General features: G+C 69.1%; 48 protein-coding genes and 2 pseudogenes. 36 read left to right on the top strand and 14 right to left on the bottom strand.

Translation table 11 applies throughout. From position 1 onward, the window contains the following. Nucleotides 1–202: 202 nt before the first annotated feature. On the top strand, nt 203–958 hold the full coding sequence (locus ACFXK0_RS27250; RefSeq protein ID WP_379413827.1) for a transposase family protein: 756 nt from the start codon (nt 203–205) through the stop codon (nt 956–958). Here ACFXK0_RS27250 and ACFXK0_RS27245 read toward each other — a convergent pair. After that, nucleotides 900–1,619, bottom strand: a complete 720-nt coding sequence (locus tag ACFXK0_RS27245; protein WP_379413825.1) for a transposase family protein — start codon at nt 1,617–1,619, stop codon at nt 900–902. The two genes, ACFXK0_RS27250 and ACFXK0_RS27245, sit on opposite strands and share 59 nt — an antisense overlap. Nucleotides 1,620–1,943: 324 nt before the next feature. On the opposite strand from ACFXK0_RS27245, the gene ACFXK0_RS27240 reads away from it, so the two are divergent. Next, nucleotides 1,944–3,500, top strand: coding sequence for an ISKra4 family transposase (locus ACFXK0_RS27240; RefSeq protein ID WP_379413824.1), 1,557 nt, complete (start codon nt 1,944–1,946; stop codon nt 3,498–3,500). Between the two features lie 53 nt (nt 3,501–3,553). On the opposite strand, the gene ACFXK0_RS27235 is transcribed toward ACFXK0_RS27240, so the two are convergent. Continuing rightward, entirely contained in the window at nt 3,554–3,880 is a 327-nt protein-coding gene (locus tag ACFXK0_RS27235; protein WP_379413822.1) for a hypothetical protein, read from the bottom strand. Between the two features lie 101 nt (nt 3,881–3,981). Between ACFXK0_RS27235 and ACFXK0_RS27230 the strand changes: the two are divergent. Next, a pseudogene (locus ACFXK0_RS27230) lies at nt 3,982–4,549 on the top strand (radical SAM protein); the annotation flags it as partial. A gap of 848 nt (nt 4,550–5,397) precedes the next feature. Here the strand turns inward: ACFXK0_RS27230 and ACFXK0_RS27225 are convergent. After that, on the bottom strand, nt 5,398–5,853 hold the full coding sequence (locus tag ACFXK0_RS27225; protein ID WP_379413821.1) for a VOC family protein: 456 nt from the start codon (nt 5,851–5,853) through the stop codon (nt 5,398–5,400). Between the two features lie 119 nt (nt 5,854–5,972). On the opposite strand from ACFXK0_RS27225, the pseudogene ACFXK0_RS27220 reads away from it, so the two are divergent. Continuing rightward, a pseudogene (locus ACFXK0_RS27220) lies at nt 5,973–6,203 on the top strand (23S rRNA (adenine(2503)-C(2))-methyltransferase RlmN); the annotation flags it as partial. Between the two features lie 18 nt (nt 6,204–6,221). Here the strand turns inward: ACFXK0_RS27220 and ACFXK0_RS27215 are convergent. Beyond that, the gene (locus ACFXK0_RS27215) at nt 6,222–6,650 is read right to left on the bottom strand and encodes a type II toxin-antitoxin system VapC family toxin (protein ID WP_379413820.1); all 429 of its coding nucleotides are present in this window, start codon (nt 6,648–6,650) and stop codon (nt 6,222–6,224) included. Then, complete coding sequence (locus tag ACFXK0_RS27210; RefSeq protein ID WP_379413818.1) at nt 6,647–6,940, bottom strand: prevent-host-death protein; 294 nt, start codon at nt 6,938–6,940, stop codon at nt 6,647–6,649. Before ACFXK0_RS27210 ends, ACFXK0_RS27215 begins: the two co-directional genes overlap by 4 nt. A gap of 434 nt (nt 6,941–7,374) precedes the next feature. Between ACFXK0_RS27210 and ACFXK0_RS27205 the strand changes: the two genes are divergently transcribed. The 4 genes from ACFXK0_RS27205 to ACFXK0_RS27190 all read left to right on the top strand — a co-directional run bounded on the left by ACFXK0_RS27205 (nt 7,375) and on the right by ACFXK0_RS27190 (nt 10,518). Continuing rightward, nucleotides 7,375–7,773 carry a hypothetical protein gene (locus ACFXK0_RS27205; RefSeq protein ID WP_379413816.1) on the top strand — a complete coding sequence of 133 codons (399 nt, stop codon included), beginning with the start codon at nt 7,375–7,377 and terminating at the stop codon, nt 7,771–7,773. Between the two features lie 101 nt (nt 7,774–7,874). After that, nucleotides 7,875–8,297, top strand: coding sequence for an uL11 family ribosomal protein (locus ACFXK0_RS27200; RefSeq protein ID WP_379413815.1), 423 nt, complete (start codon nt 7,875–7,877; stop codon nt 8,295–8,297). A 90-nt stretch (nt 8,298–8,387) separates the two neighbouring features. Continuing rightward, nucleotides 8,388–9,521 (top strand): serine/threonine-protein kinase, encoded by a 1,134-nt coding sequence (locus ACFXK0_RS27195; protein ID WP_379413813.1) that lies wholly within the window; start codon nt 8,388–8,390, stop codon nt 9,519–9,521. A 43-nt stretch (nt 9,522–9,564) separates the two neighbouring features. Continuing rightward, a complete protein-coding gene (locus ACFXK0_RS27190) occupies nt 9,565–10,518 on the top strand; it encodes a LysR family transcriptional regulator (RefSeq protein ID WP_379413811.1) in 954 nt (317 codons plus the stop codon). Between the two features lie 67 nt (nt 10,519–10,585). Here ACFXK0_RS27190 and ACFXK0_RS27185 read toward each other — a convergent pair whose 3' ends face one another. Next, on the bottom strand, nt 10,586–10,855 hold the full coding sequence (locus tag ACFXK0_RS27185; RefSeq protein WP_379413810.1) for a DUF2631 domain-containing protein: 270 nt from the start codon (nt 10,853–10,855) through the stop codon (nt 10,586–10,588). Between the two features lie 95 nt (nt 10,856–10,950). Between ACFXK0_RS27185 and dxr the strand changes: the two genes are divergently transcribed. The 5 genes from dxr to ACFXK0_RS27160 all read left to right on the top strand — a co-directional run bounded on the left by dxr (nt 10,951) and on the right by ACFXK0_RS27160 (nt 17,449). Further along, entirely contained in the window at nt 10,951–12,135 is a 1,185-nt protein-coding gene (gene dxr / locus ACFXK0_RS27180; RefSeq protein WP_379413808.1) for a 1-deoxy-D-xylulose-5-phosphate reductoisomerase, read from the top strand. A 46-nt stretch (nt 12,136–12,181) separates the two neighbouring features. After that, a complete protein-coding gene (locus tag ACFXK0_RS27175) occupies nt 12,182–13,381 on the top strand; it encodes a M50 family metallopeptidase (RefSeq protein WP_379413806.1) in 1,200 nt (399 codons plus the stop codon). A 121-nt stretch (nt 13,382–13,502) separates the two neighbouring features. Beyond that, the gene (ispG, locus tag ACFXK0_RS27170) at nt 13,503–14,657 is read left to right on the top strand and encodes a flavodoxin-dependent (E)-4-hydroxy-3-methylbut-2-enyl-diphosphate synthase (protein WP_379413805.1); all 1,155 of its coding nucleotides are present in this window, start codon (nt 13,503–13,505) and stop codon (nt 14,655–14,657) included. A 75-nt stretch (nt 14,658–14,732) separates the two neighbouring features. Then, nucleotides 14,733–15,596, top strand: a complete 864-nt coding sequence (locus tag ACFXK0_RS27165) for a GNAT family N-acetyltransferase (RefSeq protein WP_379413804.1) — start codon at nt 14,733–14,735, stop codon at nt 15,594–15,596. Between the two features lie 62 nt (nt 15,597–15,658). Beyond that, nucleotides 15,659–17,449, top strand: a complete 1,791-nt coding sequence (locus tag ACFXK0_RS27160) for a penicillin-binding transpeptidase domain-containing protein (RefSeq protein WP_379413802.1) — start codon at nt 15,659–15,661, stop codon at nt 17,447–17,449. Here the strand turns inward: ACFXK0_RS27160 and ACFXK0_RS27155 are convergent. Then, nucleotides 17,443–17,670: a hypothetical protein gene (locus ACFXK0_RS27155; protein WP_379413800.1), complete on the bottom strand. Its 228-nt coding sequence runs from the start codon at nt 17,668–17,670 to the stop codon at nt 17,443–17,445. The genes ACFXK0_RS27160 and ACFXK0_RS27155 overlap by 7 nt on opposite strands. 269 nt (nt 17,671–17,939) lie before the next feature. Then, nucleotides 17,940–18,437: a peroxynitrite isomerase gene (locus ACFXK0_RS27150; RefSeq protein ID WP_379413799.1), complete on the bottom strand. Its 498-nt coding sequence runs from the start codon at nt 18,435–18,437 to the stop codon at nt 17,940–17,942. 114 nt (nt 18,438–18,551) lie between these two features. On the opposite strand from ACFXK0_RS27150, the gene ACFXK0_RS27145 reads away from it, so the two are divergent. The 3 genes from ACFXK0_RS27145 (at nt 18,552) to ACFXK0_RS27135 (ending at nt 21,538) form a co-directional block, all read left to right on the top strand. Beyond that, nucleotides 18,552–19,898 carry a TIGR03118 family protein gene (locus ACFXK0_RS27145; RefSeq protein ID WP_379413797.1) on the top strand — a complete coding sequence of 449 codons (1,347 nt, stop codon included), beginning with the start codon at nt 18,552–18,554 and terminating at the stop codon, nt 19,896–19,898. A gap of 198 nt (nt 19,899–20,096) precedes the next feature. Then, entirely contained in the window at nt 20,097–20,558 is a 462-nt protein-coding gene (locus ACFXK0_RS27140) for a DUF4254 domain-containing protein (RefSeq protein ID WP_379413796.1), read from the top strand. A gap of 56 nt (nt 20,559–20,614) precedes the next feature. Beyond that, nucleotides 20,615–21,538, top strand: coding sequence for a thioesterase domain-containing protein (locus ACFXK0_RS27135; RefSeq protein WP_379413794.1), 924 nt, complete (start codon nt 20,615–20,617; stop codon nt 21,536–21,538). Here the strand turns inward: ACFXK0_RS27135 and ACFXK0_RS27130 are convergent, their stop codons facing one another. After that, on the bottom strand, nt 21,539–22,543 hold the full coding sequence (locus ACFXK0_RS27130; protein WP_379413792.1) for a helix-turn-helix transcriptional regulator: 1,005 nt from the start codon (nt 22,541–22,543) through the stop codon (nt 21,539–21,541). 302 nt (nt 22,544–22,845) lie between these two features. Between ACFXK0_RS27130 and ACFXK0_RS27125 the strand changes: the two genes are divergently transcribed. After that, nucleotides 22,846–23,205: a DUF4254 domain-containing protein gene (locus tag ACFXK0_RS27125; RefSeq protein ID WP_379413791.1), complete on the top strand. Its 360-nt coding sequence runs from the start codon at nt 22,846–22,848 to the stop codon at nt 23,203–23,205. Nucleotides 23,206–23,210: 5 nt separating this feature from the next. Here the strand turns inward: ACFXK0_RS27125 and ACFXK0_RS27120 are convergent, their stop codons facing one another. Then, nucleotides 23,211–23,933: a GntR family transcriptional regulator gene (locus ACFXK0_RS27120; RefSeq protein ID WP_379413789.1), complete on the bottom strand. Its 723-nt coding sequence runs from the start codon at nt 23,931–23,933 to the stop codon at nt 23,211–23,213. A 96-nt stretch (nt 23,934–24,029) separates the two neighbouring features. Here ACFXK0_RS27120 and ACFXK0_RS27115 point away from each other — a divergent pair, with 96 nt between their 5' ends. From ACFXK0_RS27115 to ACFXK0_RS27090, 6 genes are all read left to right on the top strand, one after another. Next, the gene (locus ACFXK0_RS27115) at nt 24,030–25,157 is read left to right on the top strand and encodes a TIGR03364 family FAD-dependent oxidoreductase (RefSeq protein ID WP_379413787.1); all 1,128 of its coding nucleotides are present in this window, start codon (nt 24,030–24,032) and stop codon (nt 25,155–25,157) included. An 8-nt stretch (nt 25,158–25,165) separates the two neighbouring features. After that, nucleotides 25,166–25,849 carry a phosphonatase-like hydrolase gene (locus ACFXK0_RS27110; RefSeq protein ID WP_379413786.1) on the top strand — a complete coding sequence of 228 codons (684 nt, stop codon included), beginning with the start codon at nt 25,166–25,168 and terminating at the stop codon, nt 25,847–25,849. Between the two features lie 50 nt (nt 25,850–25,899). Next, entirely contained in the window at nt 25,900–26,949 is a 1,050-nt protein-coding gene (locus ACFXK0_RS27105; protein ID WP_379413784.1) for a 2-aminoethylphosphonate ABC transporter substrate-binding protein, read from the top strand. A 2-nt stretch (nt 26,950–26,951) separates the two neighbouring features. Next, nucleotides 26,952–28,136 (top strand): ABC transporter ATP-binding protein, encoded by a 1,185-nt coding sequence (locus tag ACFXK0_RS27100; RefSeq protein WP_379413783.1) that lies wholly within the window; start codon nt 26,952–26,954, stop codon nt 28,134–28,136. Nucleotides 28,137–28,314: 178 nt separating this feature from the next. After that, entirely contained in the window at nt 28,315–29,208 is an 894-nt protein-coding gene (locus ACFXK0_RS27095) for a 2-aminoethylphosphonate ABC transporter permease subunit (protein ID WP_379413781.1), read from the top strand. A 2-nt stretch (nt 29,209–29,210) separates the two neighbouring features. Continuing rightward, a complete protein-coding gene (locus tag ACFXK0_RS27090; RefSeq protein WP_379413779.1) occupies nt 29,211–30,008 on the top strand; it encodes an ABC transporter permease in 798 nt (265 codons plus the stop codon). An 82-nt stretch (nt 30,009–30,090) separates the two neighbouring features. Here ACFXK0_RS27090 and ACFXK0_RS27085 read toward each other — a convergent pair whose 3' ends face one another. Continuing rightward, nucleotides 30,091–30,855 carry an SDR family NAD(P)-dependent oxidoreductase gene (locus ACFXK0_RS27085; RefSeq protein WP_379413777.1) on the bottom strand — a complete coding sequence of 255 codons (765 nt, stop codon included), beginning with the start codon at nt 30,853–30,855 and terminating at the stop codon, nt 30,091–30,093. A 167-nt stretch (nt 30,856–31,022) separates the two neighbouring features. After that, on the bottom strand, nt 31,023–31,871 hold the full coding sequence (locus ACFXK0_RS27080; protein ID WP_379413775.1) for a helix-turn-helix transcriptional regulator: 849 nt from the start codon (nt 31,869–31,871) through the stop codon (nt 31,023–31,025). A gap of 73 nt (nt 31,872–31,944) precedes the next feature. Between ACFXK0_RS27080 and ACFXK0_RS27075 the strand changes: the two genes are divergently transcribed. Together ACFXK0_RS27075 and ACFXK0_RS27070 are read left to right on the top strand one after the other, a co-directional pair. Continuing rightward, the gene (locus tag ACFXK0_RS27075; protein ID WP_379413773.1) at nt 31,945–33,261 is read left to right on the top strand and encodes a hypothetical protein; all 1,317 of its coding nucleotides are present in this window, start codon (nt 31,945–31,947) and stop codon (nt 33,259–33,261) included. Nucleotides 33,262–33,359: 98 nt separating this feature from the next. Continuing rightward, complete coding sequence (locus ACFXK0_RS27070) at nt 33,360–33,965, top strand: DUF4126 domain-containing protein (protein ID WP_379413772.1); 606 nt, start codon at nt 33,360–33,362, stop codon at nt 33,963–33,965. A gap of 3 nt (nt 33,966–33,968) precedes the next feature. Here ACFXK0_RS27070 and ACFXK0_RS27065 read toward each other — a convergent pair whose 3' ends face one another. Then, nucleotides 33,969–34,979, bottom strand: coding sequence for an LLM class flavin-dependent oxidoreductase (locus ACFXK0_RS27065; protein ID WP_379413770.1), 1,011 nt, complete (start codon nt 34,977–34,979; stop codon nt 33,969–33,971). A gap of 140 nt (nt 34,980–35,119) precedes the next feature. On the opposite strand from ACFXK0_RS27065, the gene ACFXK0_RS27060 reads away from it, so the two are divergent. The 4 genes from ACFXK0_RS27060 (at nt 35,120) to ACFXK0_RS27045 (ending at nt 40,847) form a co-directional block, all read left to right on the top strand. Continuing rightward, complete coding sequence (locus tag ACFXK0_RS27060) at nt 35,120–37,393, top strand: FdhF/YdeP family oxidoreductase (RefSeq protein WP_379413769.1); 2,274 nt, start codon at nt 35,120–35,122, stop codon at nt 37,391–37,393. A 13-nt stretch (nt 37,394–37,406) separates the two neighbouring features. After that, on the top strand, nt 37,407–38,270 hold the full coding sequence (gene map / locus ACFXK0_RS27055) for a type I methionyl aminopeptidase (protein WP_379413767.1): 864 nt from the start codon (nt 37,407–37,409) through the stop codon (nt 38,268–38,270). 115 nt (nt 38,271–38,385) lie between these two features. Further along, nucleotides 38,386–40,014, top strand: a complete 1,629-nt coding sequence (locus ACFXK0_RS27050; RefSeq protein ID WP_379413766.1) for a cobyric acid synthase — start codon at nt 38,386–38,388, stop codon at nt 40,012–40,014. Between the two features lie 269 nt (nt 40,015–40,283). After that, complete coding sequence (locus ACFXK0_RS27045) at nt 40,284–40,847, top strand: alpha/beta hydrolase (RefSeq protein WP_379413764.1); 564 nt, start codon at nt 40,284–40,286, stop codon at nt 40,845–40,847. A 52-nt stretch (nt 40,848–40,899) separates the two neighbouring features. Here ACFXK0_RS27045 and ACFXK0_RS27040 read toward each other — a convergent pair whose 3' ends face one another. After that, nucleotides 40,900–41,931, bottom strand: a complete 1,032-nt coding sequence (locus tag ACFXK0_RS27040; protein WP_379413762.1) for an alpha/beta hydrolase — start codon at nt 41,929–41,931, stop codon at nt 40,900–40,902. Nucleotides 41,932–42,164: 233 nt separating this feature from the next. On the opposite strand from ACFXK0_RS27040, the gene mqo reads away from it, so the two are divergent. The 7 genes from mqo to ACFXK0_RS27005 all read left to right on the top strand — a co-directional run. Continuing rightward, nucleotides 42,165–43,694, top strand: coding sequence for a malate dehydrogenase (quinone) (gene mqo / locus ACFXK0_RS27035; protein WP_379413761.1), 1,530 nt, complete (start codon nt 42,165–42,167; stop codon nt 43,692–43,694). Between the two features lie 3 nt (nt 43,695–43,697). Beyond that, entirely contained in the window at nt 43,698–44,147 is a 450-nt protein-coding gene (locus tag ACFXK0_RS27030; RefSeq protein WP_379413760.1) for a GNAT family N-acetyltransferase, read from the top strand. Between the two features lie 186 nt (nt 44,148–44,333). Further along, nucleotides 44,334–46,520, top strand: a complete 2,187-nt coding sequence (locus ACFXK0_RS27025; RefSeq protein WP_379413758.1) for a magnesium chelatase subunit D family protein — start codon at nt 44,334–44,336, stop codon at nt 46,518–46,520. Between the two features lie 601 nt (nt 46,521–47,121). Beyond that, nucleotides 47,122–47,736, top strand: a complete 615-nt coding sequence (gene cobO / locus ACFXK0_RS27020; RefSeq protein ID WP_379413757.1) for a cob(I)yrinic acid a,c-diamide adenosyltransferase — start codon at nt 47,122–47,124, stop codon at nt 47,734–47,736. Next, nucleotides 47,730–49,367, top strand: coding sequence for a cobyrinate a,c-diamide synthase (locus tag ACFXK0_RS27015; RefSeq protein WP_379413756.1), 1,638 nt, complete (start codon nt 47,730–47,732; stop codon nt 49,365–49,367). The genes cobO and ACFXK0_RS27015 overlap by 7 nt, the downstream gene beginning before the upstream one ends. A 5-nt stretch (nt 49,368–49,372) precedes the next feature. Beyond that, nucleotides 49,373–49,765: a cobalamin biosynthesis protein gene (locus tag ACFXK0_RS27010; RefSeq protein ID WP_379413754.1), complete on the top strand. Its 393-nt coding sequence runs from the start codon at nt 49,373–49,375 to the stop codon at nt 49,763–49,765. Nucleotides 49,766–50,220: 455 nt separating this feature from the next. After that, nucleotides 50,221–50,808 (top strand): TROVE domain-containing protein (locus ACFXK0_RS27005; protein WP_379413753.1); only part of this gene is annotated, 588 nt, incomplete at its 3' end.

Below are 50,808 nucleotides of genomic sequence, written 5' to 3'. Positions count from 1 at the left end.
CCGACCGCGGCATCGATCAACCCGCCTATCGAGGAGGACCGAGCTCAGACCGCCGCATAACTCCCGCTGGACTCATTCACCTTGACAAACTCCGGGAGACCCGCTGATTGGGTGCTGGACATGGACGTGGAGTCCCGGTAGAGCGGTACTCACCACAAGCCCGGCTCCACCATGAGGACTCCACGTGATCGCTTATCCTGCCATGCTCGACGTCCCCCGGGAACTGGTGGACTACGTGTCCCGGCTGCTGGCCGTCGAACGACGGGCCCGCCGCACGCGCCGCGGCAGCCGAGCGCTGACCTGCTGGAAACAGGCATTGTTCCTGGTGGCGTGGTTCCGCAAACACGACGACATCGCCGTGCTCGGGGCCGGCTTCGGCATCAGCCGCGCCACCTCCTACCGGTATCACGAAGAAGGCGTCGCCGTGCTCGGCGACCAAGCCCCCGACCTGCACGAAGTGCTGCTCCGCGCCCACACCGAAGGGCTCACCCACCTGGTCCTGGACGGGAAGGTGTTCGACGCGGACCGCATCAGCGAGAAGACCACCAGCGTGAAAGGCGAACAGATCGACCTCTGGTACTCCGGCAAAGCCCACACACAGGGCGGCAACATCCAAGCCCTGTCCGCACCATCGGGATTGCCGTTGTGGGTCTCCGACGTCGAACCCGGCTCGGTGCACGACCTCGTCGCCGCCCGAGAACACGTCCTCGGCCAATTGTATTGGGCGGCCTCACAACTGGACCTTCCGACCTTGGCCGACGGCGGTTACGACGGCGCCGGTATCGGCGTGCACACTCCCATCAAGCAACCTGCCGACGGCCGGGCCTTGGACGCGGACAACCGCACCTACAACGCGCTGCTACGCGCTCGCGGTCTTGGAGAACGGCGATCGCCTTGGCCTATCGGGTGGTCTTGTCCGGGCAGCAACGCAGCTTCCGCAGGATCTTCCATACCTTGAGCTGGGCGAACGCTCGTTCTCCGCGGCCGCGCAGCCGCGCGTGGGCGCGGTTGGCCTGCTTCTGGGAAGCGGGCTTGTTGCGGCCCTTGTACGGGGTGAGGACTCCGGCGATGCCTTGGTAACCCTTGTCCGCCAGCGTGATCCAGCCGCCCATGACCAACTCGGTCACGATCTGCCAGATCCAGGCGGCTTTGCTGTCGTGAACGCTGCCGGGTAAAGCTGGTGAGAGCCACACGATCTCGCCCTCGGGCGAGGCCAGGACCTGCACGTTCATCCCGTGGAGACGATGTTTGCCGGAGTAGAACGGTCGACCCGCGGCGACTCGGTCGATCGCGATCACGGTGCCATCGAGGATCAGATAGCTGTGACCAGCAGCTTTGGCCCTGCGCAACGCCGACCTCAACCCCGGCGCCTGAGCGGCCAACAACGTGGTCGTTTCCTCGACGTAGCGCCAGGCGGTGCTCGTGGAAACCTCGAACCCGGCCGCGAGATCAGTGAATGGTTCACCTTTGCGCAGGTAAACCAGCACAAGCATCGCTTGTTGGCCCGGATCGAGTGCCCGCCAACGTGACCCGATCTCGCGTCGGTGGCGGCGGATCACCGCGGCGACGAAGTGCAGGGTCGAAGATGACAACGGCAGTGCGGCACGGTAGAACAACAAGGGAAGCCTCTGGTAGACGAGCGGACGTGGTAATCAGCTCTCTTACCAGGGGCTTCGCCAGTCCGCACGCTGGGGCGGCGTCAATCACGCTGCGGGGCAACACCGTTCAGCGGCAGGATGAAAAGGGCTCAATGTAATCGCTTCTACTCGAACGGGATATCAGTCGGGTGTGGCTCCGCTGGAGTGACTTGCAGCAACCGATCAGCGATCGGTTGCTGACATGGAGTGCACTGAATCTCACTGCGCTCGCACAGATTTGAAGTAGAAGGGCTCTCCCTCGTAGGTTGCTGGTTGTTGACACCACAGCCACAAGAAAGAGCCCGGATGCCAGGATACCCAGACGCGGCCACTTCCGGCACGTTCGGTAGGTCGCGCCAGTTGTTCGCCGACCTCGAAGCCGAGTTGACCGCGCCCGCCACCGACGGTCTGACCCACGACGAGCTCGAAGACCTCCTCAGCGAACGAGGACGCACGCTGATGCGGCAACTGTTCCAAGACCGCGCCGACCTGCGCGCCTGCCGTGAACAACGCCGCAGCGCGGTCACCGACACGACCGGCGTCACCCACAACCGTGTCGAGCCCGGCCACGCCACCACGCTGACAACGGTTTTCGGTCCGGTCACCGCCACCAGAATCGCCTACCGGGCACCAGGAGCCTCGAACTTGCATCCCGCCGACGCGCACTGGAACACCCCGACCGGTACTCATTCCCACGGGCTGCGTCGACTGATCGCGACCGAAACACCGCGCGGCTCGTTCGAATCGGCTCAGGCCGGGGTGAAACGAGCGACCGGGGTCCGGGTCGGGAAACGCCAGATCGCCGACATCACCGTCGCCGCCGCCATCGACATCCCCGCCTTCTACACCGGCCGCCACCACGACCCGACCAGCGACCCGGACAAGCTACTGATCCTGACCAGCGACGGAAAGGGCGTGGTCATGCGGCCCGAAGCGCTACGCCCAGCCACCGCGAAAGCCGCCGCAGCGAGTGGTCCGCGCCTGTCGAAACGCACCTCTCCCGGGGAGAAGACCGGCCGTAAACGCATGGCCGAACTCGCCTGCGTCTACGACCTGGAACCCCGGCCACGTACTCCCGCTGACATCAGCACCAGCACCAGCACCAGCACCAGCACCAGCAGCAGCAGCAGAGGTGAGGTGCGGGCCACCGATGGCGAGTCGAAACATCCACGCGCCGCACATAAATGGATGACCGCCTCGATCACCGCCAACATCCCCGCCGTGATCGCGACCATGTTCGATGAAGCCGAACGCCGCGACCCGACCCACCAGCGGAGCTGGGTCGCGCTCGTCGACGGCAACAACACCCAGATCGAGGCGATCACCACCGAAGCGCAGCGTCGCGGCATCGACGTCGGAATCGTCATCGACTTCGTCCACGTCACCGAATACATCTGGAAAGCGGCGTGGACGTTCTTCACCCCCGCCGATCCCGATGCCCAGGACTGGGTCAGCGACAAACTATCGAAAGTCTTGGCGGGACAAGCCCGTTCGGTCGCCGCCGGTATCCGCCGCCGCGCGTCGCGGTACTACGCCGACCATGAACGCAAAGGCGCTGACCAGGCCGCTACCTATCTCACCAACAAGGCCGGCTACCTGCGCTACGACGAAGCATTGGCCGCGGGCTGGCCGATCGCGACCGGTGTCATCGAAGGCGCCTGCCGCTACATCGTGAAAGACCGACTCGACATCACCGGAGCCCGCTGGGGCCTGGCCGGCGCTGAAGCGGTCTTGCGGTTACGTGCCCTGCACAGCAACGGTGACTTCGACGAATACTGGCGGTTTCACCTGCGGCAGGAACACCGACGCAACCACCTCGACCGCTACCAGCAATCACGCAGCGACTACGAACTGGCCAGTTGAACCGGTCACTCCAGGCGAGCTGCACCCGTCGACGATGGCGCGGTTCCACGCGTCTACGCCGACGCCAGGCGGCTGAGTTCAGCAAGTTCAGGGAAGTTGACTTCCCATACGCGCCGGGTTGCCGCGGGAAGCCAGATGTATGACCAAAGTTGTTTGAGCACCGCTTGATTGAGAAAGGTGTGAAGATCGCTGGGACTCATGGCCTCGTTGATGACCGCGCGGTAGAGATCAACGATTCGACCTGGCCGGTCCAGGTCGTAGTCGGCATTACCCGACCAATCGAGATGACTGGGAAGGTGCACGATCCCGCTGGTAGGGCCCTCGAGAAGCCGCAGATTCTCCGGGACCACGACAGGCTTGCTGTACTTCCTGTCTGGCATTGCCTGCTCCTCGTCTTGTCAGTCGGCCGTTCGCATAAGCCTACCGTGCGCGAAGGCTGTTGAGCAGGGATGCGGCTGGTCAGAGCGCTTGTAAAACGGGAGGCATGGGTGAGCCGCTTGCCAACTACAAGCGGGTGGTCAACGCGGTCCGCCGGATCACCGCGCCCGCCCCCGACGGGCTCGGGATCTCGCAACGTTCGGTGACCGTGTCGACCGTCGGTCTGGCACCGGCGATCCGCAAGCTGGCTGACGAGGACATGTCGGTGCGGCTGGCGGTGTCGCTGCACACCCCCGACGACGAACTGCGCGAACCTTGGTACCGATGAACAACCGTTGGTCGGTGGCCGAAGTCCTGGACGCGGCACGGTATTACGCGGATAAGTCAGGTCGTCGGGTGTCGATCGAGTACGCGTTGATCCGTGATGTCAACGACCAGGGTTGGCGGGCGGACATGCTCGGTAAGAAGCTGCGTAAGGCGTTGGGGCCGTTGGTGCAGGTGAATTTGATTCCGTTGAATCCGACTCCGGGTAGTGAGTGGGATGCGAGCCCGAAGCCTGTGCAGGACGAGTTCGTGCGTCGTGTTCGGGCGCAGGCGTGACGTGTACGGTCCGCGACACGCGTGGACAGGAGATCGCGGCGGCGTGTGGGCAGCTCGCAGCAGAGGGCTGATATCGGCAGCAGCCTGGGCCGCTGACCGCTCATCTCTCGGTAGATCTGGATAGATTCTTCGATGGCGGGGAGTGTGTTTCGTGTCGGTCGGGTTCCGCCAACTGTATCGCGAGGTTGTGGGGCTGCTGGCGAGGCCTAGGAGGTAGGTGGCGGGTCGCGGCTGGCCAAGTCGTCGAACTCGACGGCCACCCGCCGGCCACCAGCAGTTCATCGCGGGTGTAACCGCCCGAGTCCGACGCCGTTGGCTCCCCGCCGACACGCATGGGAAACGAACCGCGCCGAGCTCCGCTCGGACCGCTGGAGGCCGGTTGTTAGCGGATCCTCGTCGTCTCATCGGACTATTTGGTCGAGACGACACGGAACCAGGAGGTGCCCGCGTGTCCTTGGCGGCCCAGCCGAACGCAAGCAGCGGTGCCCCCGAACTCATCGACCTTCTTGTCCCGGTCGTGTCCGGCTCCCCAGCCCCGGCACTCCCCGGATCGCCAGTGCCTCCGGCCCACCGCATCTACTTCTATTCGCCCGATGAATGGGAAGTCTTCATCACCGACTGGGCAACCGGAGTCGCCACCTCGTATCGACAAATCAAGCAGCTCGGAGGCTCCGGAGACCGGGGAGTTGACGTCGCCGCGTTCAAACCGACCGCGGCCTTGAAGACGCATGGGACTGCTTCCAAGCCAAGCACTACGACGGATCACTCACCTTGTCGGACGCATTCCCCGAAATGCTGAAGATCTTCCACGGCGTCGTGGATGCCTTTTATCGTCTGCCGGAGGGATATGTGTTCGTCGCACCGCGGGGGTGCGGTCCGGCCCCCAATCGTCTCCTGAACAAGCTCCTGGGCGGACATCTCAGAGACCGGTGGGAGGTGGGGCGGTCGGGCTGGACACGTCGATGAGCGCACCGTTGGGATCGGTAACCAGCATGCGCCGCTGGCCGTAGAACAGATCCCGGGGCTCTTCGACGATGGGGACGCCGAGACTCTTGGCTCGGGCGAAGACCGGTTCCACGTCGTCGACGACGATGGTGATGTAGGAGCCGGTGGCTTGCCCTCTGAACGGTTCGGGTACCAGCTCGTGATCGCGGGCCATGATACCGATGGTTGCTTCGGAGCCCTTGTCAGTGAGCTGGACGAACCAATCGCTGTCGTAGTCGACCTGGAAGCCGAATAGGTCTACATAGAAGTCGCGCGTTGTCGGGAGTTGGTCACTGCAGATGTTCACAAAGCTCCGCGAGATCGCCATGTCGGCCAGGCTAGCAAGCTGATCAGTAATTCCAGCGGCCTCGGCGGATTCCCGGTCAGTCATCAGCTGGTCCCGTTGGCCGGAGCATGCGGACGTTCGACGAGCATCGGTCCGAGCACCAACGCGTCCATCTCGGCGCAGTGCTGGAATGTCGAGACAGCATCGGCCGCGCTGCACACGATTGGTTCGCCAGCGAGATGGGCAAGAAGCTGCACAAGGCGCTTGGGCCGTTGGTGCATGTGAACCTGATCCCCGTCAATCCCACCCCTGGTAGCGAATGGGATGCGAGTCCGAAACCGGTTGAGCGGGAGTTTGTTCGGCGGGTGGTCGCGCAGGGTGTGTCGTGCACTGTGCGGGATACGCGGGGCCAGGAGATCGCCGCGGCGTGTGGTCAGCTGGCAGCCGAAGGTTGAGTTCAATCGTGGAAACGGTCAGCCGGTAGCTCCCTCTGGACGGGTGACCGGGATGATCGTGACGTGGGACTCGATGCCATCGAAATCTTTGGGATTGGTGGTGTACAGCGGAAGTCCGTTTCGCGCTGCGGTCGCGGCGATCATGAGGTCGGCCGTCCGTCGACGCGGTTGTCGGCCTATCGCGTAGACCGAGGCGCAGATCAACCCGAACAGTCGTGCGGCTTCGCTGTCGTAGGGGAGCGCGTCGCCGAAGGTGGCTTCGGCGTGTTGTAGTACGGCGATCCGGCGGGCGCGCCTGCCTGGATCGTCGGTGGCGTATGGCCCACGTGAGAGCTCGCCCAAGGTGACCGCGGTGATGGCGGACTCGACGGGAAGCTCGGCCGGGTCGAACAGCGAGAAGGCCGCGACGATACCGGTGTCGAGAACGCCCCTGGCTTGACGAGTCACAGCTCAGTTCCTTCGAGTGGGTCGCCGGAGAGTTCGTCGTCTATGGCCGTGTCCAGGTCTGCTCGCAGCGCGTCATAGTCGAGTGCGGGCGCAGCGGCGAACATCGCTTGGGCCTGACCGGTCGGTACGAAGCGCCGCCGTCTGATGGGCCTTACTTCGGCCAGCGGCTCGCCATTGATGGTGAGGACATATTGCCTACCTTCCCGCAGGCCCCGGGTAACGGCACCGGAGTCGTTGACGAACTGACGCACGCTGACCTCGGTCGGCTGCGGCACCTGAGAGCCTGACATACCCACACCGTACCACACTGTGGCACGCTACCGCTCGGGTTACGCGTTCGAACCCGAGCTGCGCGCGCTCGACTATCAGATATCGACGTTTGGCCAACCGATGCAGCCAAGGCTCGAAGAATGCTTCCATGTGCATATGTGCTGGTCAGTGCCTGTGCTGAGTTCACCGCCGTTGTCGGGGATGACGGCGCATGCGAGGCAGGGGCTTTCGGGGCATCGGGCATCGATGGGACGGCTCGTTCGATCGGTGGGCCTCGGATATGTAGATCTGTTATAAGTGAACTGTATGACTCGGGCTCGGGTGGCGTGAGGTTCCCCGGCGTAGTCATCCGACGCCGGGCACTGTGCCTGGCAGGGGGTACACAGCTGGTCGGAGACGTTGGCGGCCGCCGTCTGCCGACATGATGTCGATCGAACAATCGAAGGGTAGCGCTATGGTTGCCGAAGCTCCTATCGTCCTGCGCGATCGAGTCGTCCGCCTGCGGGAGTTGCTGAGAACAGCAAAGGATTTCGTTGTTCCGTGGGGCTACTTCCACGACGAGTTGGCGATGAAACCGGATTTCCTGAACGCCGGAGGGCCCGCCGAGAGTCCACTGATCGATGCGGCGATCGAGCGCATCGCGGACAGTCGCAAGTGGAGTCGCCCACGGGGACCGCAGCCGACTGTGCATCTTCCGGAGCTCCAGTTCTGGCACGGAATTCGGGTTTTCGGGGGGAGCACCGGCATCTTCTTCTACGACGAGCACACCTGCCAGGGACTGCTGGGGGTGATGACCGGGCCGAGCGGGTCGGTCGACCTGTTTCGTTTCACCACGGTCGCCCTGCCCGGCTGAGACCGGCACGCGCTGCTGCCGTTCGGGCTCGCCGATCATGTTGCGGCCCAGGCGTTATCGTCGCGGGACCGGATCGAGGCGTGGGTCCGAGATCGTTGACTATGGCGCGCGGAACAGCCTCTGTCACAGTCACTCTCGAACTCGAGGCGGGTAACGCCTCCCTGATGATCCTCGGCAAGATGCTCGGTCCCACCGGCATCCCACCGTTCGAGGTCAAACGCCGCTACGACGCGGCGACGGCGGATCGGCGCGGGGAGATCATCCCCGCCGTCATCACCATCGATGCCCGCAAACGCTGGACCATGCGGCTCAAGACACCGCCCACGGCGTCACTGATCCGGGCCGCGCTCGGCACACCCGGCTCATCGCAACCCGGGCACGCGCCGGTCGGTGCGCTCACCCGCGAGCAGTTGCGTCGCATCGCGCTACGCAAGCTGCCGGATCTCAACACCACCGATGTGGAGGCCGCGATGCGGATCGTGGCGGGGACGGCGCGGTCGATGGGGGTGCGGGTGGCGGAGTGATCGCTGGAATCCGACGCGGCCCCGACCGGCTGGACACTGTGTTTGGTAGGGTCCAGCGCGTCGGACGACGAGCCAGATTCGGGGGTCAGAGTGGTTTCTGACGGGACGGTATTCGCCGGATACACCATCGACCGGCAGCTCGGGCGCGGCGGGATGGGGTCGGTGTATCTGGCCAGGCATCCACGCCTGCCCCGGTGGACGGCGCTGAAATTGCTGAATCAGGAGCTGTTCTCCGACAAGGAGATCAGGGCCAGGTTCGAGCGGGAAGCCGACCTGGTCGCCCAGCTCGATCACCCCAACATCGTGACCGTCTTCGATCGCGGCGTCGAGGACAACCAGCTGTGGATCAGCATGCAGTACATCGACGGGGTCGACGCGTCCACGCTCAACCCCGCCACCCTGCCGCCGGACCGGGCACTGCAGATCATCGGCGAGACCGCCGCCGCCCTGGACTACGCGCACCGCGCCGGGGTGCTGCACCGCGATGTGAAACCGGCCAATATCCTGCTGGCGCGGTCCAACAGCCAGGAGCGGGTGTATCTCACCGACTTCGGCATCGCCCGCCTGCGTGACGACTCCGGCCACCTCACCGAGACCGGCTCGTTCACCGCCACCCTCGCCTACGCGGCCCCCGAGCAGCTCACCGGCGTCCCGCTCGACCACCGGGCCGATCAGTACTCGCTGGCCTGCACGCTCTACACGCTGCTGACCGGCTCGGCGCCCTACGAGTCGACCAGCCCGGCCGCGGTGATCACCGGCCACCTCCAGTCGCCACCGCCGCCGGTCAGCCCGCGCCGCGCCGGTCTGCCGCCGGTGCTGGACGCGGTGATGGCCCGCGCGCTCGCCAAACGACCGGCGGAGCGCTTCGGCTCCTGTGAGGAATTCGTCGACGCCGCCCAGCGCGCCCTGCGGACCCCGACCACCGGCGCCCGGCCGATCGCGGGACAGCACTCGGGTGCGCACGCGCAGCCGTTCGTCGGCATGCAGCCGATGCGTCCGGTGAGCGGCACCCCGGCCGCGCCGTTCCCGGTCGCGGCGCCGCCGATGGCGCGACCGCCGCAACAACCGCCGGGTCCGGCGATGATGCCGCCGGCCTGGGGGCCACAGGCGCCCGTGCGGCAGGTGCCACCGGCGCGCAGCAACTGGGGCTCGACGCTCGGGGTGTATCTGCTCGTGGTCGTGGTGTTCGGTGCGCTCATCGCCATGGTCGCGCTGGTGTTCTGAGCGCCTCGCGGGCCGGCTCGCCCGGTGCCATAGTCTGGTCAGAATGAGCGACTTCGACGTCACCGCCGCCGACTCCATCGACCTCGCCCGGCTGCGTCGCTTCGTCGCCGTCGCCGAGGAACTGCATTTCGCGCGGGCCGCCAAGGCTCTGCGGATCTCCCGGCAGGCACTGAGTGCCACCGTCATCGAGCTGGAGCGCGAACTCGGCACCCGGGTCTTCGAACCGGGCGTCTCGCCGACCACCCTGTCCGCGGACGGCGCCGCGCTGCTCGCCCACGCCAGGGAGCTGATCCGTGCGCGGGAACAGGCCGAACGGGAACAGAAGCCGGCGGCGCCCGCGAGTCTGCGGGTCGGTTTCGTGCCGGGGGTGACCGTGTCGAAGTGGGCGCGGATCTGGAGTGACCGGCTGCCGGAACACCCACTCGAAGTCGTCGGCGTCGCCCAGCGTGCGCAGGAGACGGCGCTGCGGGAGGGGCGCGTCGATCTGTGCTTCGTCCGGCTGCCGATCGAGCGCACCGCGCTGCACGCCATTCCGCTGTGGCAGGAGACTCCGGTCGCGGTGGTCCAGAAGGACGACGCACTCTCGCTGCTGGACACGATCAGCCCGGCCGACCTGGCCGCGGAAACCATCCAGGACGGCGCCGACCTCGATCAGGCCGCCGACACCCTCGCCCTGGTCGCCGCGGTCGGCGGCGCCACGGTCGTGCCGCAGTCCATCGCCCGGCTGCACCACCGCCGCGACCTGGTGTACCGGCCGATCAGCGACACCGCGTTCACCGAGATCGCGCTGGCCTGGCCCGCGGGCACCGACAGCGACCTGCTCGAGGAATTCGTCGGCATCGTGCGCGGGCGTTCGGCGAACAGTTCGCGTGGCGCGGCCGAACCGCAGCGGCGCGCGCAGGCACCGGCGCGCAAATCCACCCCGAAGAAGCAGGCCGCCAAGCAGCAGCCGCGGCAGGGCAGTGGCCGCAAGCCGGGCGCGCGACGCGGCCGCTGACACACGAAAACGCCCGCGGCGCACAAGGAGGTGCGGCCGCGGGCGCGATGTTCTCGGTGCCGGGGAGTTACCTCGGCAGGCGGCGGGTCAGCGAGTCGACGACCAGGATGGCCGCCATCAGACCGGCCAGGCCGATGAGGAAGATGTCCTCGACGTGACCCTGGTGGTTGCCGATCGTCATGCCGAGCAGGGCGACGATGACGACCCAGGCCGCGATGCGGAAGGTCTTGCGCGACTCACCGCTCCAGCCCCACGCGGCCGAGGGCACCTCGGCGGGGTCGACGCTGGTGGCGGCGGGGCGCTCGGTGCTGGCTGATTCGAGGTCCGTGGCTGCCACGATCGCTCCTTAGGGCTCGAGTTCTGGTTGGGCGAGTAGGCATATCGTGGCATACGACCGTCCGTCGTAGCCAGCAGCCCTGCCACAATGGGCCCGTGTCCCACCCAGCAACGCGTGCCGCGCGCGAGAACTCCACGTCCACCGATCCGGTGAAGGTGCTGCTCCTGGGCAGTACCGGCTCGATCGGCACCCAGGCGCTCGAGGTGATCGCCGCCAACCCCGACCGCTTCGAGGTGGTCGGTCTGGCCGCGCGCGGCGGCAACACCGCCCTGCTCGCCGCGCAGATGGCCGCCACCGGCACCCGCAATGTCGCCGTCGCCGATCCGGCCGCCGCCCAGGCGCTCGACCTCGACCTCGGTGGCCCGGATGCGGTCACCGAACTGGTCCGCCGCACCGAGGCCGACGTCGTTCTCAACGCCCTCGTCGGCTCGCTCGGGCTGGAACCCACCCTGGCGACTCTGGAAGCAGGCACCCGGCTCGCGCTGGCCAACAAGGAATCCCTGGTGGCCGGCGGTTCGCTGGTGACGCGGGCGGCCGCACCCGGCCAGATCGTGCCGGTGGACTCCGAGCACTCCGCGCTGGCGCAGTGCCTGCGCGGCGGCCGGGCCGCGGAGGTGGACCGGCTGGTGCTCACCGCCTCGGGCGGCCCGTTCCGCGGCTGGACCACCGAGATGCTCGAATCGGTGAACCCGGCCGAGGCCAAGAACCACCCGACCTGGTCGATGGGCCCGATGAACACGCTCAACTCGGCCTCGCTGGTGAACAAGGGCCTGGAACTGATCGAGACACATCTGCTCTTCGGCATTCCCTACGACCGCATCGACGTCACCGTGCACCCGCAGTCGATCGTGCACTCGATGGTCACCTTCGTCGACGGCTCCACCCTGGCCCAGGCCAGCCCGCCGGACATGCGACTGCCGATCGCGCTGGCGCTGGGCTGGCCCGACCGGGTGCCCGGCGCGGCCCCCGCCTGCGATTTCGGCACCGCGTCCACCTGGACCTTCGAGCCCGTCGACGACGCGGTGTTCCCCGCGGTGCGGCTGGCCAGGCAGGCCGGGGAGGCGGGCGGCAGCGTCACCGCGGTCTACAACGCGGCCAACGAGGTCGCGGTGCAGGCCTTCCTCGACGGCGCGATCACCTTCCCCGCGATCGTCGGCACCGTCACACGCGCGGTGGAGGCCGCCGACCGATGGCACGCCGAACCCGATACCCTGGACGACGTCCTCGCGGCCGACCGCTGGGCACGGGAGTACGCCGCGAACGTCATCGCGTCCGGATAGCGACGCCGACGACGGCGGCACCAGCCACCGATGAAACAGGAGCCAGATGGTATTCGCGCTGGGGTTCGCACTGTTCGCCCTCGGTATCACGATCTCGATCGCGCTGCACGAGTGCGGGCACATGTGGGCCGCGCAGGCCACCGGTATGAAGGTGCGCCGATACTTCATCGGATTCGGGCCGAAGATCTTCTCCTTCCGGCGCGGTGAGACCGAATACGGGCTCAAGGCACTGCCGCTGGGCGGGTTCTGCGATATCGCGGGCATGACCGCGCTCGACGAGCTCGAGCCCGAAGAGGTCGACCGGGCGATGTATCGCCAGTCGACCTGGAAGCGCCTGGTGGTGATGTTCGGCGGCATCGCGATGAACTTCCTGCTCGGGTTCCTGCTGCTGGTGGTGCTGGCGGTCGGCTGGGGCCTGCCGCAGCTCGAGCAGCCACCGGCCACCGCGCTGGGCACGATGAGCTGTGTCGCCGACGAGACTCCCGAGAACACTCTGGCGCCGTGCACCGGCGACGGCCCGGCCCAGCGAGCCGGCCTGCAGCGTGGTGACGTGGTCAAGGCCGTCAACGACGTCGAGGTGAGCACCTGGGCGCAGTTCCAGGCCGAGACCCAGAAGCAGAACGGTCCCTTCACCTACACGATCGAGCGCGACGGGCAGACCCTGATCGTCCCGGTCACCCCGGAGCGGGTGCTGCGCTCGCCCAAGGAGGGCCCGGCCCGTGAGGTCGGCGCGGTCGGTGTCGGCCCCGACTTCGCCGAGCCGCAGCAATACGGTGTGCTCGCGGCGATCCCGGCGACCGTTTCGTTCACCGGCGACTTCTTCCTCGAGACGGTGAAATCGCTGGCCAAGATGCCGCAGAAGGTGTCGGCGCTGTGGGAGGCGGTCACCGGTGGCGAACGCGACCCGGAGACCCCGGTCAGCGTCTACGGCGCCAGCCGCATCGGTGGCGAGACCGCCGAGCGTGGCCTGTGGGGCATGTTCATCCTGGTGCTGGCCAGCCTGAACTTCTTCCTCGGCGCGTTCAACCTGCTGCCGCTGCTGCCGCTGGACGGCGGGCACATCGCGGTGGTGATCTACGAGAAGATCCGCGACACCCTGCGCGGCCTGCGCGGCAAGGCCCCTGCCGGTCCGGTCGACTATCTGAAGCTGCTCCCGGTGACCTATGTGGTGGTGGTGATCGGCGGTGCGTTCATGGTGCTGACCTTGGCCGCCGACATCGTCAACCCGATCACCCTCGGTCCGTGACGGTACTGCGCGGGCGGGTGCTGTCGCGCCCCTCACAGGGCGCCGGGTCACCCTGCGCGACTAAACTCGGCCGCAAGAGACCCGGTCCATCCGAGAAACGTACGAAAGAAGGCAGCCGACCGTGACCAGCACCATCGGATTGGGGATGCCCGCCGCTCCCGCTGCTGTTCTCGCACCCCGGCGCAAGACCCGTCAGCTGCGGGTGGGCTCGGTCGGCGTGGGCAGTGACTCACCGATCTCGGTGCAGTCGATGACCACCACCAAGACCCACGACATCAACGCGACCCTGCAGCAGATCGCCGCGCTCACCGCGTCGGGCTGCGACATCGTCCGGGTGGCGTGTCCGCGCCAGGAGGACGCCGACGCCCTGGCCACCATCGCCAGGAAGTCGCAGATCCCGGTGATCGCCGACATACACTTCCAGCCCCGCTACATCTTCGCCGCGATCGACGCGGGCTGCGCCGCGGTCCGGGTGAACCCGGGCAACATCAAGGAGTTCGACGGCCGCGTCGGCGAGGTGGCCAAGGCCGCGGGCGCCGCGGGGATCCCGATCCGGATCGGTGTCAACGCCGGGTCGCTGGACAAGCGGATGCTGGAGAAGTACGGCAAGGCCACCCCGGAGGCGCTCGTCGAGTCGGCGCTGTGGGAAGCCAGCCTGTTCGAGGATCACGGGTTCGGCGACATCAAGATCTCGGTCAAGCACAACGACCCGGTGATCATGGTCGAGGCCTACCGTCAGCTGGCCGCGCAGAGCGACTACCCGCTGCACCTCGGCGTCACCGAGGCGGGCCCGGCCTTCCAGGGCACGATCAAGTCCGCGGTGGCCTTCGGCGCGCTGCTCAGCGAGGGCATCGGCGACACCATTCGGGTCTCCCTCTCGGCGCCACCCGCCGAGGAGGTCAAGGTCGGCGGGCAGATCCTGCAGTCGCTGAACCTGCGTCCGCGCAAGCTCGAGATCGTCTCCTGCCCGTCGTGCGGCCGCGCCCAGGTCGACGTCTACACCCTGGCCGATGCCGTCGCCGCCGGCCTGGACGGGCTCGAGGTCCCGCTGCGGGTCGCGGTGATGGGCTGTGTGGTGAACGGCCCGGGTGAGGCCCGCGAAGCCGACCTCGGCGTGGCCTCGGGTAACGGCAAGGGCCAGATCTTCGTCAAGGGCGAGGTCATCAAGACCGTGCCGGAAGCCCAGATCGTGGAGACGCTGATCGAGGAGGCGATGCGCATCGCCGAGGAGATGGGCGAGCAGCCGGGCGCGGCGCCGGTGGTCACGGCAGGCTGAGCCCCCGACTCACGGTCGCGCGTCGGATTCGGCGGACCCGTACCGCTGTGGCCGCTTTCGTGGCAGGCTGGTGCCGTGCGGAGTCTGCTGGAGCCGACGCGACGGTCCAAAACCGCCCCCGCGCGCCCGGTATCGGTCCGGGACCTGGGCGAAGTACTCCGTGTGCTCGATGCCGACCCGGTCGCCTCGTGCATGATCGCGGCGCGGGTCCAGGAATTCGGGCTCGACGCGCGTTCGGGCGCCGGTGAGCTGTGGAGCCGCGGCGGCCCCGCCGACTCGCTGTGCTTCTCCGGTGCGAACCTGGTGCCGCTGCGCGGTGACCGCCACGCCATCCGCGCGTTCGCCGACCGTGCGGTCCGCTGGCCGCGGGTGTGCTCCTCGGTGGTCGGCAGGCAGGAACTCGCGCTACCGCTGTGGGAACTGCTGCTGCCCGAGTGGGGGCCGGCCAGGGAATTGCGCCCCGACCAGCCGCTGCTCGCACTCGCTCAGCCCGCGGTGGCCAGGGCCGACGGGGGAGTGCGCCGGGTGCGTCCCGACGAGATCGACCGCTATCTGACCGCGGCCATCGCCATGTTCATCGAGGAGGTCGGGGTCGACCCGCGTGCGGGCGACGGTGGCCGTGGCTACCGGCGGCGGATCCAGAGCCTGATCGAATCGGGCAGGGCCTGGGCACGTTTCGAGGACGGCGTCGTCGTCTACAAGGCCGAGATCGGCTCGCTGTCGCGCCGTACCGGCCAGATCCAGGGTGTGTGGGTGCATCCGGACATCCGGGGGACCGGAGTCGGTACCGCGGGCACCGCGACCGTCGCGAATGCCGTTGTCGCGACCGGACGTACGGCGAGCCTCTACGTCAACGACTACAACCAGGTGGCCCGACGGGCTTACAGCCGTGTGGGTTTCCGGCAGATCGCCACCTTCGCCACCGTGCTGGTCGACTGAACTGCTGTGCCCCGCGGTGTCTTCCGGGGTTTGCTGCCCGGTCGCCGCTACCATCGGTGCTGATGAGGACACGGATGCTCACCCTGTACGCGGTGGCCGCCCTCGCGGTGGCGGCGACCGCCTGCTCGTCGGGCCCGCAGGGGCCGGTGCCCGCCGCCGACGCCTTCGCCGCGGCCTTCGCCGAGCACGATCTCGCCGCGGCCGCCGATCTCACCACCGCGCCCGAGAAAGCCACGGCGGCACTGACTTCGGCGTGGGACGCGCTACAGGCGGAGGAATTGCGGATCCGCACCGGTGACGCGCACGTCAGCGGCGACACCGCCACCGTCGACTACACCTACGAGTGGACCCTGCCCAAGGGCAGGCAGTGGAGCTACTCCGGCGAACTGCAGATGGGGCGCAGCGGCGGCCGCTGGCTGGTCCGCTGGACCTCCACCGACATCCACCCGCGCCTGGGTGACACCCAGTCGCTGGCGCTGCGGACCTCGCCCGCGCCACGCGCGCGGGTCAACGAGTCGGCCGGCAGCGATGTGCTGGTGCCGGGCACGGTGTCGCGGGTGCGGTTCACCCTCGCCGATGCCCCCGAACCGGATCGCGTCGCCGGCGCGCTGGCCGCGGCGCTGAGCAGTATCGACCCGGTCGCCTACACCCCGCACGCCATTCTCACCGCCGCCCGCAAGGCCGACGGCCCCTACACCGTCATCCTGCTCGACGAGCACGAGGCCGAGACCATCGGCGCGCGGTTGATCGGCTTGCCCGGGGTCACCATGACCCAGGAGTGGGACATGGTGCCCACCGACCGCAAGTTCGCGCCCGACCTGCTCACCCAGGTCCGTAAGACGGTGATCGCCGAGGTCGACGGGAAGGCGGGCTGGAGCGTGATCACCCGCAATGCCAACGGTGCCGATCTCGGTGTGCTGCACGAGGTTCCGGCCCAGCCCGCGCCGTCGTTCGCGCTCAGCATCGATCGGTTCGTGCAGAACTCCGCCCAGCGCGCGGTCGATCTGCGCACCGAGCAGGCCATGATGGTGGTGCTGCGGCCCTCGACCGGCGCGATCCTCGCGGTGGCCCAGAACAAGGCCGCCGACCGGGACGGCCCGGTGGCCACCAGCGGCCAGTACCCGCCCGGTTCGATCTTCAAGACCGTGACCGCCTCGGCCGCGATGGCCAAGGGCCTGGCCACGCCCGACACGGTGCTGCCGTGCCCGAGCCGGACGACCATCGGCGAGCGCACCATTCCCAACTACAACCTGTTCACCGTGGGCGAGGTGCCGATGGCCGTCGCCTACGAGCGCTCCTGCAACACCACCTTCGCCCGGCTGGCCAGCCGCCTCGACGGCGACGACCTCACCGAGGCGGCGGCGCGGCTCGGTATCGGGCAGGACTACGTGGTGGCCGGCCTGCCGACGGTATCGGGTTCGGTGCCGCACTCCGAGGACATTGTCCAGCGGGCCGAGGACGGGATCGGGCAGGGCCGGGTGGTGGTCAGCCCGTTCGGCATGGCCATCATGGCGGCGACGGTGGCGCACGGCTCGGTGCCGGTGCCGTATCTGATCGCGGGCAGGCCCACCGAGATCACCGGCGACCGGCCCGCCATCGCGCCGGAGGTGATCGATGGGCTGCGCGAGATGATGCGCCTGGTGGTCACCGGCGGCACCGCCGAGCGGATCAGGGATCAGGGCGAGGTGTACGGCAAGACCGGTGAAGCCGAGGTCGAGGGCGGCTCACACTCGTGGTTCATCGGGTATCGCGGCGACATCGCGTTCGCGACGCTGCTGGTCAAGGGTGGCAGTTCCGACAACGCGGTCGCCGTAACCCGGGACATGTTCGCCGCCCTGCCGCCGGGCTACTGACCCGACAGCGTGGTCGCCGCGGTGTGCTCGGTGGCCAGCAGGCCACGCACTACCGCGAGCGATGTGCTCTCGTTGTGCGCGGTCGCGGTGTTGTGCAGGACCTGATACCCCGCGACGGGCTGCGGCGCGGCTTCGATGCCGGCGTTGTCGAGCAGGTCGATGGCGGCAGCGCCGCCGAGAATCATTCCCGCAGTGGTCAAGATCAAGGTGGAACGCCTCATGCTTCGTCTCCCTCGTGCAGGGTTTCGAACGTGCTCTTCCGGGGCAGCCCTTCAAGGTCTCCGACTTTTACTGGTCCCAGCACCGTAGAACGGGCAGAACAGCGGCAACAGGCGCCGAGAGCAAGCGACACACAATTGTTGCTTTATGTGCGGGCGTGTTCGAACACAACCGGTACCCGACCGTTATGAAAAGATGAATTATCGGAAACGCTGCGGCGAATCAGCAGCTCAGCGTGGCTGTGTGGGTAAATTATCGAATTCGACGGCCGTCACGCGCGTTGCAGAGTCGCGGCCAGATGATGCTGCAGGGATTCGCCGACAGCGGCCATCCGCAGCGTGTAGTCGATGGTGTCCCCGGTCACGTGGAAAGAGCGTCCGAGCGCGGTCACCGATTTCGCTGTGGTGCTCCGGCCGATAATCGTGGAGTTCAATTCGAGCCGAATTCCGTCGACCGTTTCGGTGACCGTGCCCTCGCAGATCTCGGTGATCCCGGTGGGGTGCGCGAGGATCAGCTCGACCTTGCCGGGCGCCGGGCTGCGCAGGTAGCCGGTCTCGGCGTGCAGGGGCCTGCCGTCGTCGGCGGCCCTGGTGCGCTGACTGTAGGTCAGGAACGGCCTGCCGAGGTGACCGAAGGTGACTTCCTCGAGGTAGTCGAACTCCTCGATCGTCGGATACTCGCCGTGGCCGCGTCCGCGCCAGGTGCCCAGCAGCGGGGCCAGCGCGGTGACAGCGGGATGCGGGGCGACGGAAGCGGAGGGTTCGACCACGGGCGACAGCCTAGACCTGCACTCGCAGTGGCGGTCACGCCCACGCCGAAGCGCCGGTCAGGCTAAGGTCAGCCACGCCTGAACGCCGTCCGGCGCAGGTCGAAAGGATGGAACGTGAACGGACATGTGACGGGTGCCCGCGGGGCGCGGTCCGGACTGGTACGTAGTGCTGTGTTCGGTGCGGTGCTCCTGGTCGCGACGGCGTGCTCGAGCTCCGAGGCGAGCACCGGTGAGGTGACCGCGCTGGAGGGCAACCGCTACAGCCAGACCAACCTGGCCGCGGGCAAGGACTCCTATCACGCCCAGTTCACGATTCCGGAGCTGGTCGACGCCAGGGGCCTGGCCAACCGGCCCAAGGGCGCGGGCGGGCATTTCTGGGTCGGCGCGGGCGGCAAGACCTACCAGTTCCTCGGTGACGTGCACGCCGCGTCGGATCCGAAGCTGCAGAAGCTGAGTCAGGACCAGCTGAAGTCCGTCGGTATTCCCGGCGCCGACGCCGACACCACCGACAAGAGCATCGGCAAGACCACCGGCGTGGTCTTCAACCCTGCGCCGATCGACTCGGATGTGTTCGTCGTGCGCGATCAGTGGGTCGACCTCGACGGCATGCCGGTGCCGCTGACCGGTTCCGCGCGATACATCGTCGCCACCGATTCGGGCAAGATCGCGGCCTGGACCGAGCGGGCGCCCGACGGCGCGATCATCCGCCGCGACGGCGGCGCGAACCAGGTGTTCGACGGGTCGGCGCAGGGCATGACCTTCGCCGGCCTGGCGATCTCGCCTGCGGGAGACAAGCTGCTGGCCGCCGACTTCGGCACCGAGCCGCAGATCCGCACCTTCGACAAGTTCTGGCAGCCGGTCGCCACCACCGGCTTCGCCAACCCCTTCGCCACCGGCGAGCTGATCGACCCCTCCTCGCCGGAGAAGGGCAAGAAGGCGGTGCCGGGCGATCCGGCGCCGTTCAACATCACCACCGCTGACGGCCGGGTGTTCGTGTCGTACGCGATCACCACACCGGATGCCGAGGATCCCGAGTCCTTCGACAAGGGCGCCGAAGCCGCGCTCGACGCCGCGGCCGAGGAGTCGGCGGGCGGCACCCCGGATCGGGGCAAGGTCGCCGAGTTCGACGCGGCGGGCAAGCTGGTGCGCATCATCGACGACGGCGGCAGGCTCAACGCGCCGTGGGGGGTGGCGATCGCGCCGTCGAACTTCGGTGCGCTGTCGGGCAAGCTGCTCGTCGGCAATTCCGGTGGCCTCGGTCGCGTCCTCGCCTACGACGACACCACCGGCACCTTTGTGGACTACCTGCGTGACGGCGCGGGCGAGCCGGTCGAGATCGCCGGTCTGTCCGCGCTGATGTTCGGCAACGGCGAGAGCCTGGGCGACGCCGGCGCGCTCTACTTCACCGCGGGCCGCGCGCAGGAGAAGGAAGGCCTGTTCGGCAGCTTGCGGGTGCAGTAGCCGACCGCGGTGCACCGGCGGCGGGAGCGGACAATTCGAATGTCCGGTATGCCAATTCTTCCGCCGGGCGCCGTTTTCGGGGACAGTGGGTGGCGGGATGATTGCCGGGCCCGCGCGACCGCGCGGCGCCCGCCGCGTTCTGCCGCACGCGATGGCACCCGCACCCCGGGTGTCGTGCCCGATCCGGAGGTGTGCCAGATGAAGGTTTCGCATCCTGTGCGGCGCTCGGCCTGCCCGACGATGCTGCCCGGCCGTGAGGTGCTGCTCGCGGCGTTTCGCGGGCTGCCCCACGACGATCACCCGATCCTGGACGCGGCAGGCGAGCTGGCCGTCCTGCACCAGGTGCGCGAGCGGACCCCGGCGAGCGAGTCCGCCGGGATCGATCGCCGCCGCGCCCAGCTGATGCGGGCGATCGACCGTTGGGTCATCCTGGCCGCGCCGGTGCCGCCCGCCGCAGCCGACGAGCACAGCGAGACCCTCGGCGGTCTGGTGGACAGATTGGCCAGACACTGCAGCAAGGCCTTCGTCGCACTGGCCGGTGCGGCCGAGCCGGTCTGCTCCGACGAGTGGGTCCGGCTCGACGACCTCGCCGACAGCTACCAGCGCCTGGTCGAGGATCTCTGGGCCGGTGTACGCAGCCTGCCCGCGCACACCTACTGATCGCCGCCCCTGGAAATAGTGGGGTGGCGGCGGTTTCGTACGACGTATCATTTGGCGTGGGCTTTCACGACGATCCGAACGGCACCGCGCGGGCACCGGCCTGCGCATGGTCGCCCGCCCGGCCCGATGCCTGTCTGCCCGGCACGGGCTTCGACGAGCCGCGCGCCACGTCGGCGGCGCTGGCGCCGGTACTGCCGATCCGGCCGCGCGGGCGGGAGGTGGACGGCGCCCCGCTGTTCTGCCTGGCCGGTGAAGCGGGCCTGGCGTGGCATTACGCCGACCTGGTCACCGCGCTGGATCCGCGCACCCCGATCTACGGTCTGCAGGCGCTGACGGGCGCCACGGCCCCGCGCACGGTGCGCGAGGCCGCCGCCCGCTATGTGGCCGAGATCCGCCGGATCGCTCCGCACGGGCCGTATCAGCTGCTCGGCTGGTCGGCCGGCGGCTTCGTGGCGCACGAGATCGCCGTGACGCTGCGCGCTGCCGGTGAACCGGTCCGGGTCGTGCTGCTCGACACCGATCCGGCCGCGCGCACAGCCGGCCTGCCCGCCGCGTGGTCGGCGGGGGAGTACGTACACCAGGTCGCTGACCTGCTCGGCGTCGGCACCGACACCAGGGCACTGTCCGCCGACGCGGCGGCGGCCGATGTCGTGGCCGCGCTGGCGGGCACCGTCGAACTCGATGGCACCGACCTGGACCGGCTCGCCGCGGCGAGTCATGGTGCGCTGCGCATGGTGGCCGGTCATCGGCCGTCGGTGCTGCCCGGTGAGCTCACCGTCTGCGTGGCCGGACGTGACCGCGACGGTACCGATCGACCGGATCCCGCTGCCGCCGTGCGTCATTGGCGACCCTATGTGACCGGGCCGGTGACCGGCCTCGTGTTCGACGTCGAGCCGGGCGAGCTCACCGCGCCGGAGATCGTCGCCGAGATCGTCGGCGCGCTCGACACCGCGACCATCACGGCGTCGACCAGCCGCTGATCAGTCGGGCGGAATCGTCGCGGCGATCTCGTCGCGCGCCTTCGCGATGAGCGCCGCCGAATCGCGCGGGCTCAGCGCCATGGCGCGCAGCTGATCGAAGATGACGCCGAAACGCCGGATCTCGGAATGCCCTTCGACGAGATCGTGCACCGACATGCTCTCCACGTAGACCAGTTCGGGGTCGACCGGATCGCGGAAGTCGAGCAGTGTGAACGAGCCGGCCATCCCGGGATGGGCGCCCGCGTCGAACGGAAGCACCTGCAGGATCACGTTTTTGCGCTTGGTTTCCTCGAGCAGGCGGTCGAGCTGGCCGACCATGGTCGCAGGCCCGCCGACGACTCTGCGGATCGTGGCTTCGTCCATCACGACCCACAGCTCGAGCGGGTCGTCCTTGGTCACGTTGACCGCCCGGTCCATCCTGGCGCGTGCCCTGCTCTCCATGACCGCCGCGTCGAGGCGGGGCATCGAGGTGTCGATGACGGCGGCGGCGTACTCGAAGGTCTGCAGCAGGCCGGGCACCGTCGATGTCTGGTACTGCCTGGCCGACAGCGCCTCCGCCTCGAAATTGATGTAAGTGGCATAGACATCGGACAGCGCGCCCTCGTAGGCGTGTGACATCCCCGGTTTGAGTGCGTCGGAGAGCAGATTCAGCGCTTCTTCGCGGACTTTGTCGTTGACCTGATACAGGTCGAGCATCGCGCTCAACGTGCGCCGTTGCGGCCTGGCCTGCGCCATTTCGATGCGATACAGCGTGGTCACGTTGATGCCGGTACGTGCGCTGACGTCTTCTTTGCTGAGGCCTGCGCTTTCGCGCAACTCGCGCAGCATCGCGGCGAGCCTGCGTAGCCTGACCGTCAGTGTCGTGCGCTTGCCTGCCATGGTTCCCCTTCGCCTGTGGCGCGCTTGGTGAATCGCATTATTGCGCTGCGAGCGCGCGATGTCACGCGATCGATGAAGATGGGGCGCCGTAGCCGGATCCATGGTGGTGAGCACCGCGAACGACACGCCGGAAGCCGGTGTGGCACTGCGGATGTGACCCGGGGTTCTGTCAGGGTGGCTTTACCGCAGGAGTGACAACGCAATCTTGCGTTTCCGCTTGTGAGCGAGCATGATCCAGTTAGCCTGGTTGCGAGCAATCCGAACAGAAGACCGGGATAACCGAATCGAGAGCCAATCATGTTGGTAGACAAATCTTGGGTGTCGGGTGAATTCGGGGCGTTGCGATGAGCGCGCCGGTGATGGGGGTACTGCCGACTGCGCCACAATTGTTGTGCGCATTCCAGGGTCGGCGCTTTCAAGATCGCGAATTGTTGCGTTCGGCGCATGCGCTGGCCGAACTGCACGAGCGGCGGGCACAGGTGCGTGACGCCGCGCTGATCGCGGAAATCGATTGCCGTCGAAGTGAACTCGTCGACGACATCAACGACTGGATCGTGTCCGAGATCCCGTTGCACCGCAACGGCGCATCGCTGCACACCGAGAGCCTCGGTGCCGTCGTCGACCGGATGGCGCGCAGCTGGGTGGATGCCAATCAGGCCATCGACCTCGACGGCGCGCGCAGCGACAACACGCATAAGCACTGGTATCACCTGGCCGAGCTGGTCGACGGCTACACCGACTTGGTCACCGATGTGACCGGTGGCAGGCGCAGGCTGCCCGAGCAGTAGGCAGGCTAACCGCGCTCCGGCGACAGTCTCGCTTCGAAGGAGATCCGGTCGCCACGGTAGAGCGAGCGCACCCGTTCGATCGGTGCGCCGCAGGCGTCGACACTGCGCCGGTGCAGCAACAGCATCGGCAACGCGGTGGTGCACTCCAGCAGGCTCGCCTCCCTCGGCGCGGCGAGCACGGTCTCGATGCGTTCGCGTGCGCCGGCGAGTTCGATGCCGGTCGCGCGGATCGCCGCATACAGCGAGGTCGTCGGGTCGTAACTGCCACGCAGGCGGGCGAATCGGTGCAGTGGCAGGTAGGTGCTCTCCAGGCCGATGCGTTCGCCGTCGGCCAGAAGGATCCGTTCCAGGTGCATCACCTCGGTGTCTGGTTCGAGCCCCAGGTCGGCCGCGGTGGCCGCGTCGGCGGCGATGTCCTCCCAGGCGACCAGGATACGGCCGGGGGTGCGGCCGAGGCTGATCGCGCCCTCGGTGTAGGAGCGCAGTGACAACGGCTGGGTGAGCTTGGGGCGCGAGACAACCGTGCCCCGCCCCTTGCGGCGAATCCTGCCCTCCACCAGCAGCTCTCGCAGTGCCTGGCGGACGGTCTCGCGCGCGACGCCGAAGCGGGTGGCGAGATCGCGTTCCGACGGCACCGGATCGCCTTCGGCGAGATCGGCCAGGATGGCGTCGATTTCGGTGCGGACCAGGAACGCCTTCGGTACGCGGGTGCTGAGCGGGGCATCCATGCGTCCAGCGTACCCGGATTGGTCTATACCAAAAGTTAACCCAGCGTTCCCGCAGTACACACCTATCGGTCTAGACCATTTGCCACTATCGACGGCATGCGATTGGTCATCATCGGTGGCGGGATACTCGGCACGGCGCACGCCTTGGCCGCGATCACCCGCGGACACACCGTCGTTCAGCTCGAACGTGAACGGGAGGCGCGCGGCGCGACCGTCCGCAACTTCGGTCTGGTCTGGGTCTCCGGGCGGTCGGCGGGCGAACTGGCGCTGACCCTGCGGTCGCGGGAACTGTGGGAGGAGATCGGCGGCCGGGTCGCCGGCGTCGGCTTCCGGCCCGCCGGTTCGATCACGCTGGTCCGCACGCCCGTCGAGCTCGCGGTCGCCGAAGCCGCCGCCGCAGGCCCCACTGCGGCGGCCCGCGGCTTCACCCTGCTCGACCCCGAACAGGTGCGCGCGATCAACCCCGCCCTGCGCGGCGACTACCTCGCCGGACTGCACTGTTCGGCCGACGCCGCGGTGGAATCGCGCCAGGCGCTGCCCGCGCTGCGCTCCCATATGGCCGCGACCGGGCGCTACACCTTCCACGAGGGCACCGAGGCGCGGACGGTGCGCGACACCGGTTCCGGCGCGGTCGTCGTCGACGATCACGGCCGCCGCCACGAGGCCGACCTGGTCGTGCACTGCCCCGGCGCCGCGCATTCCGGGCTCACCAGAGAGCTCGCCGGCGAGCTGCCGGTGCGCCGGGTGCGGTTGCAGATGATGCAGACCGCCCCGCTCGGCGAGCCGCTGACCACCGCCGTCGCCGACGGCGACAGCTTCCGCTACTACCCGGGTTTCGCCGGCCCGCAGGTGGATGCGCTGACCGCCGAGCAGTCGCAGACCGCGACCGCGGCCACCAACAAGATGCAGCTGCTGTGCGTGCAGCGGTTGCACGGCGGACTCACCATCGGCGACACCCACGAATACACCGAGCCGTTCGCCTTCGACGTCGACGAGGCGCCCTACGAGCACCTCACCGAAGTCACCGAGGCGCTGCTTGGCCGCCCGCTGCCGCCGATCGTGCGGCGCTGGGCCGGTGTCTACAGCCAGAGCGTCGATCCCGGCGCCATCGTCACCCGGGTGCGCGCCGACACCAACGTCTGGGTCGTCACCGGCCCCGGCGGGCGCGGCATGACCCTGGGCCCCGCCATCGGCGAACAGACCGCCGATCAGATAGGACTGTGAGGAACACCATGCCGGACAACCGGATTCAGCTGGCCGTGCTCGATATGGCAGGCACCACCGTCGCCGACGGCGGACTGGTGCTGCGCGCCTTCGAACAGGCCGCCACCGCCGCCGGGATCGAGACCGACGGCCCGCGGCGCGAGCAGGCCCGCCGCTATGTCGTCGACACCATGGGGCAGTCCAAGATCGCGGTGTTCCGCGCGCTGCTCGGCGACGAGGACGCGGCCCACGCAGCCAACCTCGCCTTCGAAACCGCCTATGACACCCTGATCGAAGAGGCCGACATCGCGCCGATTCCCGGTGCCGTCGAGGCGATCACCGCGCTGCGGGACGCGGGTGTGCAGGTCGCGCTGACCACCGGATTCAGCCGCGGCACCCAGGACAAGCTCCTCTCCGCGCTGGGCTGGGACGATCTCGCCGACCTCACCCTGGCCCCCTCGGACGCCGGCCGCGGCCGCCCCTATCCCGACCTGGTGCTCACCGCCGCACTGCGCCTCGGCGCCGACGCCGTCGGGCGCATCGCCGTGCTGGGCGACACCACCAGCGACATCGAGACCGGTCTCGCCGCGGGCGCCGGGATCGTCGCGGGCACGCTGACCGGCGCGCACACCGAAACGCAGCTGCGCGCGGCCGGCGCCACCCACGTCCTGGCCTCGGTCACCGACTTCCCCGCGCTGGTACTGGGCGACTGACCCCGATCCGCCCGATGCTCCACCCCCCGATACCGAAAGTTGTTGTCATCGTGCGTACTTCCCTCACCGCGCGCCGCCTGTCCCGGGTCGCGCTGCTGCTGGCCGGCGTCACCGCCGTCGCGTTCACCGCGGCCTGCGGCGGCACCGGCACCGAATCCGCGGACGGCAGGACCGTCACCGTCTACTCCGCCGACGGCGTCGGCGGCTGGTACAAGAACCGATTCGCCGAGTTCACCGCGCAGACCGGGATCGCGGTCAACCTGGTCGAGGCCGGATCCGGCGAGGTGGTGAACCGCGTCGACAAGGAACAGTCCAATCCACAGGCCGACGTGATCGTCACCCTGCCGCCGTTCATCCAGAAGGCCGAGCAGTCGGGGCTGTTGCAGCCCAGCGGCATCGACACCGCCGCGATTCCCGCCGCCGACAAGGACCCCGACGGCAACTACGTCACCCTGGCCAACAACTACCTGTGCTTCATCGCCAACCCCTCGGTCGACGCCACCGCGCTGACCTGGGAAGACCTGCTGAAGCCGGAGTACAAGGGCAAGCTGCAGTACTCGACGCCCGGCCAGGCCGGTGACGGCACCGCCGTGCTGGTGCTGCTGCAGCAGCTGCGCGGCAAGCAGGGCGCACTGGACTATCTCGCCGCGCTGCAGGCCAACAATGTCGGCCCGTCGTCCTCGACCGGCAAGCTGCAGGCCAAGGTCGACAAGGGTGAGCTGCTGATCGCCAACGGTGACGTGCAGATGAACCTGACCACGGTGCAGGAGAAGGGGTCGAAGTTCAGCGTCTTCTTCCCCGTCGCCGCCGACGGCAAGCGCTCCACCGTGCCGGTGCCGTATGTGATGGGCCTGGCCAAAGGCGCCCCGCACCAGGCCGACGCCACCGAACTGATGCGCTTCCTGCTCGCCCCCGAGGCCCAGAGCAAGCTCGGCCCCGAGGCATTCGCGGTATCGCCGCGCACCGACGTGCCCGCCCCCACCACCGGCGGTCCGGCCGCCGCGCTGCGGGGCGTCGAGGTGGTCCCGGTCGACTGGAACAAGGTGCTCAGCGAACTGGACGCCGATCTCGCCGCGTACCAGCAGGCCACCGGGAGCTGACGATGTCCGACGGTGACCTCCGCGCGAAGTCCGCGACCGCCGCCGCGACCGGGACGGCGACGACGAACGAACCGGCGATCGTGTTCGACCGGGTCGGGGTCAGCTACGGCAGGGGCCGCAAGGCCGCGGTCGCGCTGACCGATTTCACCCTGCGCGTCGCCGTCGGCGAAACCGTCGCGCTGCTCGGACCGAGTGGGTCGGGCAAGTCGACCGCGCTCAAGGCGCTGGCCGGGTTCGTGCGGCCGAGTGCGGGGGCGGTGCGGCTGGCCGGGCGCGATGTCACCGCGCTCTCGCCCGCCCGGCGCGGGATCGGTGTCGTCGTCCAGTCCTACGCGCTGTTCCCGCACATGAGCGTGTCCGGCAATGTCGCGTTCGGGCTGAAATCGCAGCGGGTGCCGCGAGCCGGGATCGGCGCGCGGGTCACCGAGGCACTGGAGATGGTCGGGATGGCCGGCTACGCGCGGCGGCTGCCGCGCGAGCTGTCGGGCGGGCAGCAGCAGCGGGTGGCGATCGCCCGGGCGCTGGCCATCCGGCCACCGGTGCTGTTGCTCGACGAGCCGCTGGCCGCGCTCGACGCCCAGTTGCGGCACACGATGCTCGGTGAGCTCCAGCAGTTGCGCAAGGCGCTGCCCGATACCGCGATGCTGTATGTCACCCACGATCAGGCCGAGGCGCTGGCCCTGGCCGACCGGATCGCGGTGATGCGCGATGCCCGGCTCGTCGACATCGACACCGCCGAAAATCTGTGGCAGCGTCCGCCGACCGATTTCACCGCGGCTTTCCTCGGCGGCGCGAATCTGGTGCCGTGCACTGTCAACCACGTCACCGGCACCGCGGCGCTGGTCACCGCGGGCACCAGCACCCTGCGCGCGCAGGCACCGGCGCCCGGCGTCGGCCGCGCCGACTGGGCACCGGACGACGCGGCGCTGCTGTGCGTCCGGCCGCACACGATCACCCTCGGCAGGTCCGGGGAGCGCGACACCCTGCGTGCCACCGTGCTGACCTCGGTCTGGCGTGGTGCGTCGACCCGCCTCGAACTGGCGGTCGACGGTCTGCCCGACGATCTCGCCGCCGAAGTCACCGGCCATTTCACCGCCGAGCCGGGCACGGTCGTCGGTGTGCGTCTACCCGACCCGGCCGGTGTGCTCATCCCGAACGCGCTCGCCGGGCCCGGGGTGAGCGCATGAGCACCCGTGTCGTCGTTCCGGTGGGGCCGTTCCCGCACGGCACTGCTCGGCCCCGCCGCGTCGAGGTGACCGTGATTCACAACCGGAATTCGGTGTCTGTGGCGGTCACCACCGCGCCGCACGAGCCGATCAGGCTGGGGGCCGGGGCGTTTCGCGTGCGGTGCGGGGAAGTGCGGTGATGAGTGCTCCGGCTGTCGACCGTCCGGCGATCGACGATACGAAAACGGCTGTCGCGCAACGCTCGTGGGTGCCGGTGCTGTGGGCCCTGCCGCCGGTGCTGGTGGTGCTGGCGATCGCGGGCTACCCGATTCTGCGGGTGCTGACCGAATCCACCGTGACCGCTACCGGGCGTGGCACCGAGGTATGGACCTCGGTGCTGGGCTCGGAGGTGTTCCGGGACGCGTTGTGGCGCACCGTGTCCATCGCGGTCTGCGCGACGGCGGGGTGCCTGGTGCTCGGGACCCTGCTGGCGGTGGTGCTGGCATTCGTGCCGTTTCCGGGGTCGGGAGTGGTCGGGCGGCTGATCGACACCATCCTGACGCTGCCGTCGTTCCTGATCACCCTCGCCTTCACCTTCCTCTACGGCACCGCGGGCGCGGTCAACGCGCTGCTGGCCGAACTGACCGGTGCGACAACGCCGTTCGTCGACTTCCTGACCACTCCGCTCGGGGTGATCCTCGCCGAGATCACCTACTTCACGCCGTTCGTGGTGCGTCCGCTGCTGGCCGCGTTCGCGCAACTGCCGCGCGAACAACTCGACGTGGCGGCCAGTCTCGGCGCGTCACCGTGGCGGGTGCTGCGCCAGGTGGTGTTGCCGGAGGCCTGGCCCGCGCTGGCGGCGGGCGGCAGCCTGGTGCTGCTGCTGACGCTCAACGAATTCGGCATCGTGCTGTTCACCGGCGCCAAGGGCGTGATCACGCTGCCCGCGCTGATCTACACCCGCGGCATCGTCACCTTCGACCTGCCCGGCGCCGCCGTGCTGGCCTCGGTGCAGGTGCTGCTCTCGCTCGTGCTGTACCTGACCTACCGGCTCGTCTTTGCCCGGTTCATCGCCCGCCCGAAGGGGGACTGATCGTGCTCGTCTGGACTCCCCGCGGAAAAGCCGTGGTACTGGCCGTGTTCGGGCTGGTGGTCACGGTGGTCTTCGTCGCCCCGATCGCGACCGTGATCGCCGCCGCGCTGGCAGGCAGCTGGACCGGCCCGCTGCCTTCGGACCTCGGCTTCGCCAATCTGGGCACCGCGCTGAGCGGTGAACAGGCCGCCAGCCTGTCGGTGAGCCTGCAGACCGCGTTGCTGGCCGGCGCGATCTCCCTGATCCTCGGTACCTGGGCGGCACTGGCCTCGCGAGCAGCACCCGCCTGGTTGCGCCGGCTCACCGACGCCGTCTTCCACCTGCCGGTCGCGGTCCCCTCGGTCGCCCTCGGCCTCGGCGTCCTCATCGCCTTCAACGAACGCCCACTGCTGCTCGGCGGCACCAAGTGGATCGTCATCCTGGCCCACACCGTGCTGGTCCTGGCCTACGCGTTCAGCGCGGTCTCGGCCGCCCTGGACCGCCTCGACCCGTCCTACCGCCAGGCCGCCGAATCCCTCGGCGCAGGCCCGATCCGGGTCCTCTGCCAGATCACCCTGCCACTGTTGCTGCCCGCCCTCGGCGCCGCCGCCGGCCTGGCGATCGCCCTGTCCATGGGCGAACTCGGCGCGACGATCATGGTCTACCCCGCCACCTGGAAGACGTTGCCCGTCAGCATCTTCGCCCAAACCGACCGCGGCGAGGTATTCGACGCCGCGGCCGGCACCACGGTCCTCGTGATGGTGACGCTGGTCGTGCTCGTCGTCCTCGGCCGGTTGCGGGGTCGCGCAGCGCTGCGCTGATCCGGCCATGCGGCGGGACCGGGCATACCGGCGACACTGCGCTGATCGCAGGCACTATGGCGCTGTCCGCCCAGTGGATCGATCACAGCAGCGCGGCGCCGTTCACCGCGGTGAGTCCGCCGTCGACGCGCAGATCATGGCCGTTGATGAAGGCAGCGTCGCCGGAAGCCAGGAACGCGACGGCGGCGGCGATATCCTCGGACCTGCCGACGCGGCCCGCGGGGGACAGGCCGGCGACACCGTGCTGTGCTTGCTCGGACAGTTCGGCGCGGAAGGCCGGGGTGTCGATGTAGCCGGGGCTGACCGAGTTCACGCGGATCCGGCGCGGCGCCAATTCGGCGGTGAGCGTGCGGGTCAGGTTGTGGACGGCGGCCTTGCTCGCCGAGTACAGGGCCGCGCCGGGGACACCCCGGTGCAGCCCGAACGACGCGTTGATGACGATCGCGGCGTGATCCGGCAGCAGCGGCAGCGTCTTCTGGATCGTGAAGAACGCGGCCTTCACATTGGCGGCCATCACGTCGTCGAACAGCGCGCCGGTGACCTGGTCGATCGGCTGGAACGAGCCGATACCCGCATTGGCGAACACCACGTCGAGGTGACCGAAGCGGTCGGCGACGGCGGCGACCATGGTGTCGAGGTCGCCGAGATCGGTGACATCGCCGGCGATCCCGTGTGCGCGCTCGCCGAGTTCGCTCACCGCGGCGTCGAGCCGGGTCTTGTCGCGACCGGTCACCACGACCCCGGCGCCTTCGGCGACCAACCGGTGCGCGGTGGCCAGACCCATCCCGCTGGAACCACCGGTGATCAGTGCGATCTTGCCATCGAATCGAGAACTGTTGTGCGTCATGGATTCAGCGTGGCTGTCGGTCGGCCGAGTAGGCAGTGCGCAGTTATCAGGGGTGTGGCACCACCAGGATCGCCGGCCGTAGCGAGAACCGCGGTGGCGGTGCGTAGCCCGGAGGAGTTCGCATCGCCGATGCGTGTCGACCCGTTGAGCGTCAGTTCCGGTGCGTGTCAGGCGGATTCGGTCAGCCGTAGCCGCAGCAGTCGGGTGAGGCGTTCGGCGGTATCGGAGCCTGGTCTCGGGTTGTACAAGACCAGCGACCAATTCGGATGGTCCGCGATGGTCAGCGTGGTCGCGTCGAAGTACAGCTCGCCGACCTCAGGATGCCGCAGGGCATTCACCGCCTGCAGCGGAGCACCGACCTCATGCCGTTCCCACAGCCGCGCGAACTCCGGCTCGGCGGCAGCGAGTTCGCGTGTCACCCGGTGGAATTCGTCATCGTGCGGTGCGAGCGCGGCATCGGCCCGATACGCGGCGACCACCCCAGGCGCCGCCGCGTCCCACAGCTCGGGCAGTCCGCGATAGCGCGGACTGGTGAAGAAGGTAGCCAGACAATTGTGCGGCTCGCCGTCATCACACCCGAACACCCGTCCGGCGATGACATTGAACGCCAGAATGTTCCAGTACCGATCACGCACCACGGCAGGCCCGCGCTCCCAGCCGTCGATGAGCTGACGGATCTCCGGAGTAACCTCGGTCCCCATAGACCCACTCGCAGGTGGCGGATTCAACCCAGCGAGCAGATACAGATGCGCCCGCTCCGATTCACCCAACCGCAAAACCCCCGCCACCGCGTCGAGCACGTCCCCCGACACCGTGATGTCACGCCCCTGCTCGAGCCATGTATACCAAGACACCCCGACCCCGGCCAGCATCGCGACCTCTTCGCGCCGCAGACCGGGCGTCCGCCGCCGGCCTGCGGCGGGCAGACCCACCTCGACCGGACCGATCCGCTCCCGGCGTGACCGGAGGAAATCGCGCAGCTCTTCGCGCCGCCGGGCAGATGCCGCACTGACCATGGAACCACGGTAGCAACGGGCGAAACCTCCCGAGCATCGGAACTGGTCGGTGCTCGTGCGCATAATCGGCGCCATGGCGACCGTTCACCGAATCCCGATACCCACCCAGCTGCTCGAGAGGTTCGGTGTTGTTCCCGGCGGCGACGACGCGGTCGAGTTCGGCTACGACCACTACGACGTGAGCTTCACCGCCGATGGCCAGCACATGATCACGTTGTCCAGGGTCTACGCCGGCCCAAAGCCCTGGCGGGGTGCGGAATCGACGATCCTGAACTGCTTCCTGATCACCAAGTGCGGGTCGGATGGTGAAGCCACCGCTGCCGCGATCGGCGCGTGTTCCGACGACGACGGCCGCCCCTCGCAATTCTCCGGTCCGTGGCTGGGATCACACGTGTGCGCGCTGCCCAGCGGGTCCGTCGCGGTGAGCACCATGGGTGACTGTACGTATTTGATCGAGGAAGACCTCGCTGCCGTACAGGCGGCATTCACTCAGCCCCATCAGAGTCCACCGGAGCGAAAGAACCGCGCGGACAACCCCTTTGTCTCCGCGATGCGAAGAACACCGGGCGGACGACTACTGTGCCTCGTCGAGGAGTGTGATGTCTACTACGGCAACTCGGTGCGGAACCTGGTCGGGGTCGCTGATGACCCCCTCACCCCGACATCCCGGCCCCCGGTGCACGTGTTCGCCACACGCGACGACCGCGCCGAGCGCCAAACCCGACACCACCAACGGCCCTACCTCCTCTTCGACGGGGCGCCCGTTCTCGGTGGGCACCGGCCGCAACCGACGCTGGCCACCCTCGTACCGCGTGGCGAGGAAACCGTGTGGATCAATCCACACCGCCCACCGACGCTGCGAACCCCGGAGCCGCTGTCCGACGATCTGTTCGTGGTGCCGCTGTTCAGCCAGACACTGCGTGGCGGCAGCAAGGGGTTGCCGTTCGTCTTCGCGTTGCTCGACGACACCGGAAAACTCCACGGCAGGCTCGAGGGGATGGACGCCTACCGTCACAGCCCGTATGCCGGTTCGCATGAACGGGTGTCGACCGACCCCGACCGGGGGCTCGTCTATCACCTGAACAAGAGCGGATTGTTCGTCTGGGCGGGTGACGGGACCCTGTTGTCGTGGCTCGACACCGCTGTCAAGGAGTTCAAGCCGCTGGCCGCTTTCGAGCTGCGCGGGTGTGCGCCCGACGGCGACATTGTCTTGATCCATCCCAAACAGCATCTGCTACTGCGCATTCCGGTCCCCGACCCGAAGGATCCGGGCCCCGCGGTGGCGGACGCACTGCGGGACTATCGTCGCCTGCGCACCACCCTGAAGAAGGCGCATACCCCAGCATCGTGGGGCTGGACCTGGGTCCCCGACCAGTTGCACTACCTGTGAGCACAGAAGGTCGCCGGGCACAGTGCTGCCTGGTGACCGGGCGCGGCGTCGTGGTCGAAGTGCCGGGTCTTGTCGGTCGGCGGGCCTAAGCTGGGTGGGTGTCGGTGCTGCCTCTGATCTTCACCGCGGGCTGGGCCAGCGGGATCAATGCGTATGCGGTGGTGTTCCTGCTCGGGGTGTTCGGGCGGATCGGGTGGGCGGGTGACGTGCCACCGGGGTTGCAGCGCACCGATGTGCTGGTCGCGGCGGGGGTGTTGTTCGCTGTCGAGGCCGTCGCGGACAAGATTCCCTACCTGGATTCCTTCTGGGACGCGGTGCACACCGTGGTGCGGCCCGCCTCGGGGGCGGTCGTGGCCGCGCTCATCGCGGGGCACGACGATTCGCTGCCGACCTTGTTCGCCGCGGCGGTCGGCGGCACGACCGCGCTGGCCAGCCATATCGTCAAGGCCGGTACCCGGATGGCGATCAATACTTCGCCGGAGCCGGTCACCAATGTCGCGATGAGCACCGTCGAGGATCTGGGTGTCGGCGGTGTGCTCACGCTCGCGGTGTTCTTCCCGGTGCTGGCGGCGGTGATCGCCGCCGTGCTGCTGGCGATCGGGTTGTGGGTGGTCTACGCGTGCGCCAGCCGGATCCGCCGCTACCTGCGCCGCAGGCGGGAGCGCCGCACCGGGCGCGCCACGCCGGACGCGGCGCTGGAATAGCGGTCAGCGCACCTGCGGCGCCACCTTGTTCCCCAGCAGGTCGATGCTGTGCAGGACCTGCTCCGGCGGTAGCGTGCCGACGCTGGTGTGCAGCATGAACCGGTCGAGCCCGAGCGTGTCGCGGACCTCGGCGATCTTGCCCGCCACATAGTCGGGCGTGCCGACGAACAGCGAACCGCTCTGCGAGCGCAGGGCGTCGAACTGCTCGCGGGTCATCGGTCCCCAGCCGCGTTCGCGGCCGATGACCGACATGGCCAGCGCGTACGGCTCGTAGAAGTCGGCGACCGCGCGATCGTCGGTGTCGGCGACATAGCCGTGCGCGTGTACCGCCACCGGCTGCTTGTCGTGGCCGCCCTCGGCGAGCGCGCGGTGGTACAGCTGCACCAGCGGCGCGAACCGGGCCGGCTGACCGCCGATGATCGCCAGCGCCAGCGGCAAACCGAGCAGCCCCGCCCGGATGACCGATTCTGGACTGCCGCCGACCGCGATCCACACCGGCAGCGGCCGGTCGTCGGTGCGCGGATACACCGTCGCGTCCCGCAGCGGCGCGCGGAACCGGCCCGACCAGGTCACCGGCTCGTCCTCGCGCAGGCGCAGCAGCAGCGCCAGTTTCTCTTCGAACAGCGCGTCGTAGTCGGCGAGGTCGTAGCCGAACAGCGGGAACGACTCGGTGAACGATCCGCGCCCGGCCATCAGCTCGGCGCGGCCGTTCGACAGCCCGTCCAGCGTCGCGAAATCCTGGTAGACCCGGACCGGGTCGTCGGAGCTGAGCACGGTCACCGCGCTGGTCAGCTGGATGCGTTCGGTACGAGCCGCGGCGGCCGCGAGCACGACGGCAGGCGAGGACGCCGCGAAATCCTGGCGATGGTGCTCGCCGACGCCGTACACGTCCAGGCCCGCCGCCTCGGTCGCGACGGCCTCGTCGACGACCTGGCGCAGGCGTTCGGCGGCGGTCGGTGCGGGCCGGTCGCCGGTGGGGTACAGCTCGGCGAAGGTGGTGAGTCCCAGTTCCATGTGAACCTCGTTTCTGTTCCGCTCACCTCTTGAACGGACCGCGGTCCGCTAGCATTCCCTCGGGTCTGTGGCACCCGGCGGGTGATCCCCGGTGTGAGATGGTGAGAACGACGGTGCAGGCGAGCGGAAACGAGGCGACCATGACCCCGATCGAGGACCCCCGCGACGACGTGTCCGTCACCCCGCCCAAGACCTGGGCAGCTGGGGTCCCCGGCGTCGTGCACGCCCTCGAATACTCCTTCGCCCAGACCTCGCCCACCCGCGCCGCGCTCAGCCTGCTCAATATCAACCAGACCAAGGGTTTCGACTGCCCCGGGTGCGCCTGGCCGGAACCGAAGCACCGGCACACCAACGAGTACTGCGAGAACGGTGCCAAGCACGTCGCCGACGAGGCGACCACCCGCCGCGTCACCCGCGAGTTCTTCGCCACCCATCCCGTCGCCGAACTCGACACCATGTCCGATTACTGGCTCAACCAGCAGGGCAGGCTCACCGAGCCGATGGTGAAACGTCCCGGCGCCACCCACTACGAACCGCTCGGCTGGGACGAGGCCCTCGACCTGGTCGCGACCACGCTGCGCGGGCTCGACGCACCCGACCAGGCGCTGTTCTACACCTCGGGCCGGGTCGGCAACGAGGCCGCGTTCCTGCTGCAACTGTTCGCCCGCGCCTACGGCACCAACAATCTGCCCGACTGCTCGAACATGTGCCACGAGTCCAGCGGATCGGCGCTCACCGAAACGCTCGGCGTCGGCAAAGGCAGTGTGTCACTGGACGACATCTACGACGCCGACCTGATCTTCGTCGTCGGCCAGAACCCCGGCACCAACCATCCGCGCATGCTCTCCGCGCTCGAACAGACCAAACGCAACGGCGGCCGGATCATCGCGGTCAACCCGCTGCCCGAGGCCGGGCTGTTGCGCTTCAAGAACCCGCAGGTGCCGCGCGGGGTGATCGGTCGCGGCACCGAGATCGCCGACCAGTTCCTGCAGATCCGGCCCGGCGGCGACCTCGCGCTGTTCCAGATGCTCAACCGCCTGCTGCTCGACGCCGAGGACGCGGCACCGGGCACCGTGCTCGACCACGCGTTCATCGCCGAACACACCAGCGGCTTCGCTGATTACGCGGCCCACGCCAGATCGGTCACCTGGGCCGACACCCTGCGCGCGACCGGCCTGCAACGCGCCGAGATCGAGCAGGTGCACGAGCGGGTGCTGGCGAGCCAGAAGATCATCGTCTGCTGGGCGATGGGGCTCACCCAGCACAAACACGGCGTGCCGACGATCCGCGAGATCGTCGACTTCCTGCTGCTGCGCGGCAATATCGGCCGGCCGGGAGCCGGGGTGTGCCCGGTGCGCGGGCACAGCAATGTCCAGGGCGACCGCACCATGGGCATCTGGGAACGGATGCCGCAAACGTTCCTCGACGCGCTCGGCGCCGAGTTCGCGTTCACCCCGCCCGCCGCGCACGGACTCGACTCGGTCGGCGCCATCCGCGCCATGCGCGACGGCGAGGCCACCGTCTTCGTCGGTGTCGCGGGCAATTTCGCGCGCGCCACACCCGACAGCGCGGTCACCGAGGCGGCGCTGCGCCGGTGCGCGCTCACGGTGCAGATCTCCACCAAACTCAACCGCTCACACACCGTGTGCGGCGAGACCGCGCTCATCCTGCCGACCCTGGGCCGCAGCGATCGCGACATCCAGGCCGCCGGCGAGCAGTTCGTCACCGTCGAGGACTCGATGAGTGAGGTGCACGCCTCCCGTGGCCGGCTCGAGCCCGCCGCGCCCGGACTGCTCAGCGAAGTCGCCATCATCGCCGGGCTCGCGCGGCGCACCCTCGGCGCGGGCGGCGCGATCCCGTGGGAGGAGTTCGTCGCCGACTACGCCACCATCCGCGACCGGATCGCGCGCGTGGTACCCGGCTTCGCGGACTTCAACGCCCGCGTCGCCGAGCCGGGCGGGCTGCGGCTGATCAACCCGGTCAACGAAGGCGTTTACCGCACCGCCACCGGCAAGGCGCGCTTCACCTGCAACGACTTCACCATGCTCGACGTGCCGCCGGGCTACCTGCTGCTGCAATCACTGCGCTCCCACGATCAGTGGAACACCATCCCGTACGCGCACAACGACCGCTACCGCGGCATCCACAACGCGCGCCGGGTGGTCCTGGTCAACCCCGTCGACCTGGCCGAACGCGGCATCGACGACGGCGCGGTGGTCGACATCGTCAGCGTCTGGCACGACGGCACCGAGCGCCGCGCCGAGGGCTTCGTCGCCGTCGCCTACCCGGCCAGCCGCGGTTCGGCGGCGGCCTACTACCCGGAGACCAATGTGCTGGTGCCGCTGGACAGCGTGGCCGACATCAGCAATACGCCGACCTCCAAGGGCATCGTGGTCCGATTGGAACCCGCGTAGCTAGACTCGCCCTATGTCCGTGCGCACCCGTCAGCCACTCGTTCCCGGCACCCCGACGCCGATCCGGGATGTCCCGCGTTCCATCGAGCGCCCCGAATACGCGTGGAAGAAGACCGCCAACGAGGGCAGCGAGCCCTGGGTGCAGACCGCCGAGACCATCGAGAAGATGCGCATCGCCGGCAAGATCGCCGCCCAGGCACTCGACGAGGCGGGCAAGGCCGTCGTGCCCGGCATCACCACCGACGAGCTGGACCGCATCGCGCACGAGTACATGTGCGACCACGGCGCCTACCCCTCCACCCTCGGCTACAAGGGCTTCCCCAAGTCCTGCTGCACCTCGCTCAACGAGGTCATCTGCCACGGCATCCCCGATTCGACGGTGGTTCAGGACGGTGACATCGTCAATATCGACGTCACCGCCTACATCCACGGCGTGCACGGCGACACCAACCGGACCTTCCTGGCCGGCGATGTCGACGAGGAGGTGCGGCTGCTGGTCGAGCGCACCGAAGAGGCCACCAACCGGGCGATCAAGGCGGTCAAGCCGGGGCGCGCGCTCAATGTGATCGGCCGCGTCATCGAGGCCTACGCCAACCGCTTCGGCTACGGCGTCGTACGCGATTTCACCGGCCACGGCGTCGGCCCCACCTTCCACAGCGGCCTGGTCATCCTGCACTACGACCAGCCCAAGATCGAGTCGGTGATCGAGCCCGGCATGACCTTCACCATCGAGCCGATGATCAACCTCGGCGGCATCGACTACGACATCTGGGACGACGGCTGGACCGTGGTCACCAAGGACCGCAAGTGGACGGCCCAGTTCGAACACACCCTGGTCGTCACCGAGACGGGCGCGGAAATCCTGACTCTGCCGTGAGTCCGGCCGGGTCGAGGGCCGACGTGGTGGCTTCTCGTGTCGCCGGCGACGGGCAGCCGTCGGGTGCGCTCGGCAGTGTGGGTGGCCCGCTCGGCCGGCGATGCCGGGTGCTGTCGTGAACGCAGCACGGTTGCGCGGGGCCTTGCTGATCGCCGGGACGACCTCCGACGCGGGGAAAAGTGTTGTGGTGGCGGGCATCTGCCGGATGCTGGCCCGGCGCGGGGTGCGGGTGGCGCCGTTCAAGGCGCAGAACATGTCCAACAACTCCGTCGTCACCCTCGACGGCGGGGAGATCGGGCGCGCCCAGGCGTTGCAGGCGCGTGCGTGTGGGCTGGAACCGAGCGTGCGGTTCAATCCGGTGCTGCTCAAGCCGGGCAGTGACCGGCGCTCGCAACTGGTGGTGCGCGGCAAAGCCGTCGGTACGGTCGGGGCACGTGACTATTTCACCCGCAGGCAGCAGTTGCGCGAGGTGGTGGCCGACGAACTCGCTTCGCTGCGTGCCGAATTCGATGTGGTGATCTGCGAGGGTGCCGGGTCACCCGCCGAGATCAACCTGCGGGCCACCGATCTGGCGAACATGGGTCTCGCGCGGGCCACCGACCTGCCCGTTGTGGTGGTCGGCGACATCGACCGGGGTGGGGTGCTGGCGCATCTGTTCGGCACGGTTGCGGTACTGGAACCCGAAGACCAGCAACTCGTTTCGGGTTTCCTGATCAACAAGTTCCGTGGTGATGTCGCGCTGCTGCGACCCGGCCTCGACCAGCTCACCGCGCTCACCGGCCGCCCCACCCTCGGCGTGCTGCCCTTCGCCGACGACCTCTGGCTCGACGCCGAGGACTCCCTCGGCACCGTCGCCGGCACCCCCGTCGGCCGCCCCGGCCCACCCCACGGCACCGAGTGGCTCACCGTCGCCGCCGTCCGCCTGCCCCGCATCTCCAACTCCACCGACATCGAAGCCCTCGCCTGCGAACCCGGCGTCGCCGTCCGCTGGGCCGACGGCCCCGACCAGATCGCCACCGCCGACCTGGTCGTCCTGCCCGGCTCCAAGGCCACGATCTCGGATCTGGAATGGTTGCGCGCCAAAGGAATCGACGCGGCCCTGCGCGCCCGCGCCGCCACCGGCCGCCCGATCCTCGGCATCTGCGGCGGCTACCAGATGCTCGGCCGCAGCATCACCGACGGCGTCGAATATCGTCCGGCCGCAACAGCTCCGGACCGCCACCCGGCCACCGGCGGCGACCGTGCCCCGGAGACCGACGGCACCGCCACACCCCCGCCCACCGTCGTCGCGGGCCTCGGCCTACTCGACCTGGACATCGAATTCGCCGACCCCAAGATCACCCGCCAGGTGACCGGCACCGCAGCCCGGATCCCGGTGAGCGGCTACGAAATCCACCACGGCCGAGTCCGCCACCACGCCGACCCTTCCTGGCTGACGATCAACGGCATCCCCGAAGGCAGTGCCCGAGAAGCGATCTGGGGCACCCACGTCCACGGCCTCCTCGAATCCGACACCTTCCGCCGCACCTGGCTCACCGAAGTAGCCGCCCGCGCAGGCCGCACCGGCTTCACCGTCGCCCCCGGCACCTCCGTCGCCGACACCCGCACCGCCCAACTGGACCTGCTGGCTGACCTGATCGAACAACACGTCGACCTCCCCGTCCTCGACCAGCTGATCGCCGGCGGCAGCCCACCGACCCTCCCGACCGTCCACACCGGACTCGCCCGGTCAGCCGGCACCTGAGCTCAGCGAAACTGCGGGCACAGCGTCCGCAGCGCCTGCCCGCCCTGCTCGGTGCGCCGAAACTCCGCCAGACCCGACTGCCGCGAAGGATGCGACACGTACTCGGTAGTGAGCCGAGCCTCGGCCTCACCGCCGGGCGCGGCGCTGTGACAGGTCTGGCAATTCGGGCCCCTCGGGTTGGGAAACCGCAGGATACGGGGGGAAACAGACCGGCCGGGCGGAGCGGAAGACGGTGCTGTGTTCAGTCCGGGCGTGTACCGTACACCGGCATGAAATCTCGGCAGATCACGGTCGGTGACCAGGCCTGGACAGTGCGGGTCGACGGCCCGTCATCGCGGCACAATGTGCTGTTGCTTCCCGACACGGACGACCCTGCCGACGTGTTCGATCAAGTATGCGCGCGGCTGCACGAATCCGATCTGCAGACCGTCGTGGTGGAGTCGGTGGCGGGGCTGGAACCCGCCGGGGTGCACGCGATCCTCGACGCGCTCGAGCTGCCGTATGTGAACGTCGCGGGCCGGGGTGCGGGCGCGGCACTGGCCTGGCGGGTGTGCGCGGGGCGGTTCGGGCGGTTCATGAGCCTGGTCGTCGCCGATCACGGGCATCCCGCGGTGCCCGCCGCCGACGGCACCGTGTCCGACGCGACCTGCCCGCCGCTGGAGCTCCCGGTCACCATGCTGGTGACCAAGAGCCTGCCGCGCGCCACCGCCGACGCGTCGGGGCGCTACGTCTACGGCGAATTCCGGGTGGTCCCGCTCGAGGTCGACAACGTCGCCACCGAGGGCGCCCACGAACTGGCCACCGAGATCGTGCTCCGTACCAGCCTCTGGTAGCCGGTTCGCGATCACCGCGCCGAGCGTGCGGGCGTGGTGATCGCGGCCCCGGTCAGGCCTTGCGGTAGGCGGCCAGCCAGTCCAGCCAGCTGTCGGTTTCGGCGAAAGCGTTGGCGCGCACCGATTCCGAGGACAGGAACACGTCGTGGCGGGCGCCGTCGATCGGGACGATCGTGGTGCGCTCGCCCAGGCAGCCCGCCCACCGCTGGATCTGTCTGACATCGAGCACGGCATCGGCCACGTCCACCGCGGGGCTGTGCGCGCGGGCGAACTTGCTGATCCGCGACCGCAGGATCAGCGCGGGCACGCCGATCGCCAGACCCCGGTGCAGACGGGCCTGCCCCTGCCGGATGGCGCGCAACCAGCCCAGCCGCACCGGTTCGCCCGAGAGCGGCTTCCAGTCCAGGTCGTAGTCCCACTCACCGGCGCGGGTGTGGTGCAGGCTGTCGCCGTAGGCGGTGCTCACGCCCAGACCTGGCAGCTCGACGAAGGCGCGCAGCTTGCCGACCGTGTTGACGATCGAGGTGCCGACGGTCCGGTAGTACGCCGGACCCTGCAGGTCGAACCACGGGCTGTTGAGCACGACGCCGACGATCCCCGCCGCCGCCGTGCCGCCCGCCGCCTCGAGCCGGTCCAGCCACAGCGGCGCCACCAGCCCACCGGTCGAATGCGCGACGATCAGCACGTCCCGGCCGGTCTCCGCGCGCACGATCCGCAGCGACTCGTCGAGTTCGGCGTCGTAGAGCGCCAGATCGCTGACGAAATGCGCACTCTGCCCCTCGCGCCGCGAACGGCCGCATTTGCGCAGGTCCAGGGCATAGAAGCGGTGACCGCGGGCCGCGAAGTGCTCGGCCAGATGCTCCTGGAAGAAATAGTCGGTGAAACCGTGCAGGTAGAGCACGGCCGGTTCGTTCGCTGGGGCGGCGTTCGCGGGCAGGTAACGCACCAGGGTGGCCACCACTTCGCCCTCACCGTCGGGGTCGGGGCCCAACGGCAGCGTCCGCTGCTGGTAGTCGGCGCCGAGGATGTCGGAGCGCCACTGTTCGTCGGTCCGATCGGCGGTGCCGAGGGTTTCGTTCGTCACACCCCTCAATCTATCGCGCGGTCATCGCGACGTGCGGCGTTGGTTTACGTCACATTCGGGAGGTCGGTTGCAGAACTCCGGTGAGCTGAGGTGCACAATTGGCCTTAGGTGAACGACGGGTAACCTATCGCCCGGCGATTCACCGCGAGTCGCATCACCACCCAAAGCGCCCGCGCCCAAGCGAACTCACCCGCCGGTGAGTAGCTGAGAAGGACAAGGAAGTCGAAGTACCCGTGTCGAACGCTGCGAAGACTGAAAAGACCGATGTAGTACTCATCGGCGCAGGCATCATGAGTGCCACGCTGGGCGCGCTGCTGCGGCAGCTGCAGCCGGAGTGGTCGATCTCGGTGTTCGAGCGGCTCGACGCCGCCGCCGCGGAGAGCAGCGACCCGTGGAACAACGCCGGCACCGGCCATTCGGCCCTGTGCGAGCTCAACTACAGCCCGCAGAACGCCGACGGCTCGGTCGACATCGGCAAGGCCGTCGACATCAACGAGCGGTTCCAGGTCTCGCGCCAGTTCTGGGCCTCCGGCGTCGACGCCGGCTTCCTCGGTGACCCGGCCGGCTTCATCAACCCCATCCCGCACGTCAGCTTCGTGCACGGCGCCGACAACGTCGACTACCTGCGCAAGCGCTATGAGGCGCTGGCCCCGCACCCGCTGTTCCGCGGCATGGAGTACATCGACGCCCCCGACGAGTTCGCCGCGCGCCTGCCGCTGATGGCCAAGGGCCGTGACTTCACCGACCCGATCGCGCTGAACTGGACCGACGGCGGCACCGATATCGACTTCGGCGCGCTCACCAAGCAGCTGCTGGCCTACATCGGCTACTCCGGCGGCGAGATCGCCTTCGGCACCGAGGTCCGCAACCTCGACAAGCAGTCCGACGGCTCCTGGAACGTCACCGTGCGCAACCTGCGCACCTACCAGTCGCGCACGATCAACGCGAAGTTCGTCTTCGTCGGCGCCGGCGGTGGCGCGCTGCCGCTGCTGCAGAAGTCCGGCATCTCCGAAGCCAAGGGCTTCGGCGGCTTCCCGATCAGCGGCCAGTTCCTGCGCTCGACCAACCCCGAGCTGATCGCCGCGCACGAGGCCAAGGTGTACGGCAAGGCCGCGGTCGGCGCGCCGCCCATGTCGGTGCCGCACCTGGACACCCGCGTGATCAACGGCCGCAAGGGCCTGCTGTTCGGCCCCTACGCCGGCTGGACCCCGAAGTTCCTCAAGGACGGCTCCAACGGCGACCTGTTCAAGTCGATCAAGCCGAACAACATCGGCTCGCTGGTCGGCGTCGGCCTCACCGAGATGGGCCTGACCAAGTACCTGATCACCGAGCTGCTGAAGTCGCAGAACGGCAAGGTCGGTGTGCTCGAGGAGTTCCTGCCGCGCGCCGAGGGCCGCGACTGGGAGCTGATCACCGCCGGTCAGCGCGTGCAGGTCATCCGGCGTAAGGGTGCCGGTGGCGTGCTCGAGTTCGGCACCGCGGTCATCTCCGCCGAGGACGGTTCGATCGCCGGTCTGCTGGGCGCCTCGCCGGGCGCGTCGACCTGCGTCACCGCCATGCTCGACGTCATGCAGCGCTGTTTCCCGCGCGAGTACACCGAGTGGACCCCGCAGCTGCAGCAGCTGATCCCGTCGCTGGGCCAGAAGCTGTCGGAGAACCAGGCCCTGTTCCAGGAAGTCTGGGACTGGACCAACAAGTCGCTGAAGCTGGACGGCAATGTGTCGTCCGCGCAGCCGGAGGCCGCCGGCTTCGCCCAGGTCTGAGCCGTGCCGTCGACGGTCGCGCCGCACCAGGCCCGGGCGGCGGACCTCGACGCCGCCACCCTGTACCGGCTGCTGCGGCTGCGTGTCGAGGTGTTCGTCGTCGAGCAGGAGTGCGCCTATCCCGAACTGGACGGGCGCGACCTGCTGCCGACGACCCAGCACCTGTGGTTCGAGGACGACGGCGAGGTCGTCGCCACGCTGCGCCTGCTCCAAGACCACGAGGACGGCGTGCGGAGCTTCCGTATCGGCCGGGTGTGTACGGCCGTACCCGCCCGCGGGCGCGGCTACGCCACCCGGCTGCTCCGGGCCGCGCTGGCCGAGACCGGTTGGGCGGCCGTCCGCCTCGACGCCCAGTCCCACCTGGTGGACATGTACGCCGCCTTCGGGTTCGCCCCGGACGGCGCGGAATTCCTCGACGATGGCATCCCGCATACCCCGATGCGCCGGGGCTAGCTCCAGGTCCTGCCGATCGTGAAGCCGGATGCTGCACCAGCTCGTGGACCGGTGCCGCGGCGAACCCGGCGTATTCGTGCAAAGCGCGTCGTCTCGATCAGTATTCTGACTCGCGGTGCGCCGATTGCACGATTACGCCGGTCGCCCGGCGCGGGGCGTGATCAGGCGCGCGCATAGAGTGGGGGCGTGCCTGGTTTCGCTGATGTCGCCGCTGGTCCGCACACCGCCGCTCGGCCGGTCGGTGAGGTGGGCTTCCCGTTCTCCGCTGTGGTCGGCCAGGAACAGCTGCAGCTGGCGTTGATCTTGTCGGCAGTGCATCCCGGGATCGGTGGGGTGCTGGTGCGCGGCGAGAAGGGCACCGCGAAGTCGACGGTGGTGCGCGCGCTGGCGCAGCTGCTGCCCCCGGTCGTCGACGAGACCGGTGCCCGGCCCGCGCGGCTGGTGGAACTGCCCGTCGGCGCCACCGAGGACCGCGTGGTCGGCTCGCTGGACCTCGAACGGGTGCTGCGCGACGGTGAGCAGGCGTTCCGGCCCGGTCTGCTGGCCGCGGCCCATCACGGCGTGCTCTACGTCGACGAGGTGAACCTGCTGCACGACCACCTGGTCGACGTGCTGCTCGACGCGGCCGCGATGGGGCGGGTGCACGTGGAGCGCGACGGGGTCTCGCATTCGCATCCGGCGCGGTTCGTGCTCGTCGGCACCATGAATCCCGAAGAGGGCGAGCTGCGTCCACAGTTGCTGGACCGCTTCGGCCTCACCGTCGACGTGGCAGCCTCCCGAAATGTGGACACCCGCATGGCGGTGGTGCGCCGCCGCCTCGACTACGAGGCCGATCCGGCCGGTTTCGCCGCCCGCTACACCGACGCCGATCAGGTTGTCGCCGAACGCATTCTGACCGCGCGGGACCGGCTGCCCGGGGTGGGACTCGACAATGCCGAGCTGCGCCGGATCGCGGCGCTGTGCGCGGCCTTCGATGTGGACGGGATGCGCGCCGACCTGGTGGTCGCCCGCACCGCGACCGCGCATGCCGCGTGGCGTGGGCGCGACCAGGTCACCGAGGACGACGTGCGGGTGGCCGCCGAGCTCGCGCTGCCGCACCGGCGCAGGCGGGATCCGTTCGACGAGCCGGGGATCAGCGAGGAACAGCTGGACGAGGCGATGCGGGCGGCGGCCGACGAGGTCGAACACGCCGCCACGGCCGAAGATTTCGACGAGTCGATGATGGACGGGGCGGAGTCCGCGCCGGATATCGGTCCGGACGGACGGTCGGCAGAGGACGATCCCGATCCGGGCGAGGGTTCCGGCGGCAACAACCCGCGGAGCCAGGGGCACAGCGGTGGGGACCTTGCCGGCAACGGCCCCGAATACGGTGCCCCGGATGGTGGCCCCGACGGCGATCCGGACGGTAGCGGTCCCGACGACGGCGGTCCCGACGGTAGCGGCCCCGATGACGGTGGTCCTGACGGCGGTGGCCCGGACAACGGTCCCGGCGGTCCGCCGAACGGTGGCGGCTCGGGTTCGCGTCCCGCCGGCGAGAGTGTCTCGGGCACACCGGGTTCGGCGGGCAAGCCGGCGCCGCGCTGGGAGGTCCCCGGCATCGGTGAAGGCGCGCCGGGCCGACGCTCCCGGGCCCAGACCCGCACCGGCCGCACGGTCCGTCCCAGCACCGACACCTCCACCGGCCTGCACCTGCTCGGCACCGTCTTCGCCGCCGCCCCACGGCAATTCGAGCGCGGCCGGTTCGGCGGACCGCTGGCCCTGGCCGCCGAGGACCTGCGTGGCGCGTATCGCGAAGGGCGCGAAGGGAACCTGGTGGTCTTCGTCGTCGACACCTCCGGTTCGATGGCTGCGCGGGACCGGCTCACCGCCGTCACCGGCGCCATCGTCACCCTGCTGCGCGATGCCTACCAGCGTCGCGACAAGGTCGCCGTGATCAGTGTGCGCGGCAGCGAGGCCGAACTCGTCCTCCCGCCGACCTCCTCGGTCGACATCGCCGTACGCCGCCTCGCCGGCCTGCGCACCGGCGGCAAGACCCCGCTCGCCGCCGGTCTGCTGAAGGCCCGCGAGGTGATCGCCCGCGAACACGTCCGTGACCCCCGCCGCCGCCCGATGCTGGTGCTGCTCACCGACGGCCGCGCCACCGGCGGCACCGACCCGCTGCCCCGCGCCCGCACCGCCGCCCGCCTGCTGGCCGGTGAAGGTCACACCGCCATGGTCATCGACTGCGAACGCGGCATGATCCGCCTCGGCCTGGCCGCCGAACTCGCCCGCGACCTCCGCGCCCGCTACCTCCGCCTGGACGAGCTGACCGGCGACACCGTCGCCGAGGTCGTCCGCGGTAGCGCGCACGGACCGGCTGCCCGCGCGGCGTAGCCCGGAGTGGTGTCCGGCGGCCGAACGGCCCGATGTGGACGGGTCGGCGGGTGACACCGTGGGCGAGGTCTTTCGCGGTATGCTCGCGCCCCGGCTGCCCGCGTGGTGTAGCTCGGTGTGGTGTCCGGCGGCCGATCAGCCTGTTCTGGACGCATCGGCGGGTGACACCGGTCGCCGAAGTCGTCGGTGGTAGCGCGCACGGGCCGGCTGCCCGCGTGGTGTAGTTCGGAGTGGTGTCCGGTGGCCGTACCGCCTGTTCTGGATGAGTCGGTGGGTGACACCGTCGGCGAGAGTTGTTCGCGGTACTGCTCGTAGGCCGGCCTGCGTAGGTCGGCGCGGACTCCGGGCGACGGGGTCGGTGGCAGGACCGTCGCTGGCGTCGGGTGTCGCGGGGGAGTGCAATCGGTGTTCGGGCTGACGCACGGTGCTGATGTGCGTGGTGTGCGGTGGATCTGCGTCTGTGGTCGCGGGGAGTGCTGGCGTCGTTGTCGATGGCGGGCTGAGGGAGCGGCTGGGAGTGGGTCGGGGGGTGTGGGTGGGTGCTGATAGAAAGAGGGGCGATGCGTCGAGGGTCGGTGTGTGCCGAGAAGAGGAGTTTCCTGTGCCCAAAGGTGTTCCCGAGGTCGTTCCCGAGGACGGGCTGACCACGCGGCAGCGGCGCAATCAGCCGGTGCTGGCCGTGCACACGGGGCCGGGCAAGGGGAAGTCCACCGCCGCGTTCGGGATGGCGTTGCGGGCCTGGAACCAGGGCTTCGACGTGGCGGTGTTCCAGTTCGTGAAGAGCGCCAAGTGGAAGGTCGGCGAGGAGGCCGCCTTCCGCACCCTCGGCGCCCTGCACGAGGAGACCGGCGCGGGTGGCGCGGTCGAGTGGCACAAGATGGGTGAGGGCTGGTCCTGGACCCGCAAACACGGCACCGAGGAGGACCACGCCGCCGCCGCACTGGCCGGCTGGCAGGAGATCTCCCGCCGCCTCGCCGCCGAACAGCACCGCTTCTACGTCCTCGACGAGTTCACCTACCCGCTCAAGTGGGGCTGGGTCGACATCGACGAGGTCGTCGACACCCTTACCCACCGCCCCGGCAACCAGCACGTCGTCATCACCGGCCGCGACGCCCCCCAAGCCTTGATCGAGGCCGCCGACCTGGTCACCGAGATGACCAAGGTGAAGCACCCGATGGACGCGGGCCGCAAGGGCCAGCGCGGCATCGAATGGTGACTGCGCCGGCGGTGGTGATCGCGGCACCGGCGTCCGGCAGCGGGAAGACGACGTTGGCGACCGGGCTGATCGGTGCGCTGGGGCGGGCCGGGCATCGGGTGGCGCCGTTCAAGGTGGGGCCCGATTACATCGACCCCGGATATCACGGGCTCGCCGCGGGCAGGCCGGGTCGCAATCTCGATCCGGTGCTGGTGGGGGAGCCGCGGGTGGTGCCGCTGTATCGGCACGGTGCGCGCGGCTGCGACATCGCTGTGGTCGAGGGCGTGATGGGCCTGTTCGACGGCCGGATCGACGAGCACCGGACCGAGGCCGTGGCGGAGGGGTCCACCGCGCAGGTGGCGAGTCTGCTGGGTGCGCCGGTCGTGCTGGTCGTCGATGCGCGCGGCCACTCCCAGAGTCTGGCGGCTCTGCTGCACGGCTTCGCCACCTTCGACTCCTCGGTGCGCCTGGGCGGAGTGATTCTCAACCGCGTCGGCAGCGAACGGCACGAGCAGGTACTGCGCGCCGCCTGCGACCGCGTGGGGATCCCGGTCCTCGGCGCGCTGCCCCGGATGGCCGAATTGGAAGTCCCCTCACGGCATCTGGGCCTGATCCCCGCCGTCGAGCACGGCACCGCCGCCACCGCCGCCGTCGACGCGATGACCGAACTGGTCGCCGCCCACGTCGACCTGCCCGCCTTGGTCGCCCTCGCAGGCACCACCGTCCGCGGACCGGCCTGGGACCCTACCGCCGAACTCGCCGAAGCCGCTGCCCACGGCCGATCGCGTGGACCCGCGTCGGCCGCTCGTATCGCGTCGGCGCAGGGTGTGTCGGGTGGCGGTGCGGGGGCCACTCATAGCGACTCGGCGCAGGGTGGGTCGGAGGAGTCTGTGGCCGCCGCCGGGGACTACCCGACCCTGGGGCGATGGGGTGGATCGGCGGCTGACGCCGGCCGTGGCGTCGACCTGGTTTGGTCGGCCGACGGTGTGGTGGGTGAGTCGACGGTCTTCGGGTGGGCGCCGGTGACTGGTGCTGCGGGCGATGTGCCGTTGATCGCGATCGCTGGGGGACCGGCGTTCACGTTCGGTTACGCCGAGCATCGGGAGCTCCTGATCGCGGCCGGTGCCGAGGTCGCGGTCTTCGATCCGCTCAGTGACGAACTCCCCGATGGCACTGCGGGATTGGTGTTGCCGGGTGGGTTCCCGGAGGAGCATGCGGGCGAGTTGTCGGCCAATGAGCGACTGCGCCGGGCGGTCGCGGACCTGGCGGCCGGTGGGCTGCCGATCCATGCCGAATGCGCCGGACTGCTGTACCTGACCCGCACCCTCGACGGGCATCCGATGGCCGGTGTCGTCGACGCCGACGCGGAATTCGGCCCACGCCTGACCCTCGGCTACCGCGACGCGGTCGCCCTGCACGATTCGCCGCTGTGGCGAGCGGGTGCCCGCGTCCGCGGTCACGAATTCCATCGCACCCGGCTCGTGCGAACCGGCCAGGAGAACGCCGCATGGGGCTGGCGCGCAACGGGTTCCGTCGCCGAGGGCGCCGTGGTCCGCCAGGTGCACGCCTCCTACCTGCACACCCACCCCGCGGGCAATCCCGGCGCCATCGCCCGATTCGTCACCGCCGCAGCCCGATTCACCCCCCGCTGACCACGATGACGGGTCATGGGGTGGCCGGCTCGGCGGATTCCGCTGTCGCGATCGGTGTCGGGGTTCGTCCGGGCACCGAGGCGGCGAGGATTCTGCGGGGCGTCGAGTCGGTGGCCGGTGACGCGGCTGTTCGTTGCCTGGCGACGCTCGATCGGCGCGCGGCCGACTCCGGCGTTCGCGCGGCCGCCGACAGCCTGGGCGTACCGCTGATCACCTTCACTGCCGAGCAACTGGCCGGGGTCGACGTGCGATACCGGTCCGTCCGGACGGAGCGGGCCGTCGGTACCCCCGGTGTCGCGGAGGCGGCGGCACTGCTCGCCGGCGGTGGCGAACTCGTCTGCGGGAGAACAGTTGTCGACGGTGTGGTCGTCGCGGTCGCCACGGTGGATGAGCGCTGACCGGCGACGGCGCAAGCTGACACACTCTTGTTTCTCATATCGGAACACCTAGGCGCCCGAATTAATTCGGTGGCCGGGATCGGAGGGGTGCAGTACCTTTCAGTTCAGCAGTCGCACGGCGGACCGGATTCGATCGGTTACCAATTCAGATGGGGATGTCGCGGGTTCGAATCCCGCCCGCCACCGCGAGGTGGTGGTAGCTCAGCTGGTAGAGCACCTTCCGGTCGAACACACACGCCCGCCGCGCGATTGCCCTGGGTAGATGAGCAGGACGGACCGGATTCGGTCGGTTATCTGGTAATGACCTTCGGGTCGAGCGGGTTCGAGCCCCGCGGCGGAAAGCGATTTCCGTTCTCGGTCGAGCACACATGTCCGTCCGCTCATCACCGCACACATGTCCCGGAGGGTCCCGGGACCGACACTGCAACGCCGGTCGACGTATCGGAGGGGGAACCATGAACATTCTGTCGCGCATTTCTCGTCGCGCCACGCCACAGACCTCGCCCGCCGACCGCAGGCAGGTCCCCGGTGACGCGGGCGGCTTCGTCTTCGAGATCACTGCGCAGGCGCGCGTGCGCCGGTTCTTGACACTCGGCACGGAATCCGGAACGTACTACGTCTCCGCCGCCGCGCTGACCGCGGACAATGCCGATTTCATCGTCGAGTACGCGCGTGCGCACACCGCCGAGCTGGTGCGCGAGATCGTCGAGATCTCGACTTCCGGCCGGGCGCCGCGAGCGAACCCGGCACTGTTCGCCCTGGCGGCCGCCGCTTCGGTCGGCGACCTCGACGGCCGCCGTGCCGCGCTGGCCGCGCTGCCGCTGGTCGCGCGCACCGGCACCCACCTGTTCCTGTTCGCCGGCTACGCCGAGCAGTTCCGCGGTTGGGGTCGCGGCCTGCAGCGCGCGGTCGCGCACTGGTATCTCGACAAGCCGGTCGACGCCCTGGCCTTCCAGGTGGTGAAGTACCGGCAGCGGGAGGGCTGGGACATGTCCGGCGGCCAGCAGCAGCGCGTCGGTGTTGCCCGCGCGCTCGCCGCCGAC

This window comes from Nocardia sp. NPDC059177 (assembly GCF_042755165.1).
Lineage (GTDB): Bacteria > Actinomycetota > Actinomycetes > Mycobacteriales > Mycobacteriaceae > Nocardia.
The sequence above is the reverse complement of the archived record's forward strand: the minus strand, read 5'-3'. Positions and strand labels throughout refer to the sequence as shown.

Bases quoted from the DNA above. Each gene is read 5' to 3' on its own strand.
- ACFXK0_RS27140 (WP_379413796.1), top strand. From the start codon at position 20,097: ATGAAGGTTTCGCATCCTGTGCGGCGCTCGGCCTGCCCGACGATGCTG.
- ACFXK0_RS27100 (WP_379413783.1), top strand. From the start codon at position 26,952: ATGTCCGACGGTGACCTCCGCGCGAAGTCCGCGACCGCCGCCGCGACC.
- ACFXK0_RS27115 (WP_379413787.1), top strand. From the start codon at position 24,030: ATGCGATTGGTCATCATCGGTGGCGGGATACTCGGCACGGCGCACGCC.
- ACFXK0_RS27250 (WP_379413827.1), top strand. From the start codon at position 203: ATGCTCGACGTCCCCCGGGAACTGGTGGACTACGTGTCCCGGCTGCTG.
- ACFXK0_RS27120 (WP_379413789.1), bottom strand. From the start codon at position 23,933: ATGGATGCCCCGCTCAGCACCCGCGTACCGAAGGCGTTCCTGGTCCGC.
- ACFXK0_RS27160 (WP_379413802.1), top strand. From the start codon at position 15,659: ATGAGGACACGGATGCTCACCCTGTACGCGGTGGCCGCCCTCGCGGTG.
- ACFXK0_RS27210 (WP_379413818.1), bottom strand. From the start codon at position 6,940: ATGTCAGGCTCTCAGGTGCCGCAGCCGACCGAGGTCAGCGTGCGTCAG.
- ACFXK0_RS27190 (WP_379413811.1), top strand. From the start codon at position 9,565: ATGAGCGACTTCGACGTCACCGCCGCCGACTCCATCGACCTCGCCCGG.
- map (WP_379413767.1), top strand. From the start codon at position 37,407: ATGTCCGTGCGCACCCGTCAGCCACTCGTTCCCGGCACCCCGACGCCG.
- ACFXK0_RS27085 (WP_379413777.1), bottom strand. From the start codon at position 30,855: ATGACGCACAACAGTTCTCGATTCGATGGCAAGATCGCACTGATCACC.
- ACFXK0_RS27235 (WP_379413822.1), bottom strand. From the start codon at position 3,880: ATGCCAGACAGGAAGTACAGCAAGCCTGTCGTGGTCCCGGAGAATCTG.
- ACFXK0_RS27205 (WP_379413816.1), top strand. From the start codon at position 7,375: ATGGTTGCCGAAGCTCCTATCGTCCTGCGCGATCGAGTCGTCCGCCTG.
- ACFXK0_RS27045 (WP_379413764.1), top strand. From the start codon at position 40,284: ATGAAATCTCGGCAGATCACGGTCGGTGACCAGGCCTGGACAGTGCGG.
- ACFXK0_RS27240 (WP_379413824.1), top strand. From the start codon at position 1,944: ATGCCAGGATACCCAGACGCGGCCACTTCCGGCACGTTCGGTAGGTCG.
- ACFXK0_RS27060 (WP_379413769.1), top strand. From the start codon at position 35,120: ATGACCCCGATCGAGGACCCCCGCGACGACGTGTCCGTCACCCCGCCC.
- ACFXK0_RS27175 (WP_379413806.1), top strand. From the start codon at position 12,182: ATGGTATTCGCGCTGGGGTTCGCACTGTTCGCCCTCGGTATCACGATC.
- ACFXK0_RS27095 (WP_379413781.1), top strand. From the start codon at position 28,315: ATGAGTGCTCCGGCTGTCGACCGTCCGGCGATCGACGATACGAAAACG.
- ACFXK0_RS27010 (WP_379413754.1), top strand. From the start codon at position 49,373: ATGACGGGTCATGGGGTGGCCGGCTCGGCGGATTCCGCTGTCGCGATC.
- ACFXK0_RS27110 (WP_379413786.1), top strand. From the start codon at position 25,166: ATGCCGGACAACCGGATTCAGCTGGCCGTGCTCGATATGGCAGGCACC.
- ACFXK0_RS27155 (WP_379413800.1), bottom strand. From the start codon at position 17,670: ATGAGGCGTTCCACCTTGATCTTGACCACTGCGGGAATGATTCTCGGC.
- ACFXK0_RS27225 (WP_379413821.1), bottom strand. From the start codon at position 5,853: ATGACTGACCGGGAATCCGCCGAGGCCGCTGGAATTACTGATCAGCTT.
- ACFXK0_RS27200 (WP_379413815.1), top strand. From the start codon at position 7,875: ATGGCGCGCGGAACAGCCTCTGTCACAGTCACTCTCGAACTCGAGGCG.
- ACFXK0_RS27075 (WP_379413773.1), top strand. From the start codon at position 31,945: ATGGCGACCGTTCACCGAATCCCGATACCCACCCAGCTGCTCGAGAGG.
- ACFXK0_RS27080 (WP_379413775.1), bottom strand. From the start codon at position 31,871: ATGGTCAGTGCGGCATCTGCCCGGCGGCGCGAAGAGCTGCGCGATTTC.
- ACFXK0_RS27015 (WP_379413756.1), top strand. From the start codon at position 47,730: ATGGTGACTGCGCCGGCGGTGGTGATCGCGGCACCGGCGTCCGGCAGC.
- ACFXK0_RS27065 (WP_379413770.1), bottom strand. From the start codon at position 34,979: ATGGAACTGGGACTCACCACCTTCGCCGAGCTGTACCCCACCGGCGAC.